Consider the following 51,927-nt stretch of genomic DNA (forward strand, 5'->3'; position numbering starts at 1 on the left):
AAGTTCCATCCAAGCGAATGGGCGGATGAGACGACGCTTGCCTATTCCAGGATCAAACTCCCGACGCCCGCGGCAGCGCCGGCCGTTGTCGCACCCACCGCGCCAGCCCAGCCGCGCCCGGGTCCGGTGCGCCCGAGCGGCCCGCGTCCGGCGATGGACCCGACCACCTTCGCCAGCCCGATGGACGCGCTGGAGTACGGCATCCAGCAGGCCACCAACGGCTGAGCAGAGCCAAGTTCTGTCCTGACAAGACCCCGCTCCGGCGGGGTTTCTTGTGTCCGTTGACGCATCCCGCGACAAGGGCAATCTGGCCCTGCGGCTGACAACCGCGCCACGCAGCAGTACGCCGGAGTCGCGCCCGGTAGGGCAGTGAGAGGCCTCGCCCCCCTCGAACGTGGATGGAAGCAAGACACCCATTCCCCTTCGAGGACACCCTCATGCCGTTCACCACCGCGCAGATTGCGCAGGGCGCGAACTATTCGCTCGAGTCCTACGCGACCAACGATCCGATCGACCAGATCAACATCGCCCACACCACCCTGGACCTGCTGGTCAGCAATAAGGAGGTGTCGTACTTCGGTAACGGCATCTACAACGAGAAGCTGTTCATCTCGAACGACAGCAACTACCAGAACTACAGCGGCGCCGACCAGGTCACCTACAACGAACGTGACCCGAACCGCTTCGCCAAGTTCCAGTACTACAGCAACCACGAGGGCTTCTGGTTCGATGAAGACCGCCTGATCGCGGCCGGCATCACCATCGATGACTCCGGCGCCGGCGTTCCCTCCTCGTCGGAGAAGGAGCAGCTGGTCAACCTGCTGCAGTCGAGCTGGACCGCCATGAAGAATGGCCTGCAGGAAGGCCTGGCGCTGGAAACCCTGCAGAACGGTTCGCAGTCGGCCAAGGCCGTTCCGGGCCTGGACCACATCGTCTCGACCACCCCGGGCACCGGCGATATCGTCGGCGGCATCAATGCCAGCACCAGCACCTACTGGCGCAACAACGCCAGCATGGCTATCGCCTCGGGCGGCATCGTCGCAGCGCTGGACGCCATGTGGGACGCGTGCATCCGCTACGGCGGCGCCATGCCGACCGACATCCGTTGCGGCCAGGCGTTCCTCAACGCCTACAAGGCTGAGACCACCACCAAGGTCGACCGGCAGATCATCGTCAACCAGCAAGGCGGTACCGGCATGGATCCGTCGATCACCCGCGTGTTCTACAAGGGCATCGAGCTGATCTGGGATCCGACCTTCGAGCTGCTGGACGCTCGCCTGGGCGCGATCACCTACCCGTGGACCAAGCGCTGCTACCTGCTCAACCGCAACTTCATCAAGTTCCGCCCGCTGAAGGGCCACTGGATGAAGAAGCGCAAGCCGGAAAAGCTGCCGGACCGCTACGTGACCTACTACGCGCAGACCAACAAGTACGGCATGACGGCCAAGAAGCGCAACGTCCACGCCGTGCTGTCCATCGCCTGATCGGGCATGGCCTGATCCGAGCGTCCCGGCTCCGGCCGGGCGCTCATGGGAACCCCATCCGGCTACAGGAGCCATCCCCATGAAGTCCACCCCGATCACCAATACCGCGTTCAAGACCGGCAACAGCCCGTTCCTGCGCGGCGGCAGCGCCACCTTCTCCAACTTCGCCGACACCGCCGCAACGCTGCAGGGCTCGGATACCGAGACCGGCACGTACACCACGCTGGCAACCCTGGCTGCAAACGGGCAGACCGAGGTCCAGAACCTGCCGCAGTGGATCAAGTTGTCCGCTGCCGGCACCGTCTACATGGCGGCTGGCTGACCTTCCGCGGCCTCTACACGGGGCCGCTCACCCATTCCCGAGGAGGGAACATGAGCAAGGAAACCATCATCGTCCCGGTAGTGCAGGCGACGATCCAGCGCAGCGAGTACGTCACGATCTCCGACTCGTTCCCAAAGCATGAGCTGCCGATCCTGGAGCTGATCCACGGCGAGGACAACGTGGTCGTGACCGACCCGGACTACTTCGCGTTCGAGCTGCCGAACAACGCCACGCAGGAATTGCAGCGTCTCTACACCAAGTACACCGACAAGTACCGGCCGGTGGTGGACCAGGTGTTCCCGCGCGGCGCCCGCGACGTCGCTTCTGAGCTGGGCATGGATGTCGGCAAGGACACCTTCAGCAAGCAGTCCGAGGCTGTGATCGAAAGCCGACTGCCGCCGCGCCCGACCGCAGCCGCCAGCCTGAGCCGTCCCGCGCCGGAAGACGATGGCGACGACCAGCCCGAGCTGACCCATGCCGAGTTGCGCGAAGAGCTGACCCGCCTGGGCATCGAACACAAGGGCAACGCGCCGAAGGCCGAACTGCAGGCGCTGTACGACGCCGCGCAGGCCGGCGCCGGCACCCTGGGCGGCTGATCGCCAGCACCACGCGGTAACCCGACGGGCTGGGGAAACCCGGCCCGTCTCCACAAGAGGGCTCTCATGAGCATCACCGACGGCATCCAGTGCGCTTGCTCCAGCACCGACGGGAACGCCACGCTGGCAGAGCTGCGCAAGCGGCTGATGATCCGGCTGGGCTTCGCCGCGCAGGCGAACAACCCGCCGCCGGGCATGAAGGAGCTGCTCAACGACTTCCTGCATAGCGCGCAGGTGGCGCTGTTCCGACGTCCCACTGGTGAGTTCCGCAACGAGCGCTGGTTCTCCTGGCCGTTGGTGGCCGGTCAGCGCCTCTACGACTATCCGGACAACGACGAGAAGAACGGCCCGCAGAACTGCCCAGCCACTCTGGACCCGCGCAAGGTGACTTGGGTGGGCCGCGAGCGTGATGGCGTCTGGGCAGAGATGCACCAGGGCATCAACCCGCGCAGCTACACGACCAGCGAGCTGACCGGCCTCCCGCAGCGGTTCGAGTTCCGCAACTGCATCGAGATCTGGCCGGCTCCGGACGAGACGCTGGGCAATCTGGTCATCAAGGGCAAGTTCGACCTCAACCGATTCACCGATGACACGGACAAGACCACGATCGACAGCGAGATCGTGTTCCTGCTGGCGCTGGCCAACGGCAAGGCCCACTACCGGCAGGCTGACGCGCAGACCTACATCCAGCAGCTGGAGGTGATGATCGCCAACCTCGTTGCCGGGACTCATTCCACTGCGCGGTACATTCCCGGGCCGCCGGCGGGGGAGGGCGTCTACGTTCCGCCGCGGCCAGAGGTGCCGTTCCCATGACTGGACGTATCGTCACGCTCAACGCGGCGAAGGGCGGCATCAACCGTCTGCGTGTGAAGGGTGGGGCGGACCCCGCCACGCTGTACGACCTCGTCAACGGCTACGTGGATCAGGCGGGCGTACTGCGGTCTCGTCCGGGCACCCAGAACATGGTGACCCTGCCGGCCGGCGCGACGAAGGGCATGTGCGCCTATGACGGCAAGCTGATCGTCTTCAGCCACACCCCGCAGACCATACCTGCCAGCACACCTGGTGTGGAGTGCGAGGTGCTGAGGCATCCGTCGCTGCCGGAGATGCCGATCAAGGACATCCACTTCGCTGGCCCGTTCCTGGGCTACCTGTATGTAGTTCCCGAGTTCGACAACGGGGACGTGTTCCACTACTGGCTGCAGCGCGGCACGACGTGGGCGCCGAACACGGTCTACCTGCCGGGCGCGATCGTGACGCCGACCAACCCCAACGGCATCGCCTACCAGCTCGACAGCGGTACAGCCACGTACCCCGTATGGCTGCGCAACCTCGCGCGCGCGCTGGGTGACAAGGTCGTGCCTACGGTCGACAACGGCTACTACTACACGGTGACGGACGTGTTCGGCCCCGCGCCGCGCTCCGGCGCCACTGAACCTTCGTGGCCGGTTGCGCCTGGCGCAACGGTGTTTGAGGACAGCGACGTGGCAAATCCGACGCCGATCGCGGGCGAGGAGTCCGGGAATCAGCTCCCGCCAGACATCACCGACCGCTATGGCAGCAGGGGCAGCCGGAGCTCGACCACGCAGGAGGCGCAGTAATGGCGGCTCCATTCTGGCAAGCGGGCACCCTGTACCTTCCTGGTGATCTGGTTCAGCCAGTCACGCAGCCGCCGCCGAACAACCCGCAGGTGGCAAACGGCAACTTCGCCGGCGGTGCGACGGGGTGGACGTTCTCCGGTGACGCTTCCTACACGCCGACGAATGGCTACGGCGGTGGCGGATGTGTGCAGCTTCCCGGAAACAAGCCGGATGGCGTCGCACTGAACAACACGATGCTCGACGTTCCTGTCGGCGGCCAGCTCACCGCAACTTCTCTGATCCAGCAGGGTGCGTCAGTGGCGGGCGCGACTGCGGGCTGGACCGAGATCCGCTGGTACGACGGGCTGAACACCTTGCTCCAGACGGACAAGGGCAACGTTGTCGATAGCGGGTCAGGCGGGGCCTGGCACCCGTCCACCGTCGTCGGCACGAGGCCGGCAGCAGCTGCCTACGCGCGCGCGGGCATCCATCTGACATCCGTCGCAGACCACAACCACGAGATTTTCGGCGACAACCTGAGCGTCAGCGGCGCCAGCGCGGGGCTGCCTGACGGGCTGGTATACAAGGCCGTGCAGGTCGAATCTGGTTTCTCGGGCAGCAGCGAACCGGCCTGGCCGGGCATCCTGGGCCAGCAGGTCATCGACAACGAAGTCATCTGGGAGGCGGTCACCACCAGCCGCGTGACTTGGACGGCAGCGCCGCGGTACGTGAGCGGCGCCACCGAACCGACTTGGCCAACCGACATCGGCGCTATGGTGCAGGACGGTACGCTGAACTGGCGCGCGATCTCGCGGCGGGTCGAGGACGAGAAATGCCCGCAGTCCAAGGTGGTGGCCATCGTCGCCTCGAAGGTGTTCGCCGCCGACAAGGACATCGTGCGTTTCAGCGCCACGGCCAACCCGCTGGACTGGTCCACGGCAGACGATGCCGGGTATCTGCCGACGGGCCTGCAGCAGGCGAACGCCAACGACATTGCGGTGCTGGCGCCCTACCGGGCGAACCTGGCCCCGATGAACGCAAGCAGCTTCCAGAACTGGCAGGTCGACCCTGATCCAGCGTCGATGGCGCTGCTGGATCAGATGGATGGTATCGGTTCGATCTGGCCGAAAGCTGCCGTCCCGGTGTCGAACGACCTGTTCTACCTGTCGCAGCTCGGCGTGCGCACGGTGGGCATCGCCAACGCCGCGGAGAACCTCGCAGCAGGCGACGTGGGTGCGCCGATCGATGACCTCGTGCGGGCCGCGCTCCGCGTATCCAGCGGCAACGGGTCGAAGGTCATCGGCACGTACTACCCGGGCGCGGGCCAGTACTGGCTGGCCTTCAGTGAGTACCCTCAGGCGCCGCTGTCTCTGTCCGGCGGCATCGACGGCGATGCGTATCTGAACGAGATTGTCGATGCGCGATACATCGCGCTGGGTGGCGTTACCCCATACCGCTTCGAGGTGGTAGCGGGAAGCCTGCCCACCGGCATCACGATGAACCAGAATTCGGGGGTGTTGAGCGGTTCCTTCGCCCAGAAAGGCAACTTCGCCTGGACGGTCAGGGTTACGGACGCCCTTGGCGAAGCGGTGCAGCTGGACGATCAGACCTTCATCTGCAACCTGCTGTGGAACTTCACTACGTGGTTCGCTGGTGGGGCATATGCATCGAACTACGGAGCGGGCAGGGTTATCTGGTCCGACCATTGGCAGCGCTTCATCAGCTGCACAGGCCCTGGTCGCAAGATCAGCACCGACGGGATCACCTGGGTTCCGAACGGGACCGGTGACTACTTGGGCGTAGCGGAGAACCCTGCTACCAACCGCCTCGTGTGCGCGCAGAACAACAACCAGATCTACACCTCCGACGACGGTGGAACCACGGTTACCTTGCGGGCCACGAAGTCTGATTTCAGCGCATCGACGGTGCGGTTCGTGAACGGACAGTTCACTGCATCGCTGAACGTGCAGATGACCGTTGGTGGCGCTGACGGCGTTGTCTGGAGTGATGGCCCGTCATTCTCCAGCACGCTCGGCGTGCGCCCTGCATGGGAATACATCGAGCATCTCGGCTTGTTCCTGTTCGTACAGGGGTCAAATGGCACCACAGGGACATCCACCAGCGCACTGGGTCCTTACACGCTGACCGGGACGATCCCCGGATGGTCCGGCAGCACGTCGGTGAAGATCCTGTACATCAAGCGCACGAGGCGGACTTTCATCCTCACGGCTGGGCTGATCCGCGAGCGCCTTGATAACGGGACCTATGTGAACCGGCTGAGTGCGCCGGGCCTCAGCATCACTGACGCCGTCGACATCCCGGAGATGGGCGCCATCGTCGCGGTCGGCTCTGGAGGCCAACCCAGTACCGCGGTGAGCGTCGATGGCGGCACCACCTGGACGCGCTACAACGGCCTGAACTCCTTCCGGCTGCTGGCCTGGTCCGAGCCATTGAAGAAGATCGTGGCGATCGGCCAGAACGTGGCCAGCTATGCCACGCCGGCATGCGAGGTATGAGATGACCAACACGACCTGTTACGTCTACACCATGCGAGGCACCGGCAAGCAGGGCGCCTGGAGCCGCTATCTCTTCCCGTTCTCCGTGGATGCCTTCGCCCAGCTGGGGAATGATCTCTACATCCGGCACGGCGACGAGATCAGCAAGGTCTCCGAGTACGCCGTCGGTGATGACGTTGGGGGTTCCACGATCCTGTTCGGCGGCACTGTTCAGTGGCCCTGGCTAGACTTCGGAACCCCTGGGGTGACCAAGATGATGGAGGGTTTCGACATCGTGAGCCAGGGCACGCCCAGCATCAGCATCGGCTACGACCAGCGGAACCTTGCCGCGTTCACCGAGCCGTACACGGTCGATCCCGATACGCTGCCGGGCGGGGTGATCCCGTTCCCGATGTCGGCGCCGACCTTCAGCCTGCGTGTAGACTTCGCGCCGGGCAAGAAGTGGGCGCTGACGCAGGCGTCGCTGAGCTTCTTCGACCTGGGCAACGGGCCATGACCGTCATCGCCTCCACTGACGTCCTAATCGAGGATCTCGCGTACTTGGCGAGGAACATGCGCCCGGACGAGATCGCGCAGGACTTGGCCATGACCGGCGCAGCCGAATACGACCCTCAGCAGGCGATCCTGAAGATGGCGGCAGTACTTGGGCCGAAGTTCGTCCTGCTGGCCGACAACGTGCCAGTGGTGGCCGGCGGCTTCTGGCAGGTCCGTCCGGGCGTATGGGAGGGCTGGCAGCTCGGCACGATGGCCGGCTGGGAGAAACACTGGCGCGCCATCACCAAGATCACGCGCAGGCTCAACGACAAGATGCTGGCGCAGGCCGGCGTGCACCGCCTGCAGCTGTACGGCGTGGCCGGCCGCGACAAGACGTTCGAATGGTACGAGCGTTCGCTGGGCTACCGCCGAGAAGCCACCCTCAGCCGCTACTGCGCCAATGGCGCTGACGCGGTTCTGTTTGCACGCACCAAGGAGACAGGCTGATGGCCGGCGGCGGCAATATCGGCAAGGGCAACTGGGCAGACCCGACCGGGCTCATTCAGAAGTCCGGCGCCAGCAAGTTCCTCGACCCGCTGGGCCTGACCAAGACGGCCAAGCAGGGCGAGTCGGCTGCGGACGTGGCCGCGCGCATGGAGATGGAACGCCAGGAGCGGATCCGGGAGGCCCAGGGCCGCATCAACCAGGTGTTCGACAACCCGCGCCGCGCAAGGGACATCGCGGATTTCGTAACCGCGACGCGCACGAAGCTGATGGACGATCTGAATCGCCAGAACGTGGACGCGCAACGGGAACTGAAGTTCTCTTTGGCCCGTGGTGGCTTGAACGGCGGTAGCGTCGCTGTGGACCAGAACCGTCGCCTGAGCGACGACTACAACCGTGGCGCGCTGACGGTGGAGAGCCGCGCGCAGGGTGCCGGTGCCCAGCTGGAAGCAGCCGACCAGGACCAGCGTGCGCGCCTGATTCAGCTGGCTACCTCGGGCCTCGACGCAAACACCGGGGCTCAGCAGGCCGCGGCTGGCCTGCGCTCCAACTTGGAGGCCGCCCGTTCGACGGCATTCGGCGAAGACTTGGCAGACCAGTTCGGCGGCATCGGAGCATTCGTCAAGCAGCGCAGGGACGAGGCCAATAGGCGTGAGGCGACCCGCATCTCGCAGGTCAACTTGTACGGCGGCGGCTACGGCGGCTACGGAGGATAAGCATGGGTCAGTTCATTCCAATCGCCTTGGCAGTCGCCGGCACCGCAATGCAGCAGGCTGAGACCGCGCGCGTCGCACGCAAGCAGGACCAGGCCACTGCCCAGAGCTTGCTCAACCAGTCGCGTCGTCAGCAGGAGGCTGACACCAAGGTCAACGAGCAGATCGCCAAGACCGAGGCCAGCACGTCCGCAGACGAGCGGGCGCAGGCGCTGTCGCAGTTCACCCAACAGCTGCAGCGTAGTCGCAAGCAGGCCGTGGCAGGGCTGGAGTCTCCGATCGGCGGCCAGGCATTTCAGGCTGATACCGGCGCGGCGCGCACCGGGGCCGATTCCGCAGCCGCTCGAACGGCGGACCTGATGGCGCGCATCGAAGCGCCTCGGCTGCAGCGGCAGGATGAGGCATTCGACTATGGCCGGTTGGCAACGGACATCGACGGGCTTTCGCGAGAAGCTGCTGGACAGAGCTTCATCGACCAGTTGCGCCTGAGGAACATCCGGCGCAGGCCAGGCATGGATCTGCTGTCCGGTGGGCTGATGGCAGCCGGTGGGGCTATGGCAGCCGGTGGGGCTATGGCAGGCGGCGGGGCGGCAGCAGCTCCAAGCGCGATGGCGAGTTTCGGCAACAACACGGATGCCCTCTACGAGTTGCCCGGCGCACGTCCGCGCTACGGCATCCCCCGCGGCAGCGTACTGGGATACTGACATGGCGAACGGATACATGCGCGCAGGCGCGGCACTCGGGGATGCGCTGTTCGGCAACGGCCGGGCCGCCTACAACGATCAGATGAACACCGAGTACAAGCTCGCCTACGCGCTGGAGCAGGCTCGCCAAGCCCGCAATGCACGCGTACTGGGCGACCAGAACGTCGCCTCGCGGCAGGGCCTGACGGCCGACCTCATCGGACGGGCACGGGCTGGTGACGTGGACGCCCTAAACCAGTTGACTGCGTACGGACTGACCGCGAACGAAAAGGTCGACCTTGGCACACTCGGCCAATCGCAGGACTTTGCAATGCGCCAAGCGGTCTACGACCGGGCCACCCTTGGGGACCTGGCGGGGGCCGGCGCCGCGTCGTTGGGACTCACCACCAAGCCGCTGGAGATGACCAAGATCGCGGGCGACGTCGCCTACAACCCGTACGCGCAGCCGGACCAGTCCGTCAACGTGACCCCGCTCGGCGAGGCTGCCATAGGGCAGCGCAATGCCTCGGCAGCGTCGAGCTACGCGACCGCAGCGCGCACGCGGCAGGCGATGGGGTTGGACGCGGCCAAATACGCAGATCAGCGCAGCGCCGGCACTCTCGGCGATCCGCCGCGTGGGTCAGCCAAGCCACCGAGCGCTGCTGAGATGAAGGCGCAGCAAGCCAACGCGACCAAGACTGCGCAGCTCGGCAACGTCAACCGAGGCCTGGCGCGCATCGAGGCGGCACTGGGGAACCTCGGAGGTCCGTTCGTAGACACTGGCCCGATCGATCAGTATCTGGTCCGCAACACCGAGGCTGGGCAAGAGCTGGACGCCGCCGTCGGCGCGATCCAGAACTCGATGCTGGCATTGACCCGTGTCCCGGGTGTTGGCTCGCAGTCGGATCTGGAGGCAAGGATCGCAGCGCTTCAGTACCCCTCGCTGTCCAACGCTCCTGGTGTGAATGCCAGGACCCTGAAGCAGCTGAAGGACTTCGTGCAGGAGCTTCAGGGCATCGGCGTGGAGGCATCGGGCACCTTGGGCGATGCGCCTCCCTCGGCCGTTCCTCGTGGCCCTGGTCTTCCCGCAGCTGGTGGTCCGGCGCCGGGCACTGTGCGCAATGGTTACCGATTCCGTGGCGGCAATCCCGCCGACCGTAACGCGTGGGAGAAGATCTGATGGCCGGTCCGCTGCCGTGGGAAGAGTATCAGCAGCTGCAGGCCAAGCCGGCGCCGCGCGCGCCACAGCCAGCGGAGGAGGTTGGGCCTTGGACGGAGTATCAGGACATCCCGACGCTCGGCACGGTCCAGGCCCTGCCGCCTGACTTCTCCGAGGTCACCGGCAGCGTTTCCAGCACCGCCGATGGACGGCAGGCGGACGGCTGGAAGGCAGGTATCCCGCGCGACCTGGCGTTCGGCGCTCGTTCGGTGCTACAGGGCATCGGAAGCCTGCTGGGTGCGGTTGGTGGCGACGCCCTCGGCGCACTGGAGACCAAGATCACCGGCCGCCCCGTGGCCAGCTTCCGCGACAACGCCGCGACGCTGGGCGACGCCCTCGGACTGCCCAAGGCGCAGACCTCCGGCGATCGTGTCCTCGGTGACATTGGCGAGGCGCTGACCGGTACCGGCCTGACGCTTGGCGGTGGTGCGGCGTTGGGAGCTGGTCGATCCGTCGTCCCGACGCTGGCCCGCGCTGCGCCTGCGCCACAGCTTGCGCCGACTCTGGGCGAGCGGGCGGCTGAGGTGCTGACGGCCCAGCCCATCCTTCAGACGGCCAGTGCTGCTACCGGCGCTGGTGCCAGCTCTGCAGCAAGGGAGAACGGGGCGGGAGTGCTCGGCCAGACTGCAGCGGGCGTGTTGGGTAGCTTGGCACCCGCATCAATCACTGCTGGTGCACCGGCGGCCTTGCGTGGCGCCTTCCGAGGAGGCGAGGCGAACCGACAGGCGCTCGGTGATGCCATTAGGGATTTTGACGTTCTCGGAGCAACGCCATCTGTTGGGCAAGGAACTGGCAGCTGGGCGCGTCAGGGCATCGAGAGCGTACTGAGTGGGACGCCCACCAGTGGCGGCGTGATGCGCCGCTTTGCTGAGGCGCAGAACGAGCAGATCGGTAGCGGCTTGGCAGACGTCAGCAATCAGCTGGCCAGGAACATCAGCGGCGAGCGTGCTGGCCGTGCGATCGAGCGCGGTGTCCAGACGTTCTCCAAGAACACGAACGCCATGCGCAAGGCGCTCTACTGGCAGGCTGACCAGCACATCCCCAGCGATACGCCGATCGGTGTGTCGAACACCCAGCGGGCGCTTGCCGACCTCACCACGCCTATTGCAGGCGCTGAGGCAACCACCGGCGCCCAGATCAGCCCCAAGATCCAGCAGATGGCCGAGAACCTGGCCCAGGACGTAGCAGCAGCGCAGCAGGCCGGTCTCGCTGGCATCCCCTATGAGGCCGTGAAGCGGATTCGCAGCCAGATCGGTGAGGAGCTGTCTGATTTCTCGCTGTCCACTGATCGGCCGACGGCACAGCTGAAGCGCCTTTACGGCTCCTTGTCTCAGGACCTGGAGGCTGCCGCTCAGGCACAGGGTCCGAGCGCGGTGGCCGCAGTCCGCCGCGCCAACGACTACTTCAAGGCGTCGGCCGATCGACTGGAAACGCTGGAGCGCGTGGTCGACAAGAACGGTGGCCCCGAAAAGGTGTTCCAGGCGGCAATGTCTGGAACGAAGGACGGCGCGACGACGCTGCGCGCGGTGATGCGCTCGCTGCCCGAAGACGGCCAGAAGGCGGTCAGCGCTGCGGTTATCAAGCGCATGGGCCTGGCCAATCCGGGGGCTCAGAACGCGGCCGGCGATGCCTTCAGCCCGAACACCTTCTTGACGAACTGGAGCGGCCTAAGCCCCGAAGCGCGCCGGACCCTGTTCGGGCGATACGGCGCCGGCTTCAGCGAGGACATGGACAAGATCGCCCGTGTGGCGGATCGAATCAAAACAGGATCGGAGGTGTATCGAAACCCAAGCGGAACGGTGAACCGCGGGGCAGCCTTTGCATATCCCGCGACCATTGGCGGCCTCGTGATCACCGGGCAAATCGGACCGGCGGCCATGACCGTGGGTGGGGGAGCCTTGGCGAATGGATTGGCGCGTGCCATGACGAACCCAAAGTTCGTGAAGTGGCTGGCCCGCTCGACTGAACTTCCGATCGGTGCGCTTCCTGCGCAGCTCAACGTCTTGAAGCGAATGTCTGCAGAGAACGATGACGAATCTATTGCAGATGTCGCCGAAGCGCTCGCCGCATCAAGCGAAGGGGGCGCTGAGGAGCCACAGCAGTAGATAGCCACCGCAGGCGACAATGCCGACCAGGAGCAGGGCCAGCGACGTGGGGATCCAGAAACGATCCCACCACGTGAGTGGATACTTCTCGTCGAAGGCCCGGTCCTTGTCTTTGCGAACAATCTTCGCCCACGCCTTTTCAGGCTGGAACTGGCCTGCGTCTTTGAATCGATCGTCGGTCATCGCGGGATCCTCATCAGTGCCTTCATTGCTGCGTTTCGGATAAGAAGGGCCCCAACGAATCCGGCATGGTCGCCGTCCTTCTTGATGCCCATCAAGATGCTTGTAGCTGCGACCCGCGTGTTCGGGTCGATGTTCGAGTCATCAGCGACCGCAGCAAGATAGTCGACCGGATCGCTGTTGTAGCGCGGATCTGGGCCAGGGATTCCGGTCCCGCTGAGCATCCTCACGTAGTCGCGCTCAAGCGCTCCTTGCGACAGGCCAAGGATCGCCAGCGTCTTGAGCCACTTCCTAATGTGCATCAGGAAGGAGATCACCCAGATCGCGAACAAGGTGGCGATGAATCCCCACCCGCGCTCGCCTGGTCGCAGGAACAGGCTGAGCAAAGCCGCCAACCCCACATCGAAGAGAAGTCCAAGAGCAAAGGACTTCAGCATCTGGATCTTGGCGAAGGTTCCCATCAGCGGTCCTCCCATCCTTGGTCGTTGCTCATTACTTCGCCTTCTTGTCTCTGGACGCTTTCGTGCGCGCACCCAGTTCGTCAGCCGCTGAGGTGATTCCTCTGCTTAGGAACAGCTTCGCCGTTACGTTTTGCAGGTCTCTTTCTGCATCTTCCCGAAGCGATAGATAGAACGCTACCGCCTCTCCCAGCGATGCCCACTCAGGGAGACCAGGCGGGGGCGTCCATTTTCCGATCACGCTGCCTTTAGGAAGCCCAGCCTTCTCCGAGGACCACTGAAGTTGCTGCATTGGGACCAGCTCCGCGTCGATGAACGCAAGTTGCTCCCGCCCCCGCCTCCAATCCGCGATCAACTGGCTGAATTCAACGTCCTCCGGATCCTCTTGGGCGGTTGCCAAGCTTTCCTCGAGCCTGGCGACGATCTCGGCGTTGAGGGATCGGCCCATCTCCTTAGCTTTCTCTTCTAGCTTGGCCCGGAGGTCTTCCCCCATTCGCAGCGGGTAAGGCTTGGTCTGGTGACGATCGTTCATTGAGCCATTGTGGATGCCCAATTGATCCATCGCAAAAGAATCCACTTGACATCCACAAATTGTGGATATCAAATAGATTCTACAGCGTCACGGCAACACATCAGAACGTCCGTTGACGCTTCCTCAGGTTGCCGCACTCTGGCTGCAACCCAGCCGATAGGAGGTAGCAAATGCGCAAGAGCGATGAACAGGTAGTGGTCGGATACCGGATTCCGCGATCGGTCGCGGACTGGCTCCGCGAGAAGGCAAAGCGTGAAGATCGCAGCCAGAACTGGGTGTTGAACCGAATGCTGCGCCAGGCGATGGAAGCCGAGGTTCAGGAGAAGGCTGCATGAACGGGCTCGATCACGCTTCCGAAGTAGTGGTGCTCGCCGGTGAGCACGTGATGACCGACAGCAGGACCGTCGCCAAGAGCTTCGGGAAGCCCCATCGCAGCGTGCTGCGCGCCTATCGCAACTTGGAGTGTTCCGAAGGCTTCAGACTGCACAATTTTGTGCAGTGCTTGGAAATCAATGACTTGGCTAATGGAAAGCCAGAGCCGGTGATCCAGATGACCAAGGACGGCTTCATGTTCCTGGTCATGGGCTTCACCGGAAAGGAGGCGGCGAAAGCCAAGGAAGCCTTCATCGCCGCCTTCAACGAGATGGCTGAGTTCATCCAGTCTCAGGCGAATGCAGCCTTGAAGCACTGGGAGGTTGCCTATCTGGAGTACCGGCACGATCAGGATCATGCATCGCGGTGCGGCCGCGACCTGTCGGTGTGGCGTAGCAGGAAACTGGTGCATCTTGCGCGGCTCGAAAGCCTCGACCCACAGATCAAGCTTCCTTTGATCGGCAGGGAGGCAGCATGAGCAACGTCATCGAAATCCGCAGTTCGAGATCGCCGTCCTCATATGACGCCTACGAGGCAACTGGACATGGGCACGCTGCCCAGATCTTCTTTGACATCAAGCAGGTCGGATCTGACGGGGCAATTCGCATTGCCGCCGAGGCGCTCGCCCATGACATGAGCGATCCACAGAGCATGGAGGAACGCGAGGCAGAGCTTCGAGCGTTCATCACTACGCTGTTCGATGTTCTTGTGCAGGGCGATTCGCAAGCTTAGATGCGGCCTAGCTGGTCTAAGAATCTGCCCAATTTAGGTGAGGGTAGGTGGTCGTGTATGTTGGTTCCGTGGGGCGAGCTTCATGTCCCCCAATCGAAAAGGAGAAGCCCCAGGGCGGCAACCCCGGGGCTTCAGTTGGAAACATCTGGAGGAGGCTTCCATGCAGCAGGCTACAGGACAGGCACTGTCTGTCAACTTTCCGGCACATCACGGGGTTTGCGACTGCTGCCAGAGGGCAGCGTCGTGGCACCGGCGCGAGGCCATTCGGGGGCAGAGGTCCACCCCCGCCGGCTCGTTCCACTATCAGATCTGCTTCGAGTGCCTCGGAGAGATCGAGGCGCTTCCGGAGGAACAGCGGGAGGCCTGCTACTTGTTCGCGCTGGTCCGCCATGCCAGGACTTATTCTGAGGAATTCGGTGGTTTTCTCGCTCAGTGGTTCAGCGTCGAATTCCCGGAGGCCAAGCGGGCCGCGTGATGCATGGCTGGCGAGCTGAGCGCCTGAGGCTTAGCCCATAGGCCTGCGGGCGGGTGAAGTCATGGTTGTCCCCCCGCCGTAGACGTAATCGTGTGCCGCTGCACGCGCGACTTTCGCTGCTTCACTCGTATTCACCGTCTGGCCAGGCGTGGCGAGCGCTCGGCTAATGGTGTGAACGAAGATCTGTTCAGCCATGCGATCTGCAACTTGCTGTTTTGCGTGATCCATTTCCATCTCCTTGGTAGCCCCGGCCAATCCAGGGCCTAGCCAGATGGTAGCACCGGCCGCAAGGCTGGCCGGTGCTGATAGGGCGGGCAGGGTTGACCGTTAGTCTTCCGCGAGCGCCGCGCTCAGTCCGTCTTCAAGCAAAGCGTTTACGTGAGCTTCGGCGTCCACGACCGTACCGTCTTCGAGCAACTTCTTGAAGTAGTCGTTGGGGATACGCTTGACTTCACAAGTCGGTGGGTTGCGGAAGATTAGAACCTCCACGCCTTGGCTGAGCTCGACGGCGAAGTGAACGCCGTCAGGAATGCCGTAATGCTCGAAATCGGAAAAAATGAACGACTTTGCGTACTTTTTCATTGCAATTCCTGTTGCTAGTTTGTGGTCGCCGAGGAAATAGAGCATGAAGCGGTGCGGTGTCTCGTCTCTATTTTAACCGTGCTACCTGATTAGTCCGTTGATGGCGCCCGGCGCGGGAGTAGGGTGACCTCTCCTACCGAGAGGAGAGGTCACGTGTACAACAACAATCCGTACATCCCGTCATGGCGGCTGTGGGTCATTCACCTTGCGGCGAAATTCGCTGGCGTGCTGGTGCACGTGCAAGGAATGCCCTATGGAAGCCGAAGCAAGAGATTCATTGAAGCGAATGATCCGCAAGGCTGAGCGGCTGATCACTCCTCAATGGTTCTTTTAAGCCACGCACCATTTTGATCGCTGAATCCAGCCCAAGACGCTACGTCCAGCTTTGCCACGAAGACGTTATCGTTGCCATCAAGGCACTTCACCAGATCGTCTCTGATCTGAGGGGCCGTCTGGACACTTGAGATTATCCAGACGGACCCTTGCATGTTCCAACTCTTGGGGTATGCCTGGAGCTTCGTGCGGATGCACTCGTAGTTCTGCCCCATCTTGTGTAGGTCGTAACTGACCAAATAAGCACTCATTCCACTCTCCATGTTGGTGCCCCCTGTGGGCAGCCGGAATATAGCCTCGGCCCGTCTCCCAATTGTTGAGACTGCCGGCGTCCGTTGATGCTCCCGCCGCCCCGGGCAGCATGACCCCATCACACACGGGGGAGCGGGCATGAGCGCCCTGGCATATGCGGTACAGCTGGTGAAGAAGTGGGAGGGGTGCCGCTTGGAGGCCTACCCCGACCCCGCCACCGGCGGAGCGCCATGGACCATCGGCTACGGCGCGACCGGTCCTGGCATCGAAAAGGGCGTCCGTTGGAGCCAGAAGCAGGCCGACGACCGGCTGGCCCTCGATCTGGACCGGTTCGCCAAGGGCGTGCGGTCGGCGCTGCGACGGCCGGCAACCGACCGGCAACTGGGGGCGATGGTCAGCCTGGCCTACAACATCGGCGTCTCTGCATTCCGCAGCTCGACCCTGCTGAAGCTGTTCAACGCCGGCGATGTAGCGGGAGCTGCGGCTCAATTTCCGCGGTGGAACAGGGCAAACGGCAGGGTCATGCAGGGCCTGTCCAACCGCCGAGCCGATGAGCGCCGCGTGTTCGAAGGTCAGGGCGGGAGCGCATGAGCATGGAAGCCCAGCCGAGCCAGGACGGCCGCACCCGTATTTCACTCGGCCCGGTCGAGAAATGGATCGCTGGCGCTTTCGCCAGCTTCATGATCGCCGGCGGCTACTGGCTGATCAGCTCCATGCAGGCCGTGCTGACGCAGCAGCAGGTCACGAACCAGCAGATGGCGACGGTGCAGCAGCAGCTGCAGACCTTCAACACGCAGCTGGCCGACGTTCCGGCGCTGAAGCTGGAGCTGGCCAAGCAGGCCGTGCAGGTCGAGCAGAACAAGCAGGACATCAAGGAGCTGAAGCAGCTCAGGGGGCTGAAATGAAGGTCGAGCTGATCGACGGGTGGCGCCGCGCATGGAAGCTGGCCTCGGTATGGGTGTTCGGCCTGGTGTGCCTGTTCCCGGACATGTACGACGCGATCGCCGCCATGGGCTGGATGGACGAGCTGCCCGAGCCGGCGAAGTGGTCGATCCGTGTGCTTGGCGCGGTCGGCGTGGTGGCCCGTGTGCTGAAGGCCCGGAGGCGTTCCGATGCAAATCCCTGACCCGATCCGGCCGTATGCGGACCTGATGCGCTGGGGCCTTGCGGCGCTGCTTGCCGGCGGCCTGTTCGTGGCCGGCTGCCAGCGTGGTGAGGATCGTCAGGCTGCGGCCGACCAGGAGCAGATCGGCGCGGTGCAGCGCCAGCTCGACGGCGCACGCGCCGAGGCGGCCGAGAACCTGCGTGCGGCCAACGCCGCCGGCGAACTGCTGCAGGAGGTCAACCGGCAGACCCAGGCATCGATCGATGCTGCCGAGGCAGCGCGCAAGGCCTCCGACGCTGCGGCCCGCCGTGCTGAAGCGGCGGCGGCCGAGGGCCAGCGCCGGGCCACCGCGGCGGAGAAGGCGTTGCAGGCGGCCAAGATGAAACCGGTATGCCGGTCCCAATTGGAGATGCAGCTGTGCGATTCCATCCCCTTGCTCTGATCCTGCTGTTGCCGCTGTGCGGCTTCGGCACCTGTTCGAAGAAGCCCGAGCAGCCGAAACTGCCCGAGGTGGTTCGTCTCACCGTGGAAAAATCGGTGCCGGTCGATGCACGGCTGACCAAGCCCTGCCCGACCAAGCGCGCGGAGTCGCGCACGGTAGAGGCGGTGGTGGAGGCCTACAACGCCAACCTGGAGACGCTGCAGGACTGCAACAACCGCATGGGCGAGATCCGCGCACTGGGACGGTAATGGCGAAGCAGCGCGTCCCACTCCATCAGAACCCACGCTCGTTCACCACGGTGGAGGAGGGCGCGACGAAGGGTGCTCAGGTAGGCGTCGACCTGAGGGGCCCAGACGGGACGGTGCTGCGCCCGGACCAGATCATCAACCCGGCAACGTCCACCGACCCGAACGCCACCCGTTGGACGGTGTGGAAGCTGATCCGCGAGGTGCCTGCGAATCTGGTCAAGATCGCCGCCCTGGTCGGCAAGGGTTTTGCGGTCCGAAGGGGCGACGGCGAATGGGCGCTGCGCACCCTGCAGGAGGGGGCAGGCATCGACATCACCAACCCCGATGGCGAGGGCGGCAACCCCGCGATCGGACTGGAAGACGTCCCCAACTCTGGCGCCGGAACCCTGCTGGCAATCACGGTTGATTCCAAGGGGCGCGTCGTAGGACGGAGGGACGCGACGATCACCGGCACCGCTCAGCAAATCGATGTGGCGAACGGGGATGCGTCGGCTGGGTTGCCGACCCTGTCGCTTGCCGCTGAGGTGTTGGCCTCTCTGGATCTGGCCGACAGCGCCGTGCAAGAGGTTGTAGCGGGCGCCGGGATCGATGTGGACAACACGGACCCGCGTAGGCCCGTCGTCAGCGCCACTGGCGGCGGTGGGTTTGTCCCGTACTTCATCCCTGACGGGCAGACGTTCGTTGTTCCGGCCTACCAGCAGGCGCTTTTCACCCTTCCTATCGAATTCGGGACCGGCTCCAGTATCGAACTGGACGGCGTCCTTGTGGAGGTTTCCTGATGTTCGTTCTTACCAATACCGCTGGCGCTTCGGCCACGACCCCGCCTGCAAGCAAGACGACGCTGTTTGTTGATGCCAGCGGCGTTCCGTCCACGAAAAACAACGGCGGAACGGTTACCCCGCTGCTGACTGGCCCTGCTGCGGCGCTCGCTTACCAGCCACTAGACTCTGACCTGACCGGCATCGCGGGGCTCACCTACGCCGCCGACAAGTCGATCTACTACACCGGCTCGGCGTGGGCTACCTACGACCTCACCGCAGCAGGCCGCGCCCTCTCCGGTGTAGCTGGCACTGCCAACACCTTCCCATACTTCTCAGCGGCGAACGTGGTCACGCTGGGTTCGGTTGGAACTACAGGTCTGGCGTCTCTTGCAGCTGCCAATGCTGCTGCTGGGCGTACGGCTATCGGTGCGGCGGCTGACTCGGCTGTTGTCCACAACACTGGCGATGAGTCTGGATTGGCAGGAATGAAGTCATGGACCGGTCGTCACCTGTGGACAATCGGAACTGTCGGGTCAATCGGATACGAAACGCCTGCTGCCGTTATTGGAATCGTCCTCCGGTCCGGAGATACGGCTGGTTCTGCGTTCACGCGAATGGATATTCGCGCGACATCCACCACGCTTCAGCTCGGTGCGGGTGCGTCAGCAACAACGAATGCACCTACGAACTTCCTGAATGTGACACCTAATTTCATTGGCCCGTCATCCGACAATACGATGTCAGGAGCATCTGCATCTCAGAGGTATACGCAGCTCTTCGCGGTTAACACGACCGTGAGCAGTTCCGACGCCCGCCTGAAAACCGAGCCTCGTCAGCTGCGGGATGCTGAGTTCAGGGCGGCGTCGGCAATTGCCCGACTCCCGGCCGTGTGGCGTTGGCTGAACCGTGTGCACGGCGACGAGAACTGCGAGCCTGAAGGTCGCGAGGCCCGCAAGCACTTCGGGCCGACCGTTCAGGCGGCCATCGCTGTGATGGAGGCCAATGGACTGGACCCGTTCGCCTACTCGTTCATCTGCTACGACGAGTGGGAAGCCGAGCCGGAGCAGTGGCATGAGTGGGAGGCGGAGGTAGACCCCGAGACTGGCGAGGTCACCCGTGAGGCAGGGCGTGAACTGATCCAGCCTGCCCGCGAGGCTGGTGACCGCTACAGCTTCCGGAAGGAGGAGCTGCTGTGCTTCATGGTCTCGGCGCTCGCGGCGGAGAACGACGTACAGGCGGCAAAGATCGAGGCGATGGACGCCCGGCTGGCAGCTCTTGAGGCGAGAACCTGACAGGTGGCGATCACGCTGCCGGCTGCAGTAGCTCTTCGCGGTTGTTCCGCGGCGTGTTCACCGCGCGGCTGACGCGGTAGGCCTCCATCGCCGGCGGCTCGCTGGCCAGCAGCATCGCCATCGCATCGTCCGGACTAGCGGCCATCCACTCATCGATCTGGCCGGCATGCAGCCACACCGGCATGCGGTCGTGAATGTCGGCCGAGACGCCGCTGCTGTCGCCGGTGATGATGGTGAAGGTGCCCAGGTTCCCCTCGGGCAGCAGGGGGCTGGTGTCCTCCCACAGGCCAGCGGCCAGTAGCGGCCCGGTGGCGTGGATGAACCAGGGATCTTTCTTCTCGTCGATCGGGCTGACCGACCACTCGTAGTAGCCGGCCATGGGGATAACGCAGCGGCGCTTCTTGAACGCTGACCGGAACGCCGGCTTGGTGGCCACCGTCTCGATCCGGGCGTTGATGGTCGATCCCTGCAGGCCCTTGGCCTTGGCCCAGAACGGCAGCAGGCCCCAGGCCAACCGGGTCACCTGCCGGCCTTCGCCCCGGTCCAGGATCACCGATGCGCGCTGTGTCGGCGCGAGGTTGTAGCTGGGCTGGATCTCGGCCAGGCCGGGGGCAAGGTCAGCCAGCCCCGGCTGGCCGAAGTCGATCACGGGGAGCTGGACGAATCGGCCGCACATGGGCGGATCGTAGGCTGAGAGAGTGTATCCGGCGCGTGTATTACGGATAGCTAAGTTGTTGATAACCTTCGAAAGTTACTTGACTGCGCAGTTTGGATGGGCATCCCATAAGTTATTGATCCGCGCGCCGATGCTGGAACCCTTGCAGCACAAAGGATTGCCGAATTTCACTACATTTGGCGTTGACGAGGCTGAACCGCCTCACTATCTTGTGGCCGTCGGGATTTCCCGGCCACCGTCGGGGCAATAAAAAGCCCCACCTAGTTGGCGCTAGGCAGGGCGGTGTTACGCAAGCAGTGCCGAGCAGTGGCAACAACTTACCTAGAAGTAACGGAGCGAATCATACGCCGTATGTCATATGTGTCAATCAGTCGTTACTAACGATTTGTGACGTGCGTCGTAGTTCCGCTAGTTGAGGCCATGGCTTTGCCTGCAACACAAGAGGCTAAGTCCACATGACCAGGAACACCCAGCAGCTGTCGCTGCATCTCATCCATCGCCAGATGGAGAACACCCTCATTGAGCAGCGCAAGCTCGATGGGTACATCAATGCCACTGCCATGTGTCAGGCAGTGGGCAAGCTCTTCGCGGACTACCGGCGCCTGGGTTCAACCCAGGCCTTCCTGACCGAGCTTTCCGACGATATGGGAATTCCCATATCGGTTCTTGTTCAGTCAGTTAGGGGCGGGCAGGGTGCCCAGGGAACCTGGGTTCATCCCGATGCCGCAGTGCATTTGGCCCAGTGGTTGTCCCCGAAATTTGCGGTAGCGGTAGCTAAGTGGGTGCGCGAGTGGCTGTCCGGTCGGCAGCCCAATGGTGCACCGGCGCCGGGCCTGCCTCCTCACATTCAGCGCTATCTGGCGAACAAGGACAAGGTCCCTTATACCCACTTCTCGATCCTGAGTGAGCTGGCAATTACCTTGATAGCCCCGCTGGAATCGCGCGGGTACACGCTGCCTGAACACATGGTTCCGGACATCTCAGAAGGGAAGATGTTCGCGAGGTGGCTGCGTGAGCAGGGAGTTGATACCTCCAAGATGCCGACTTACAAACATCGCTATGCAGACGGCCGTGTCTGCGACGCAAAGATGTATCCGGTCGGCTATTTGCACGCATTCCGCCTTCACTTCAATGAGGTCTGGCTGCCCAACAAGGCCCACCAGTATTTCCGCGAGCGCGATCCTACGGCTTTGCCTTTCCTCGACAAGATCCTGCTCGAGGCACCTGGCGTTCCGAAGCTTCCCGCTGCTTGAGCAATGCGCCCCGGCCAGCCCGGTCGGGGCGACCTTTCAGTAAGGCACACACTGAGGCTGACAATGTCATTGAGCAATGAGTGGGAAGACGAGCACCTGACACCGTCCGGTTGGGTGAGTGGTAGTTACAAGCATGATTTCGGACGCGAAGAGCGTCCTGTTCCGCTGGACGCCGTTCTAACGGTGCGCAAGCATGTCGTTGTGGGGGCCATTGGCGCATTGCCGCATGTTGATGTGAGTGAAACGAATCTCACGGATGACATTGGCCTGATCGCTTCTCTCCGCAAGACGTTCGGCGAGCCGAAGTTCGGTTGTTGAGCAAGCCCGAGCCGGGTCGTTCTCGATGCGACCCGGCTTGGAGTAGGGCGCTTTCCTCGATCAACTTCGAATGATTCAGGAACGTGGGCGGGGCATTCGCAGGATCTGCGACGGCCGGTCGTATCCTTCCGGCCATGCGATCCTCCCACGGCTTCCGCACCGCCCCGATCCCCGCTGGCTGGGTCCAGACCGGTGAGCGCTGGGCGCTCTGGTACAACGGCCGGGAGACGGCCAGCGTCACGCCCGATGGCGGTCCTGGGGTCAGGCTATGGATGGAAGGCCAGAAGATGTGGCAGGTGAAGGAAGTGCGCGCCGCCAACGTCCGGCAGGCGAAGCGCTACGCCGAGCGCTGGTGTGCGGCCAGGCTGTATCCCGAGCTGCCGCTGCGTGAGGCCGTCGCCCGGTTGACCGACAGCACCCCGATCCAACCGGAGCCGCCATTGCCCGGCCTGCCTCCGACCCGCGAGCAGCAGCAACAGGCCCGGCGTCTGGCCGAGGCCGGGGCAAGAGAAATCGAGCGGATCAAGGCGGCGCTTGAGCCGCGCAAGCCGCCGGCAGAGACGAAACCCCGAGCGAGGGACGTCCGCACCAAGGCGTGGCTGAGGGCAGGGCTGGAGCAGATGCGGCGGGGCGTGTAGGCATCATCCGGCCCGCAGCTTCACCACGTTGCCATCGCGCAGGCCATCGAGGTAATCCGCCCAGACCTGCATCATCCGCACGCGCTCCTGCAGGTGCGATGTGCGGTTGTAGGCCCGGCCGTTGGGATCCTTCACCGCGTGAGCAAGCTGGTGCTCGATGATGTCCGGGCGGAAGTGCAGGACCTCGTCCAGAATGGTGCGAGCCGTCGCGCGGAAGCCATGGCCGGTCATCATTGTGCGGTCGTAACCCATGTTGCGCAGCGCCGCGGTAACGGCGTTCTCCGACATCGGGCGTTTGGAATCGCGGGCGCCAGAGAACACCCACTTGTGCCGGCCGGTGATCGGCTTGATGTCCTCCAGGATCTCCAGCGCCTGCCTGGACAGCGGCACCAAATGTGCAGCACGCATCTTCATCTTGCTGGCAGGGATGGTCCACACGGCCGCGTCGAGGTCGAATTCCTCCCATTCCGCATGTCGCAGTTCGCCAGGACGCAGAAACACCAGCGGCGCCAGGCGCAGCGCCGCGCGGGTGATGGCAGATCCGCTGTATGCCTCGATCGAGCGCAGCAGGCCACCCAGCTGCACTGGGTCGGTAATCGCTGCGTGGTGGGCTTCCTTCGGCGGCGCGAGCGCTCCTTTCAGGTCGGCAACCGGGTTTCGCTCGGCGCGGCCGGTGGCTACGGCGTAGCGCATGATCTGGCCGCAGTTCTGCATGATCCGGTGCGCGGATTCGATTGCGCCGCGTTCCTCGATGCGTCGGGCCACCCGAAGGAAGTCCGGCGCGGTGAGGTCCGCAACGGAGCGTGACCCGATCCAGGGGAATACGTCGTTCTTCATCCAGGCTTCGACCTTCTCCGCATAGCTGGGCACCCAGGGGCGTGTGGCCAGCCACTCATTGGCAATGGTCTCGAAGCTGTCCGAGCCGAGGGCGGAGTGGGCGAGGGCGGCAGCCTTCTTCTGCGCGCCCGGGTCGACGCCTCGGGCCAGCAGCCGGCGGGCTTCGTCCCGGGCCTCGCGCGCGCGCGCCAAGGAGACATCCGGGTAAAGCCCGATCGACAGCAGCTTCTCCTTTCCGCCGATGCGGTACTTCCAGCGCCAGCTGCGCGCGCCGGTCGGGGTGAGGTAGAGATACAGGCCGCCGCCGTCGGTGATCTTCTGCGGCTTGTCGCTGGGCTTGGCGCGCCTGATGGCTGCGTCGGTCAGAGGCATTGGGGGTATCACTTCAGTGGGTGCGGTCGGATACCCCTTGATATACCCCCACCGTCTCATGGATTGAAACGGATTGCCCCGGTCTGCTGCGGACAATAAAAAAGCCCGGAAACCCTTGTGATGCGGGGGTTTCCGGGCTTCTCCGGTCCTTGACGGACCGTTCGTTGGTGGAGGTGGGCGGAATTGAACCGCCGTCCGAAGGCACTCCATCCCCAGCACTACATGCTTAGCTCACCGTTGGATCTCGTCCCCGAACAGCACGGTGCGCAAAGCGCATCCGGGAACCAGCCTGTTGTGTTCTAGTGCCGGACTGACAGGCAGCCGTCCAGCGCGATTCCATGATAGTGACTCTACACCGCGAGCATGGACACAAGCGGTTTCGAGGCTTAGGCCTTAAGCGGCCAGAGCGTAGTTGTCGTCGTTGGCAACTAGAGTTTTGCAGCTGGATTTACGAGGAAAGCTACCCCCTCGGCATGCGCCAGGCGACTTCACAACCCCCGTCGAAACCAATGCACCCCCGGTTTCTTCAAGTATTGCAAGGCTTTCAGGCCCTTGGTTGACCAAATGTTGACCAAGAGCCCGCCTAACGAAGTGGATGGTACGGCAATCTTCCTGAACAGTCACGCGGCAAGTCATTTCTGTTCATCTTCACTTGCTGAACAATCGCAGCGTATGCGACGCTCTGGCCGGACGCTTAAGGGGCAAGGAGCTCCGGCATGTCGGTCACGCAATTGCTGGGACCAAGCAGCTACCTGTCTTACCTCGGTAAGGCGGGTGACGGCTGTGACGCCAACACGCACAAGGCAAGGGTGGAGTTTGAGCCTGGAACGCCAGTCGATGCCTATGTGAAGGTTTATGACGAAGGTGACGCGCCCAAGGGTCTCGTCAATGAACTGATCGGCTACGTCTTGGCGAAGCATGCCGACATCGATGTGCCGGTGCGATCCGCGATCATGTTGTTGTCGAGTGCCCAGACGGGCTACCTGCCTGATGGGTTCAGGCCGATGAAGGACGCGAGCGGCAGCGTCGTGGCGTGGTGCGTCGAGGACGTTGGCGGCAACACTCCAAAGCAGGCCTTTAGATGGACAGAAGAGCAGGGACTAGAAGCACTTCGTGATGACCTAAAGAAGTGGCAGAAGCTGGTTGATGTGGTTGCATTGGATGCTTGGGTACTCAATGAGGATCGGAATCTCGGAAACCTCGTCCGGATGGCGCCTGGGAAGTATGCTGTCATTGATCACGGCCGGGTCTGTACGGGGAACGCGTGGGCTGTTCCGTTGGATAGAGCTCGTGTGAGTCACACGAATAAGCTGGCTCTCGCCGCTTGGGACTCTCATGACGTCGAGCAGGCTCCTGCGAAAGTCAGATCCGAAGTTCTCAGCGCATTTGAGGCTCATGCAACCGTTCTTGCCAAGGCGGATCTCGACCTGTTGGAGTGGCTGCCCCGTCTTGTGGAGGGGCTAGAGGAACAAGACGTGAAGGATTTCCTGCAGCAGCGCGCAACTTCCGTCCCGAAACACTACAAGACAGCATTCCAGGTGCTGCTATGAATCTGACAAGTCTACTCAGGACGTCCAATTCGAGTGCTGGCCAGGCCGTTGAAGGTGTGTGGCAGAACATTCGCTGGCTGCCTGATGCGGCCACAGGTGAAGTATTGAACCTTGGCGTCCGGTTCAGGGCAGGCAATGGACAGAGCATAGTGCGCCTGATCGACTCATTCGATAGGGTCAAATGTCTTTATGACGCAAGCGTGGCAAGCGATGCGCAGTTTCTCGTGAGGGTCGTCGGTGACGCATTGGCGGCTGGATTCGATATACCAGCAACTGGCATCTTCCTCAGCGAGGAAAAATACGCCTCCGGAACCGACGCCCGTGCAGTTGTCGAAGACCTATTTTTCCGAACCGTTCCGCTGGCCCGCGCGCGCGCGGAGGCAGAGCGCGGTGGAAAGGGGCTGAAAACGGAGCCGAATGACGCCATCAGAAGTATCGTATTTGACGAGCTACGGCGAATCTCCGGACTTCGCGCTGAGACCATCATTCGCGGGGAGAACCAATTCGAGGTTAGAGAGCCCGGGAAGACTCACTACCTAGATATTCCACTCCAGTCCAATCGGGCGCTCGGTACGATCGTCTCGGCAAGGTTCGCCAAAAGGAAGGATGCCGAGCTAAGGCTCTTGCGCGCAGACAACGATCTGCAGATTGCAAAGCGTGTCTACCAAGGAGATCGGATGCTGATGTACGTGGTTCGACATGATTCAGGAGCTGCGGCAGCCGAGCGGTTTGATGAGCTGCTGGATGATTTCTCATGGAAATTCAGCAGGGTCGGAGTAGAGATGAAGAGCTACTCTGATCCTCTGCTCGTTGCCGAAGACGTGGTCACTGACATGTTGGCCGCCTAATAGGAGCTCGATTTGGACGGACAGCTAGACAGCGAACCTGATGCGCCCATTGAGGACTTGGGTGAGTTTGGGAGCTCGGGCTGGTATCGACGGATCAGAGCAGATCTCTATGCTGCCGCGAAGCGCCTATTCGCCTTTCAGCGGGAAAGGGAATGCGAGCGCCACTTTCTCTTAGCGGCAATCCGTAGGACGCTTTCTCTGGAGATGGCGTTCCGCCAAGCTGTTGACTCAAAGAACGGTCAAATGGCTATGACCATTGTCAGGTTGAATCTTGATACCTTGGCCAGGACATACGCAATTTACTGGGCCGAACAGACTCCCGGTCTGACGGCGGAGGAGTTTGCTAGGAGTGTCGCATCGGGTGTGAGTATCAAGGATATGAAGCTTCGTGGGGCAAAGGAAAAGGCTAGCGATCGATGGCTGATAGATCAGATTAAGCCCTTGGCAGATTGGATCCCCGATGTCTATCGACGAACATCGGGTGCTATCCATTTCTCTGAATTTCACATCGCGCAGATGCTGCAGCAGTCCGAAAACAAGGGTGTGGAAGGGGACGGTTCCGTGCTCATAAGGCTGGCTCTTGGGCCGACGGATGAAGTGCGAAGCCCGACCCATTACCGCGAGGTTTCCCAAGCCTTTCTCCACATTACGATGATGTTGATCGCATTGCTAAAGCATAGGTGTGAGCTAGCCCATCTTGCCAGGCAATAAGGTCCAGACGGCCGCGGCCTTCGCACCAGCATCGGGGACCATCGACGGGATCCACCGGCCGTACTTCTTCGCCGTGATTGTCCAGTCCCGGTGGCCCATCTGACGGGCCACCCACATCACGTTCTCGCCAGCACTCAGCGCTTGTGAGGCGAAGGTGTGGCGCATCTGATACGGGTACCGGTACCGGATGCCAGCCTTGCGCAGCGCGCGCTGCCATTCGCCTGCGCGGATGCTCTGATCGGATCCGCTTCGATTCCAAGCGCGAGGCGCGCTACTACGAGCAGCTGAAACTGCGGCAGCAGGCGGGCGAGGTGCACTTCTGGCTTCGTCAGGTACCGATGCACCTGCCAGGCGGCACCAGGTACGTCTTGGACTTCCTGGTGTTCCTGCGCGACGGGAGTGTCGACTTCGTGGACGTGAAGGGGCGGGAGACGAAGGAATTCCGCATCAAGAAGCGCGAAGTGGAACACCACTACCCGATCAAGGTGCTGCTGGCATGAGCGGTTGGAGATCGAGCGTCAGCGCAGGCCGTACCCGGGTCGACCTCACCGAGGTCCCCACCACCGAGCTGCTACGGGAGATCGAGCGGCGCTGCTCAGCTGGTAGACCCTCGAAGGCCCAACCGCCTGCACAGGATCGGCCGTTCCCGACAAAGGCGCTCTGGGCCGAAGACAAGGTGAAGCAGGCACGTACGCGGCTTGCAGAGCTCCGCGCGCTGCCGGCGCCGGCAAGCGAGGCTGAGCGCGCCGCCCGTTCCGCCCAGGACGCTCAACTGGTCGCCGACGTCGTCAAGTACGACGGCATGGCCAAGGCATTCGCGAGGAAGGGTCAATGAAACCTGCAGAGCTCAAGGCGCGGTTCCCGACGGAGGCTGCGCTGTGCACCTGCCTGATCGACTGCCTGACCGCGGCCGGCGGCTGGGAGATATACCCCGAGACGGCCGGCTTCGACATCCTCGCTGTCTGGAAGGCCACCGGGCACCAGCTCGGCATTGAGGCGAAGCTGCAGCTCAACGCCAAGGTGGCCGATCAGATCCTGCCGGCGCACTGGAGCAACAACGACCAGCGGGGCCCGGACTTCAGGGCGGTGCTGGTGCCCTGCACGACGGAAGCGAACTACGGCATTGCACGGATGCTCGATGCGCTGGGTGTGCAGATCCTGGTGCCGGACAGCTGTACCAGCCGATGGAACCCTCAGCCGGGCGAGGGAATCCAGCGCGAAGTGCACCGGCACGGACTGCATCAGTCTGCACCATGGGACACGGCCGGCGGTGCCCTGAAAGAGTGGTGGGTCGCCACGGCATGGTTCGATTGGAACCCTACCCAGCGCTGCGAACTGCCCGAGTTCGTGCCGAAGGTCGCCGCCGGCGTGCCTGCACCGCTTCAGCTGACGCCGTGGAAGGTTGGCGCGCTGAAGGTGCTGGCCGACCTCGAGCTCGACGGATTCACCACTGCGAAGGGCGTCCGGGCCCATGGCGTGGATCCGCGCCGCTTCTGTGCGACCGACGGATGGCTGAAGCAGCTGGGCGGCGGGAAATGGGCCCGCGGGACTCTGCCGGCTTTCGAGGACCAGCACCCGGAGGCCTATGCCCAGGTGCTGGCCCAGGCGCGCGCCGCGCGCGCTGCAGCGGATCCCAAGATGACCCTGGAACAGAAGACATGAACGAAACCACTGTCGGTACAAGCGCGCTCGCAGCCGCGCGCGAGCTGGAGGTGGCGTTCCTCAAGGGCAAGAAGATCCCCTCCTGTGCCAACTGCAACGGCAAGGCGCGGGTGTGCTGGCCTGGCCGCGAGTCCCAGCTCGTACAGTTCCAGTGCCGGCGCTGCGGGCCGCGGGGAGCCATCTTCGACAGCAGCGCGCCAGTTCAGTGTGGCCGTTGTGGTACCGCCCCGGCTGGCCTGTTCCCGCGTGGCGCACAGATCCAGTGCTGCAGCTGCGGGGCATCCTCAGCCGTGTTCGTTGGCCAGGATCCCGCTGGTGTTCTGGCGGCTGCGCTGGATGCCTGGTGCCGCCGCGCGCCAATGCTTCCGCCGGCGGAGGACCACAGTGCAGGGCAGCGGCGCCGCGGCGCAGCCCCGGAAGGCTTCGACGACGAGGGCAAGGGCGACGTCCTGGAGCTGCTATCACGCCTGCTGGTCGGCGGGAGCTACCGCATGCCGGTTGAAGGGCGCAGCACCTTGGCACCGCTAGGCAGCAGCGACATTGCCGGCGCGGTCGGCTACATGCGTAATCCGCTGGAAAAGCACACCGCGCTCGCCGTAGCGACCAGGATGGGCCCCGCCGCGATCGCACGGCTCTCCCTCGCTGCCTACCGTCAGGTGGCCAAGGACGTGCGTGCAATGCGGCCGCGGCCTCTGGATCGCGGCAAGGCCGCGGATCGCTGGCGCCTTCGCCTGGTGATCTATGACGCGGCGCACGAGCTGGTGTGGCCGGAGCGGTGCCAGCCGTTCGCCGGCCTGGCCAAGTCCGCGAAGATGCGCAAGGGCAACTACATCAAGGCCCACAAGTGCGCCAGCGCCGTCCTTCAGGAGGCGCTGCATGGCGGGCGATTGGGCTTTCGAAGGGCGATGTGGTCGCGTTAGTCGCGTAGCGTCAGCGAATTCGCGAAGATCTCTGGCAGCATCGCCCACGCATCCCCAACCTTTTCAAGAGCTTCGATCAGACGCTGCCGAGCCTCCAGTGATGCCTCCGGATCCGTAGTGCGGCGGACGGCCTGATCTGCATCCAGATACTGACGGAACACGGGAACCACGTCGCGACTGAGTCGACGCACGATTGCAGGTCCGAACACCCAGCGCATCTTCGCGGTGAGCTGGTGCACCTGGAGGAATGTGAGGTTGGGGTTCTTGCCCCGTTCCAGCTCACCGAGGAGTTCTTCAAGATGTTCGTAGAGCCCGATGCGGCGATCGAATAGATCGAGCACTAGCTTCTTGCGCGCGGTTTCTGCCTGCTGCTGAGCAGTACGCCACTGGCGCCACGCGATCGAACCGACTGCAGCAGCGACGAGTATCTGCCCGATCGCAGTGAAGAGCTTGATCTGAAGTTCGGTCATGCCCAGTACGGTCTCAACCATTGCGACACCCTCCCTGTATTGGCCAGGATTATCACATTTGTTAAGGTTTGTTAGGGGCGCGTCGCGCGCTTCTCACCAAGAATCGGAGCAATTTGATGGCAGGGAACTTCAAGCTGGACGTGTTGTACGCCGTGGATACGGTTGCCTACCGCTACTACCAAGCTCGATATCAATTCGATGCCTACTTGCAGGGAGCGACTGCCGGCGCGGCAAGCACGAGCCACTATGGCGGTCTGGAGCAGGCACTAAAGGAGACGCTTAAGGAAATTGACCAGGCTGGCCGAGAATTCGTCTGGCTGAGACAGAGCCTGCCGGAGATCGAGAAAGCCTTCGGCAGCAACGCCAAGGTTGCTGCCATTCATTTGCTGGACGTGTTCAATCAACTGCACGAGCCTGTGGCCGGACTCAATGTTGACTGCATCACGTTTGAGCGCGTCACCGCCGATCTTGCAGCTGGCGCGGGCGCAGATGAGCCCGCGCTCAAGTCGTATCTAGATAGGTTGGAACAACGGAGGAAGAAGGATCTCGCAACCATTGACGGCATTGATGGTCCTCAAGGTTCGGTAGGCCAGGTTATGGATGAAGCTGTTCGAAGAGTGAAATCATTGATCTGATGGCTAGATTAGATGGGCGGCTCAGAGCATTCATCTAGCTGACCTCAGTTGTTCCTCATGAGGAAGAAAATTTCCTCATGAGGAACCGCAGTTGCCTCGGGAACCGAAAGTAGGTTTGAATTCCTACAGTGGGCGTTCTTATGGGCGTCTCAATTCAAAGGCCGTTGATTGACCAGGACGTGGGAGTCCGCTGGTCGATCAGCGGCCTTCTTGTTTGTGGGGTAGAGCAGTCCGGCAGCTCGCGTGGCTCATAACCACGAGGTCGGTGGTTCGAATCCACCTCCCGCTACCAAACGGCCGGTAGTCATGGCCACCACTCAAGCCAGCACGTAGGCCGTCGTGAGACGCGCCGCTGGTGTCCGCGCGACCTTGCAACCGCGGTAGTGGTGGGCCGTGCCGGCCTCCTTTCATTGGGGGAACCGCGGTGAGCATCAAAGAGCAGATCACAACGGACCTGGCGGTCGCAGGTTCGAAGATCGGAGCGGTTGTGAGCGTCACCGCTGCGACCTACTCGCCGGGTTACACCCTCAGCGACTGGGCCCTGATCGGAACGATCATCTTCACCACCGTCCAGACCTTCACCGTCATGGTGAAGAACTGGGGTGACTGGTCGGCCTGGTGGACTGCCCGCATGGGTACCGCAAGGCGATTCTGGGCGTGGATCCGCCGTCGTGGCTGACACCAAGCTCAGCACCAAGCAGGGCGTCGGCTTCGCTGCCGCACCGCTGGCGCTGGTCGGTGCGCTGGTCGCCGCCCTGGGCACGAACGATTCAGCCCACGAAGGGCGCCGCTACGTGCCGTACTACGACTCTGCCGGCATCCTGACTGTCTGCGCCGGCATCACAGGCCCATGGCCATGCGCAACGGCAACGCCAGCGATCGGGCTTCGGTCCTCAGCAAGATCGGCGCCTTCAACAAGGCCAACCCCGAGTTGGCCATCACCTCCAGCGGTCTGCAGCAGTCGATCAAGAACCGTGCCCGCTACAGCGCAAGGGCGGAGGCCGGAATCGTGCTCAACCCGAAGCTGGAGGCGCGGCTGAACAAAGCCGTGACGGAGTGATTGTTGGAACGTAGTGGCCCAATCGGATCAGTCGGGATGAAAGCAATGTGAAGGTGCCGGCGCTGGTGCCGGCGTTACCGATACAGGGGTCAGTAACCGATGGACAAGAAGGACTCGCAGGTAGTGGCCATTGGAGAAGGAAAGCAGGAGAAGGGCCAGCCCACGGACAGTGGTGCTGTTTTTCTTTCCCCTGCAACAGGCCTGGAGGTGGTGCCCAAGGCATCCAGGGGGCGGCATTCCCGCCGCCAGACGCTGGAGAAGGGCATGGAAGATGAGCGCCACAAGGCTCAGGTGGTCTCGATGGAGGCCTTTAAGGCAGGCCGGGTGGGGCAAATCCCCCCGGAAGTGCTGGACATGTATGACCAGCTGACCCGTGACCAGCACGCGCTGGTTCGGACCTCGATCGTCCTCCTGGCAGCCCTGCGGAGACGATTGGGCCTCTCGGATCTGTGACATCGGAAAAACGGGCCGCTACGGCGGCCCGTCTGCAAGCGCGCTATTGCAGTTCTGCTCGGACGACTTCAATTCTGCGTGCCGGGATGTAACTGAACATTTCATTCAGCTTTGTGCTATACGAGGGCTGCTCATGAGAGCGTCTTTCAAGGATGTGAAGGGCAATGAGTCAGGCAAAACTGATCTACAGCTTCTTCGTTCTCGCTGCAGGCGGACTAGCGTACATACCCTCGGCAAAAGCACTGACATGTGGGATCGGCTATGTAAACGGAGTTGCGCAAGACGTATGTTGGATCGATGAGGGATCCGGCGGCGGTGGAGGCGGCGGCGGCGGAGGTGGCCAGGGAGAAGTGGGGGGAGGTGACGGTGGCGGAGCTGATGGCGGCGGGGTGTGGGTCACGGTGCCGGGCTACCCCGATGTGCGGCTAAACCTCATCAAGAAAGAGGTGCGGGAATACACCCTTGGCTGTAGTGACGAGCCGATTCTTCGCCAACGGGCGATGCAGGTGGTCGTGATCAAGAAGCCATTGGCGGCCATTAAGGATGCCAAGGATACGTATACCTTGAAGCTGATGGCGACTGGCGAAAGCCAGAAGTTCTGGCGCACCAACGCAACTAGCTCCTTGCAGATGTCAGAAATCTCGGAGTGCGGAAAATGAACACAAAGATCATTGGCGCGGTCGCTCTGGTCGTAGTCGCTTCGATTATTGGTGGAGTTGTATACCGGTCAGGTCAGACCGATACGCGCTTGGTGGGCGCTGATGCGCCAGCGCGCGAGGTTACCCATTCAGATACGCAACCGGACGTGATGGTGCTGGAAAGCACACGGTCCCTTCCAGGCAAGGTCAGGGAGCGTGGTCCGCTTGATGGAGTTGAGCGGTTTGGTCAGTTACTTGATAGGCTCAAGTCGAGCAGCGTCGCTCCGGCTCAGCGCGCGCAGTATCTTTTGACAGCAGCTCAGGTCTGTGAGGGCGCGAGGGAGGGACGGCTGGGCAAGCGCACGGACGAGGCCAGTAGAACGTATGCCCAGTACACCAAGACGTTTTGTTCGGACTTCTCCGGCAGCTCGAATGAGTTTGCATTGGAGCTATTGAAGTATCCGGATAGCGACGTCGTAATAGCTCGCGAGTTGGCAAGCAGCGTGCCTCTTGAACGGGATACGGCCATTGCTGCCCAAGACATCGTTCTCAAGTCGCAGAATCCAGACGCTGTCTATAACGCTGCGGCCGCTTTGGCATCAGGAACTTGGGCGTTCGGGGTTGAGGTTGCTCAAAACCCGCAGGAGCGCTCAATGCTGCGTGAGGCGCAGTGGTTAGCCTCCCAGAGGCTGGCTTGTGATCTGTCAGGCGGTTGCGGCGCTGGAGGCATGACCTCGATGATTGAGTGCGCCTCGTACGGAATCTGCACGCCTGGAATGACGGTCTCTGAAGTGTTTGCACGCACCCAACCCGAGGCTAGGCTTGATCTCGCTGATCGGCTGTATGCGAGATTGATTGAGGCGAGGTCGGAACTCGTCGCTAAGTCCGCAGGCTAGTAGAGGACGCGAGTTCTGGAAGGGGCGGGTCAACTGGCTCGCCCCTTTTGGCGGCGAAATCTGCTGATTTGATCAATTCGTCAAATCGTTCAGGCAGTATGAGCGGCCGTTGGCGGGGACATGGAGCAAGAATGAACGCTGTGGAGCAGCATCTGGAGCAGTGGTATGCCGAAATAGGCCGTTTTTCGGTTGCCATGGGCGAGATTGAATGGGCCGTGTGGGAGTTCCAGGAGCTGCTCAACGTCCCGGGGCGGAAAAAGAAGAAGCGCTTCGCGGATCAGATTGAACACCTCAAGGAGGCAGTCGCGCACCGAAGCGGCGAGGTCGAGCTGAAGATCGCTGCCTTGGCGGAGGAGGCGGATCGCTTAAGAGACGTACGCAACTCCGTACTTCATTCCGGGGTGAGAGTACTGACGGGATTTGAGGAGTACCCCGATGATTCAGACATCGACGTTGATCGGGATTTCAATGCAGCAACCCTGAAGCTGCGTTTCGCCTCCTTCATCGATGACATGGACAAGCCCGACGTGCGCATAGGGTTGGACGAGCTGAAAGAACATGCGGCGAGCGCGATGCGACTCCGCTGGGATATGGTTCTTGCCGTCCTCACGTTGCAGTCTGGGCTGATGGAGCAGCGATGGCGGCAAAAGCGCGAGCGAAAGAAGGATCCGCGAGGGCTTCCTACAGGCTGACAGCATTAAAAGCTGGCAGGAAAGCTGGCAACTTGCTGCCAATCCATGCCCATTTCTGACCATGCAGCAGTTATGAACGAAAAAGCCCATCAAGCTAAGGCATTGATGGGCTTCATTATTTCCGCGGTTTGGAAACCGGCGCCGATGGCGTCACGGGGACAATGCACCCCCGGCTTCTTCAAGTTCTGCAAGGTACAAGGCCTGTTTCGTGTCGCCACGGCCAGTGCCTGCCCAACGCTGCCAATGCTACGCCAAAACAGCTGAACAGTCACCGTGGCAATCCACAACATGTTGTAGAGCCAGCGGCATAGCGGATTGGTAACGTCATTGGCACGAATTTGCGACACACTGGCGGCGACCATCCCAGCCGGGACAGACACGGAGACTGTGGGTGACCGATGCAAGCCAACAACGCAGCCTGCGGCAACTGATCGGGCCGGTCGGTGCCGACTACCAGCGGCGCGCACTGCCGCCCGGCTGGGTCTGGGTGGTGCTGGCGGTGTTGCTTGCGGCCACCGGGCTGACCGAACTGCCGGCCACCGCGGCCGCGGCACTGGTCGCCAGTGCGGTGGTGGTGCACTGGTCGCAGCGCGGTCGCATCCATTGGCTGGGCTGGCGCCTGCCGGGCCTGGCGGTGTTGGCGGCCCTGCTGTGGGGGCCGGAAGTGCTGTCGCAGTGGTTCGAGCACGGGCTGGCCGTGGTCCTGATGTCGCTGGCCAGCCTCAGCATCGGCGTACATGTGTGGCAGTCGCGGCAGATGGCGCGGCAGCTCCAGGGCGCGGCCGATTCGATGGATGACGCCCAGTTGCTGGCCCTGCTGCCGGCCGACGCGGCCCAGCTGGCACAGCGGTGGCGCGCCGGCGATGACCGGCATGCGCCGGAACTGGCGGTGGTGATGCATCTGGCCGTGATGCACGCCGCGCTGGCACCGCGCATGCGCGGGCAGGGCGTGCTGGCAGGGTGACCGGCAGGCAACTCCAGCGCCGACACGACTACGGCCCCGACAACGTCTTGCGCAGGTAGATCCGCTCGTGACCGGGTGGGCAGTCGGGCAGTCGCCCATACACGGTGTAACCCTGCCGCAGGTAGAAAACTTCGGCCTGCCAGTCGAAGGTATCCAGCATCACGTTGCGGGCGCCAAGCTGGCGCGCGGCGGCTTCTGCTTCCGCCAGCAGGCGCTGGCCGATGCCTTGCCCGCGCAGTTCCGGATCCACCCACAGCACATGCACCTGCAGCCAGCCGGCACAGACGTCGGCCAGCACACCACCGCGCAGCGCGCCGTGCTCGTCATGCCAGGCCAGGCGGACTGGAGTCTCATCGAGTGAATCGCCGCCGTGGGCCTGGTTGAAGGCCAGCAGGCGCGCGCACAACGTGCGCGTTTCATCGGCGCTGGCAGTCACCAGGGCGCCGATGGGGGCGGTCATGCGTCGCGGTTGCCGCGACGCATCACGCGCTGCTTCTCGATCGCCCAGTCGCGGTCCTTGGCGGCATCGCGCTTGTCGTGGGTCTGCTTGCCCTTGGCCAGCGCGATCTCGAGCTTGATCTTGTTCTTGCTCCAGTACATCGCGGTGGGCACGATCGTGTAGCCATCGCGCTCGACCTTGCCGACCAGCTTGTCGATCTCGCTACGGTGCAGCAGCAGCTTGCGCTCGCGGCGATCTTCGGCCACCACGTGGGTCGAGGCCTGGATCAACGGGGTGATCTGTGCGCCGATCAGGTAGATCTCGCCGCGCTTCACGTAGGCGTAGGCGTCGATGATGTTGCCGCGGCCGGCGCGGATCGACTTCACCTCCCAGCCCTGCAGGGCCAGGCCGGCCTCGAACCGTTCTTCGATGTGGTATTCGTGGCGGGCACGCTTGTTCAACGCGATGGTTTTGTTGGCCGTCGCGCTCTTTGCTTTATCCTTGCCGCTGTTCTTGCTCATTTCCGTATTGTCTCCGATTCGGGCCCGCCCGGTCGATTGCCGAAACGTCCTGTATTCATGCCAACTATCCGCCGCAGCGCCCTGGTCGAACATTCGGCCGCGCGCATGTTCGACCTGGTCAACGATGTCCAGGCCTATCCGAGCCGTTTCCGCTGGTGCTCGGCTGCCCAGATCCTGGAGCAGGGCGAGGACCGCCTGGTGGCGCGCCTTGACCTGGGCCTGGGTTCGTTCAGCACCTGGTTCCAGACGGAAAACACGCTGCGGCGCCCGTACAGCATCGATATGCAGCTGCGCGATGGCCCGTTCAAGCAGCTGCACGGCCGGTGGGAGTTCCATGCGCTGGCCGAGGACGCCTGCAAGGTCACTCTCACCCTGGAGTTCGAACCGAGCTCGCGCCTGCTTGGTCCCGCATTGGCGCTGGGCTTCCAGAGCCTGGCCGACCGCATGGTCAACGACTTCATCCGCGTCGCCGACGAGGCCTGAGCGATGATCGAGGTCGAGGTGGTACTGGCCTGGCCACAGCGGGTGCTGTCGCGCCGACTGAAACTGGAGGAGGGTGCCACCGTGGCCGACGCCATTGCCGCTGCGGCGCTGGAAGGCAGTGCCGTTTGTCCGGCCGCCGCCGTGCACGGCGTCCTGGCGCGTCCGCAGCAGGTGCTGCTGGATGGCGACCGCATCGAACTGCTGCGCCCGCTGCTGGCCGATCCAAAGGACAACCGCCGGCGTCGCGCGCTCGGCGGTTGATCCCGGCAACCCGTCGTTGCGGACGGGCAGGGGGCTCAGCGGCCCTTCTTCTTCTTGTCCTTCGGCAGGTTGCGGCCGAACTGGCGCACGGTCTGCTGGGCCAGGGCCTTGTCGTTGCCCGGGAAGTAGTCGCCTTCCCAACGGGTCACGGTGTCATTCTCGAAGAAGACCACGAAGTTCTTCACTTCGGTGCGGCCCAGGCGGTTCACGCGCTGGCTGGACGTGTAGTCCCAGCGTTGGGCGTGGAACGGGTCGGGAATGGACGGGGTGCCCAGCAGCGCGCTGACCTGCTGCTTGCTCTGCCCGACCTGCAGCTTGGCCACGGCATCTTCCCGGATCAGGTTGCCCTGATAGATGGGTTGCTTGTAGATGATGCCGCACCCGGTGGTGGACAGGGCGACGGCGGCGACCAACAGGAGATTGCGCATCGGGACTGGCGGTTGGGGAAATCAAACCGATGATACACTCCCGGCGTGCCACCGCGACCCAATCCGAGGCAGCTGGCGCTAAATCGCCAATGAACGGAGACCTATGGAAACCCACGACCTGCGTAAAGTCGGCCTGAAGGTGACCCATCCGCGGATGCGGATCCTGGCGCTGCTCGAACAGCGCAATGCCCAGCACCACCAGCACCACATGACCGCCGAGGACATCTACCGCCAGCTGCTCGAGCATGGCGACGAGATCGGCCTGGCGACCGTCTACCGGGTGCTGACCCAGTTCGAGGCTGCCGGCCTCGTGCTCAAGCACAATTTCGAGGGCGGCCAGGCCGTTTACGAACTGGACCGTGGTGGCCACCACGACCACATGGTCGACGTGGACAGCGGCAAGATCATCGAGTTCGAGAGCCATGAGATCGAGGAGCTGCAGCGCAAGATCGCGGCCGACCATGGCTACGAGCTGGAAGAGCACTCGCTGGTGCTGTACGTGCGCAAGAAGCGGAAGTAGGCCGTTCAGGCCCGCTGGATGCGACGAAACCCCGGGCCTGCCCGGGGTTTTTCGTTGCTTACGGTAGATTCCCGCCACGCCTGGATGATCCCATCAGGAGGTCCAGGTCCACCGCCTCGGCCATCGCCCGGTTCCCTGCATCACCCGGATGCAGGTGATCGCCGGAGTCGTAGGCGGCGGCCATCCGTAACGGCTCGGCCGGGTCGCGCAGCGCCGCGTCCAGGTCGATCACCGCTTCGAACGGGCTGTCCGTACGCAGCCAGGCATTGAGTTGCCGCCGCAGGGCATCCTTGTCCGGGTGGTAGTAGTCGTCCAGCGGCGTGCCGGGCAGGGCACCAGCGAATGGTGGCAGGGTGGCGCCGATTATCCGCACACCACGCCTGCGGGCCTGTTCTGCCAGGGTGCGATAGCCCGCCTGCAGTTCGGCCAGCGTTGGCCTGGCCTGGCCCCGGGCGAACGCGGTGCCGGGCCAGCTGATGTCGTTGATGCCGATCAGCACGATGACGCTCGCCACGCCGGGTTGATCCAGTGCGTCGCGCTGGAAGCGGGCCAGGGCGGACTCACCCATGCCGTCGCTCAGCAGCCGATTGCCGGAAATGCCCGCATTGACCACCGCCACCCCGCGCGGGGCCAGCCGCGCGGCCAGGTGGTCGGTCCAGCGCTGGTCCTGGTCGAGGCTGGCCGTGGCGCCGTCGGTGATCGAGTCGCCGATCACCACCACGCTGCGCGCGCTGGCGTTGGCCTCGACGTCGATACCGGCCAGGAGCAGGCGCGCGGTGGTGCTGCTGGCAGCGCGCAGCGACTGGGCCCGGCTCTGGTCGCCAGCGGCGATCCAGCTGGTCTGGCGACCGTCCCAATGGAACGTCTGGACCGCCGCCGGCCCCGGCACGAAGACACTGACCTGCAGTGCCTGGCGGTCGTCGGTGGCAAGCGCCAGCGGGTCGCTCAGCCGTTCCTGGCCGGGGCCGATCAGCACGCCGGGTTGGCCATCGAAGCTGAGTGGCCGAGGGGCGCCGTCCATGCGTGCGGAGACGCTGGCGGCGCCGATCCGCAGCGGCTGCGTACCGTAGGCATTGCTCAGGCGCACCCGCAACCGTGCACCGCCCAGGCTGATGCGCGCGGTCTGGCGGAACGTCTGGTCGTGCAGCGTGGTCGGAACCAGCGTCGGGAACAAAAAATCCGCGCGCCAGACCGGTTGCGGGCTGGCCTGCCAGCTGGCGACCCAGTGCGCAGTGGGCGAGGCGCCGGCCGCGCCGGACAGGGCGAGCAGGACGGTGGCAGTGAGCTGGCGCAAACGGGTCATCGGTCGGTCCGGAGGAAAGGGACGGCCATGGTGATTCCGGGTTCACCTGTGAACTAGACTGCGCATGGACAATCATCTGTGAACTGGATTCATCGCCATGGCGCGACCCGACATCAACCGATCCGGCGAACTGGAAGTGTTCGTGCGGGTGATCGAGACCGGTGGCTTTTCTGCCGCCGCCCGCAGCCTGGACATGACGCCCTCGGCGGTAAGCAAGCTGGTGGCACGGCTGGAGCAGCGGCTCGGCACGCGCCTGCTGCAGCGCTCCACCCGCCAGCTGCAGCTGACCCCGGAAGGCTGCGCGTTCTACGAGCGTGGCCTGCGCGTGCTGGCTGACCTCGAGGAGGCCGAGCGCTGCGCTAGCGCCCATGCCGAGCCGCGCGGGCGGCTGCGGGTCAACTCCAACGTGCCGTTCGGCCAGCATTTCCTCTTGCCGCTGCTCCCGGCGTTCCTGGCGCGCAACCCGCGGGTCGGGGTGGACCTGACCCTCAATGATGAAGTGATCGACCTGCTGGAGCAGCGCACCGACGTGGCGGTAAGGGCCGGTCCGCTGAAAAGCTCCAGCCTGGTCGCGCGTCGGCTGGGCGCGACGCGGATGATGATCGTGGCCGCGCCGGCGTACCTGCAGCGGCATGGCGTGCCGCGCAACGCCGAGGAACTGCAGTCCCACAACCGGCTGGACATCGGTCATGCGCGCGCGATGCAGGGCTGGCCGCTGCTGCAGGACGGGCGCGAGCGGATGGTGCTGCCCAGTGGCAATGCCCGTGCCAGCAACGGCGACGCGCTGCGCCAGCTGGTGCTGGGCGGGCTGGGCATGGCCCGCCTGGCCGCGTTCCAGGTGCAGGACGACGTCGCCGCCGGGCGCCTGCTGCCGGTGCTGGAAGAGGCCAATCCGGGTGACCTGGAAGAAGTGCACGCCGTGTTCCTGGGGCAGGGCGGTTACCTGCCGCTGCGGGTGCGCGCGTTCCTCGATTTCCTGGTGGAACAGGTCGATCTGACGCAGCCACGGGGGTAGGGCCGGCCGCTGGCCGGCAACCTCACGATCTTCGCCCACCCGTGTTGGGTTGCCGGCCAGCGGCCGGCACTACCGCGCGGAAGCCGGGCCTATGCCCGGCTCGGGCGGCGTTACACCTGCAGCAGCTTGCGTGCGGCGGCGCGCGCTTCCTTGCTCACTTCCACGCCACCCAGCATGCGCGCCAGCTCTTCCTCGCGGGCCTTGCTGTCCAGTTTTTCCACTGCGCTCTGGGTCATGCCTTCCACCGGCGCCTTGCTGACCCGGTAGTGGGCGTGGCCCTTGGAAGCGACCTGCGGCAGGTGGGTCACGCACAGCACCTGGCGCTTCTCACCGAGCGCGCGCAGCTTCTGGCCGACGATGTCGGCCACCGCGCCGCCGATGCCGGAGTCGACCTCGTCAAACACCATGGTGGGCACCGCATCCAGGTCCAGCGCGGCCACTTCAATGGCCAGCGAGATGCGTGACAGTTCACCGCCCGAGGCCACCTTGCGCAGGGCGCGCGGCGGCTGGCCGGCGTTGGCGGCGACCAGGAACTCCACGCGTTCGGCGCCCTGTGGGTCGGGCTTGCCGGCGTCCTGGGGTTCCAGCTCGATCAGGAACTGGCCGCCGCCCATGCCCAGCTCGGCGATGATGCTGGTGGTGGTGGCCGACAGTTCGGCGGCGGCGCTGCGGCGGCTGGCGGTCAGCACTTCAGCCTGCACGCGCCAAGCGGCGGCGGCCTTGTCGATCTCGCCGGCCAGGCGCTGCAGGCGCTCGTCGGCGCCGCGCAGTTGCTCCACTTCGGCATGCATGCGCTCGCGTTGCGCGCCCAGCTCGTCCATCGGCACGCGGTGCTTGCGGGCCAGGTCGTGCAGGCGGCCGAGGCGGCGCTCGTTCTCCTCGAACTGTTCCGGGTCGGCATCCAGATCGTCGTGCACGCGGTCAAGCAGCGACAGGGCTTCGTGCAGCTGGATCGAGGCATTCTCGATCAGGCCGTCCACCTCGCCCAGCCGTGGGTCGTGTTCGATCAGGCGCGACAGCTCGTGGCGCACCTGCTGCAACAGGTCCAGCGCGGAGCTGCCGTCGTCACCGTTGAGCTGGTTGCTGGCCGCCTGGCAGGCACTCAGCAGGGCGCTGGCGTGGGCCTGGCGACGGTGGCTGGCGCCGAGTGCCGCGATCGATTCCGGCTCAAGGTCTTCCCGGTCCAGTTCGCGCAGCTGGTGCTCGAGGAAGCCGATCCGGTCACTGACGTCGCCCTGTTGCGACAGCGCCAGCGATTCATCGACCAGTGCCTGCCAGGCCGCGGCGGCGCGCCGTACCTGGCGGCGTTCGTTCTCGTTGCCGGCATAGGCATCCAGCAGCGCCAGCTGCGACGGGCGCGTCAGCAGGGCCTGCTGTTCGTGCTGGCCGTGGATCTCCACCAGCAACGAGGCCAGGTCGCCCAGCTGGGCCAGGGTCACCGGGCGGCCGTTGATCCAGGCCCGGGAACCGCCGTCGGCGCGGATCACGCGGCGCAGCTGGCATTGGTCCTCGTCGTCCAGCTCGTTGTCGGCCAGCCACTGGCGGGCGGCCTGCAGCTGCTCCAGCGCGAATTCGGCGGAAAGCTCGGCGCGGGCGGCGCCATGGCGGACCACGCCGCTGTCGGCGCGCAGGCCGGACAGGAAGCCCAGCGCGTCGACCATCAGCGACTTGCCGGCGCCGGTCTCACCTGAAACCACGGTCATGCCTGGCCCGAACTCCAGTTCGGTAGCGCGGACGACGGCGAAATCCTTGATCGAAAGATGTCTGAGCATGGGTAAGGGGGTATCAGCAGCCGCGCAACGCTAGCACGCGGGCGCGGGAGGTCCAATGACTTGCCAAGGTGATGCGCCGCCATTATCTAGTGTCCGTGTCTCACAGGTTGATTCCATGCACGGTTCTCCCGACCAGCTTGCCCCGCGTGCGCGCCATCTGCTGCGCACGCTGATCGCGCGTTACATCCAGGACGGTGAGCCGGTGGGTTCGCAGACGCTGGCACGCGTGGCCGGGCTGGAGGTCAGCCCGGCCACCATCCGCAACATCCTCGGCGACCTGGAGGACCTGGGCCTGCTGGCCTCGCCGCATACCTCGGCCGGGCGGGTGCCGACCGCGCACGGCTACCGGGTATTCGTCGACAGCCTGCTGCAGATGCAGCCGCCGGGCGAGGGCGAGCTGGCCCGGCTGCGCCAGGAACTGGCCGGTGGCGGCAGCACCCAGGCCCTGCTCGGCAGCGCTTCGGAACTGTTGTCGGCGATGAGCCACTTCGTCGGCGTGGTCAGCGCGCCGCGGCGCGAGCAGTTCGCCTTCCGCCAGATCGATTTCGTGGCGCTGGACGGGCGCCGGGTGCTGGCGATCCTGGTATTTGCCGACAACGAGGTGCAGAACCGGGTGATCGAGACCCGCCAGGAGTTTGCGCCGGGGCAGCTGGAGCAGGTCGCCAACTACCTCAATGCGCATTTCGCCGGCCTGCCGCTGGCCGAGATCCGCACCCGCCTGCTGCTGGAACTGCGCGATGCCCGGTCCGAACTGGAACAGCTGCTGGCGCACAGCATCGAACTGGCCGAACAGGCCCTGCAGCCGCCGGCCGACGACATGCTGGTGGCCGGCCAGACCCGGCTGATGGGGGTGCAGGACCTGTCTGACCTGGAGCGCCTGCGCGAACTGTTCGAGCTGTTCTCCAGCAAGCGCGAGATCCTGCAGCTGCTGGAGCGGACCATCCAGGCGCCGGGCGTGCGCATCTTCATCGGCGAGGAGACCGGGATGATGCCGCTGCAGGGCGTCTCGCTGGTCACCGCCCCGTACACCGCCAACGGCCAAGTGCTGGGCGTGCTGGGCGTGATCGGTCCCAAGCGGATGGCCTACGACCGCGTGATCCCGCTGGTCCAGGCCACGGCCGATGTGCTCGGCGCGGCCTTTTCACCGGCCTCGCGCACGCCGGGAACATCCGACGCTTGAAACGCAGCATCCCGCCCACACTAGGGTGGTTGGAGGCGGAGTTTGACCGCCAGGGACCCAGACATGAACCACGAACAGCCAGATATCGAATCCCAGCAGAGTGCCGCCGATGCGGCTGCCGCCGCCGGCGTCAACGACGAAGTCGAGCGCCTGCGCGCCGAAATCGAACAGGTCAAGGCCGATGCCCTGCGTGAGCGCGCCGACCTGGAGAACCAGCGCAAGCGCGTTGCCCGTGACATCGAACAGGCCCGCAAGTTCGCCAACGAGAAGCTGCTGGGCGATCTGCTCCCCGTGTTCGACAGCCTGGACGCCGGCCTGAAGGCCGCTGGCGATGACGCCCATCCGCTGCGCGAAGGCCTGGAGCTGACCTACAAGCAGCTGCTCAAGGTCGCTGCCGACAACGGCCTGGTCCTGCTGGACCCGATCGGCCAGCCGTTCAACCCGGAACACCACCAGGCGATCAGCCAGGCGCCGACCCCGGGCGCCGCCCCGGGCAGCGTGGTGACCGTGTTCCAGAAGGGCTACCTGCTCAACGAGCGCCTGCTGCGGCCGGCGCTGGTGGTGGTGGCCGCCGAGTGATCCCGCGGGGCCGGGCGGCGGACAGCCACCGCCACCCGACCCGACGCTGAACGCGCCGGATGACCGGAAACACAGCGTTCGGAGGATGGCTTGAATGTTCCACGAGCCTCCCCCACATCGTATTCATCCACCGGCCGAACGGCCGGACTGACCCCAACAAGCATCCTCAGGAGTCTCCCCCATGGGCAAGATCATTGGTATCGACCTCGGCACCACCAACTCGTGCGTGGCGATCATGGACGGCGGCAAGGCCCGCGTCATCGAGAATTCGGAAGGCGATCGCACCACCCCGTCGATCGTCGCCTACACCAAGGACGGCGAAGTCCTGGTCGGTGCCTCGGCCAAGCGCCAGGCCGTGACCAACCCGAAGAACACCTTCTACGCGGTGAAGCGCCTGATCGGCCGCAAGTTCACCGATGGCGAGGTGCAGAAGGACATCGCCCACGTCCCGTACAGCATCCTGGCCCATGACAATGGCGACGCCTGGGTGGCCACCAGCGACGGCAAGAAGATGGCGCCGCAGGAAATCTCGGCCAAGGTGCTGGAAAAGATGAAGAAGACCGCCGAGGACTTCCTCGGTGAGAAGGTCACCGAAGCGGTCATCACCGTGCCGGCCTACTTCAACGACAGCCAGCGCCAGGCGACCAAGGACGCCGGTCGCATCGCCGGTCTGGACGTCAAGCGCATCATCAACGAGCCGACCGCGGCTGCGCTGGCCTACGGCTTGGACAAGGGCGACAACAAGGATCGCAAGATCGTGGTGTACGACCTGGGCGGCGGCACCTTCGACGTTTCGGTGATCGAGATCGCCAACGTCGACGGCGAGAAGCAGTTCGAAGTGCTGGCCACCAACGGCGACACCTTCCTGGGCGGCGAAGACTTCGACAACCGCGTCATCGAGTACCTGGTTGAAGAGTTCAACAAGGACCAGGGCATCGACCTGCGCAAGGATCCGCTGGCCCTGCAGCGCCTGAAGGACGCTGCCGAGCGCGCTAAGATCGAGCTGTCCAGCGCCCAGCAGACCGAAGTGAACCTGCCGTACGTCACCGCTGACGCGTCGGGTCCGAAGCACCTGAACATCAAGCTGACCCGCGCCAAGCTGGAAGCGCTGGTGGACGACCTGATCAGGAAGTCGATCGAGCCGTGCCGCGTCGCCCTGAACGATGCCGGCCTGCGTTCGAGCGACATCAGCGAAGTGATCCTGGTCGGCGGCCAGACCCGCATGCCGAAGGTGCAGCAGGCGGTGACCGAGTTCTTCGGCAAGGAACCGCGCAAGGACGTCAACCCGGACGAGGCCGTGGCACTGGGTGCGGCGATCCAGGGCGGCGTGCTGGGCGGCGACGTCAAGGACGTGCTGCTGCTGGACGTGACCCCGCTGTCGCTGGGCATCGAGACCATGGGTGGCGTGTTCACCAAGATCATCGAGAAGAACACCACCATCCCGACCAAGGCCTCGCAGGTGTTCTCCACCGCCGAGGACAACCAGTCGGCCGTGACCGTGCACGTGCTGCAGGGTGAGCGCGAACAGGCCCGCTTCAACAAGTCGCTGGCCAAGTTCGACCTGTCCGGCATCGAGCCGGCCCCGCGCGGTCTGCCGCAGGTGGAAGTGTCCTTCGACATCGACGCCAACGGCATCCTGCATGTGTCGGCCAAGGACAAGAAGACCAACAAGGAACAGAAGGTCGAGATCAAGGCCGGTTCGGGCCTGTCCGAGGAGGAGATCGCGCGCATGGTCGCCGACGCGGAAGCCAACCGCGAAGAAGACAAGAAGTTCCAGGAACTGGTGCAGGCCCGCAACCAGGCCGACGCCCTGATCCACGGCACCCGCAGCGCGATCACCGAGCACGGCAGCAAGGTCGGCGGCGATGTCATCGGCAAGGTCGAGGCAGCGCTGGCTGACCTGGAAACCGCGATGAAGGGCGACGACAAGGCACAGATCGAAGCCAAGTCGAAGGCACTGGAAGAGGCTGGCCAGTCGCTGTTCGCCGCTGCTTCGGCCGACCAGGGCGGTGCCCCGGGTGCCGACGCCGGCAATGCCGGCAAGGCGCAGGACGACGTGGTCGACGCTGAGTTCACCGAAGTCAAGGACGACAAGAAGTCCTGATCCGGACCGACGCGGGACGCTGGCCACCAGCGTCCCGTTGTCGCATCAGGGTCCTGACCGCCCACCGGCGTGTCGGGGCGCCCGACGCAAGAGCGGACCTGGTTCCGCTCTTCCGCTTTGACGAATCCCGACGTTCCGGAACCCGATTCACGATATGAGCAAGCGCGATTACTACGAAGTGCTGGGCGTTGCCCGCACCGCCACCGACGAAGAGCTGAAGAAGGCCTACCGTCGCTGCGCGATGAAGTTCCACCCGGACCGCAACCCGGGCGATACGGCGGCCGAAGCCTCCTTCAAGGAGTGCAAGGAAGCCTACGAAGTACTGTCCGACGGCAACAAGCGCCGCATGTACGACAGCCACGGCCACGCCGCGTTCGAGCACGGCATGGGCGGCGGTGGTCCGGGCGGCCCGGACATGAACGATATCTTCGGCGATATCTTCGGCAACATCTTTGGTGGCGGCGGTGGTCCGCGCCAGGCCCGTCGCGGCGCCGACATCGGCTACGTGATGGAGCTGGACCTGGAAGAAGCCGTGCGCGGCGTCGAGCGCCGCATCGAGATTCCGACCCTGGCCGAGTGCAACGACTGCGATGGCAGTGGCTCCGAGGACGGCAAGGTCGAGACCTGCAACGTGTGCCACGGCCGTGGCCAGGTGCGCATCCAGCGCGGCATCTTCGCCATGCAGCAGGCCTGCCACAACTGCGGCGGCCGTGGCCAGATCATCGCCAAGCCCTGCAAGACCTGCCACGGCAATGGCCGCGTCGAGGAAGACAAGGTGCTGTCAGTGAAGGTGCCGGCGGGCGTCGATACCGGCGACCGCATCCGCCTGCAGGGCGAGGGCGAAGCTGGTCCGGCCGGTACGCCGCCGGGTGACCTGTACGTGGAAGTGCGCGTGCGCGAGCATGCGATCTTCCAGCGCGATGGCGACGACCTGCACTGCGAAGTGCCGATCCGCATCTCGCAGGCGGCACTGGGTGACACCGTGCGCGTGGCCACGCTCGGCGGCGAGGCGGAGATCCGCATCCCGGCCGAGACCCAGACCGGCAAGCTGTTCCGCCTGCGTGGCAAGGGCGTACGTTCGGTGCGCAGCCGCAGCGAGGGTGACCTGTACTGCCGTGTGGTGGTGGAGACCCCGGTCAACCTCACCAACGAGCAGCGCAAGCTGCTGGAGCAGTTCGAAGCCACCTTCGTTGGTGAGGAAGCGCGCAAGCATTCGCCGAAGTCGGCCACCTTCATCGATGGCGTGAAGGGCTTCTGGGACCGCATGACGTCCTGAGTTCTCAACGCAAGCATTGAACGGTAGCGCCGGGCCATGCCCGGCGTTTTCGTATGCGGTCAGCGGAAAAACGCCGCAGGTGTCTGCCCCAGCTGCCGCTTGAACATGCTGGTGAACGCGCTTGGGCTGTCGTAACCCATCGCCAGCGCGACATCGATGACCTTGTCGCCGACGGCCAGCCGTTCCAGTGCGGCCAGCAGCCGCGCCTGTTGTCGCCACTGCCCGAAGGTCATGCCCAGTTCGCTGGCGAAATGGCGCTGGATGGTTTTCACGTCCACCTGCAGGGCCTGCGCCCAATCCTGCAGCGTGGCGTCGTCGCCGGGATGCTTCTGGATGTGCTGGCAGATCCGCCGCAGGCGCGGGTCGGTGGGCGAGGGCAGGTGCAGCGGCAGCACGTCCATGCGGTGCAGCTCGTCCAGCAGCAGGCGCACCACGCGGCCGTCGCGGCTGTCGTCCACATGCGCGGTCTCGATCAGGCTGGCGGCCAGCAGCAGCTCGCGCAGCAGCGGCGCCACCTGTACCGCGAACGCTTCGTCCGGCAGCTGCGGCGCGAAGTCCGGCTCCACGTACAGGCTGCGCATGTGTACTTCGGCGATGCAGTCCACCGCATGGGCCGTGCCGGCCGGGACCCAGATCGCGCGGGTTGAAGGCACTACCCAGCGGCCGCCGTCTGCACGCACCACCATCAGTCCGGACATGGCGAACACCAGCTGGTGACGCCGGTGCCGGTGGGGCGCGATGTGGGTCCCGGGCTTGTAATGGCGGGCGCGGCAGGTCACTGGGCGGTGCACCGGAACCTCGTTCCACGGCGCAGTCTCGCGGACCTGGCAGGGGATGTCCTTTTTGCGATATGCCATGACCCGAACGCGGCAGAAGGGAGGGGGAGGTCACCGTAGCATGCGTGGCTCGCCCCCAACCTGACTGTATCCATGTCGACCCTGGCTTCTCCCGCAACCACCTCACGCCCGGTGGCCCCCGGCGTGCTGGCCGCCATCTCCACCTCGCATGTCGTCAACGACATGATGCAGTCGCTGATCCTGGCCATCTATCCAGTGATCAAGGGCGGCTTCAACCTCAGCTTCACCCAGATCGGCCTGATCACGCTGACCTACCAGCTCACCGCCTCGATCTTCCAGCCGCTGATCGGCATGGCTACCGACCGCCGCCCGGCGCCGTACTCGCTGCCGATCGGCATGGCCTCGACCCTGTCCGGCATGCTGCTGCTGGGCTTCGCACCGAACTACGCGGTGGTGCTGATGGCGGCGGCGATGGTCGGCATTGGTTCGGCCATCTTCCATCCGGAAGCCTCGCGCATCGCGCGGCTGGCCTCGGGCGGTCGCCATGGTTTCGCGCAGTCGGTGTTCCAGGTCGGTGGCAACTTCGGTACCGCGCTGGGCCCGCTGATTGCAGCGGCGGTGATCGTGCCGTATGGCCAGCATGCCGCGTCGTGGTTCGCGGGCGCGGCGCTGATCGGCATTGCGCTGCTGACCTATGTCGGCCGCTGGTACGCGCTGCACCTGGGCTTCCCGCGCCCGGCCAGCACCGCCTCGACGGCGCCGCGCCATCCGCCGCGCACCGTGGCCAAGGTGCTGGCGATCCTGCTGGTGCTGATCTTCAGCAAGTACTTCTACATGGCCAGCATCGGCAGCTACTTCACCTTTTACCTGATCCACCATTTCGGCATTCCGGTGGCACAGGCGCAGCTGCACCTGTTCGCATTCCTGGTGGCGTCCGCGGCCGGCGGCTTCCTCGGCGGCCCGCTGGGTGACCGCATCGGCCGCAAGCCGATCATCTGGACCTCGATCCTGGGCGTTGCGCCGTTCGCACTGATGCTGCCGCATGCCGATCTGTTTTGGACCACGGTGCTGGCGGTGCTGATCGGTTTCGTGCTGTCCTCGGCGTTCTCGGCCATCGTGGTCTATGCGCAGGAAATGATGCCGCACCGGATCGGCATGGTGTCCGGCCTGTTCTTCGGTTTCGCGTTCGGTATGGGCGGGCTGGGTGCCGCCGTGCTGGGCCTGCTGGCGGACAAGACCAGCATCGAGTACGTCTATCAGCTGACTGCGTTCCTGCCGCTGCTGGGCATCGTGGCGGCGTGGCTGCCGCCGTCGCGGCCTGCCGCTCACTGAGGGGTGCTTTTTTTTGCAGGGCTGCGCCCTGCACCTGCAGAATCAACTCAACATCAAAAGCCAAAGCGCGCTATCCGTGGATTGGCGGGGTGGGTCCGGTTGCGGGGGACGCCGTGAATACGTCCTTGTAGGCTCGGTCGCGCCATCCATGGCGCTCACGCCCCCGCAACCGGACCCACCCCGCCTTCGACCGTTTTCCGCGATCTGTCGGAACGACGTTGCCCTGGTGTGTGTCGACCTTGGTCGACACGGTAGATCCACGCCATGCGTGGATGACTCATTCGATATCTGACAGATGTGTCGACCTTGGTCGACACGGTAGATCCACGCCATGCGTGGATGACTCATTCGATATCTGACAGATGTGTCGACCAAGGTCGACACCACCAACAGCCGCGCGGAACAACAGCCGCGTGAACCTGTCGAAGGCGGGGCGGTGTCGGCGTGCGGGGTGTCAGCGGCATGGATGCCGCTGCCAAGCCTACAAGGACGTACTTGCGGCGTCCCCGCACTCCGACACCGACCCGCCACCCCGCGGAATGCCGCTTTGGCTTCGGCTTCGGCCGTTGCGGTTGCCGTTGCATTGCGCAGGTGCAGGGCTGCAAGCCCTGCCGAAAACCCCCTTGGGCGTAGAATGCGGTCATGAGCGAATCCCTTGATAACCACCTGGTCCACGGCCGCCGCCAGCGGCCCGACGGTCCGTCCCCGATCGATGTCATCTCGGTCCAGTCGCAACTCGTCTACGGTCATGCCGGCAACAGCGCGGCAATCCCGCCGATGCGCGCGCTGGGCGTGCGTGTGGCAAGCATTCCGACGGTGCTGCTCAGCAACGCGCCGTTCTACGACACCACGCGTGGCCGCGTGCTGCCGGCCGACTGGTTCGCCGACCTGCTGCTCGGCAGCCACGAGCGCGGCCTGCCGCAACGCGCGAAGATGCTGGTGTCCGGCTACTTCGGCAGCACCGCCAACGGTGCCGCCTTCGCCGACTGGCTGGACGCGATCCTGCCGGGCTGCCCGCAGCTGCGTTATTGCCTGGACCCGGTGATCGGTGACACCCACACCGGCCCGTACGTGGAACCGGGCCTGGAAGCGATCTTCGCCGAGCGCCTGCTGCCCCATGCCTGGCTGGTGACCCCGAACGCCTTTGAACTCAATCGCCTGACCGGCATGCCAGCGCTGGCCGAGGCCGATGCCATCGCCGCCGCGCGCACGCTGCTGGATCGCGGCCCGCATTGGGTGATCGCGCACAGCGTGGGCGGCACCCCGGGTGAACTGGTAACCCTGGCCGTTGGCCGCGAGGAAACCTGGCGCTGGACCTCGCCGTTGCTGCCAGTGGACGTGGCAGGCACCGGTGATGTGCTGATGTCGCTGGTGGTGTCGTTCCTGCTGCGCGGCGAATCGATGCAGCAAGCGATCTCGCGCGCGATTGCCGGCACCCATGCGGCGCTGGAGGCGACCCTCGACAACGGCTTCGAAGAGTTCGACGTGATTGCTGCAGCGCCGGCGGCGCTGGCCGAAGGAACGCGCTTCCGCGCCGAACGCGTGGCATGAGCGGCCTGGACCCACGCACGCCGCGCACGGTCGGCATCATCGGCAGTGCCGGCGCCTACGGGCGCTGGCTGACCCGCTTCTTCCAGCAGCACATGCAGCTGCAGGTGATCGGCCACGATCCGGCCGATCGGGACTCGCATACGCCGGAACAGCTGCTGGCGCAGGCTGACGTGCTGGTGTTCTCGGCACCGATCCGGCATACGCCGGCTCTGATTGCCGCGTACGTGCAGCAGTCGGCCGGCCGCGAGCAGGACCGGCTGTGGCTGGACGTGACCTCGGTAAAAGAAGCGCCGGTGCAGGCGATGTTGGCCTCTCAAGCCGAAGTGGTCGGCCTGCACCCGATGACCGCGCCGCCCAAGGCGCCGACCCTGAAGGGCCGGGTGATGGTGGTCGGCGAAGCGCGGCTGCGGCACTGGCAACCGTGGGTTGATACGCTGTGCACGGCGTTGCAGGCTGAGTGCGTGCGCGCCACGCCGCAGCATCACGACCAGATGATGGCGCTGGTGCAGGCGATGGTGCATGCCACCCACCTGGCCCAGGCCGGCGTGCTGCGCCAGTACCAGCCGCAGCTGGGCGACCTGGCCGCGATGATGCCGTACCGGTCGGCATCGTTCGAACTGGATACGGCGATCATCTCGCGCATCCTGTCGCTGAACCCCGCGATCTACGAGGACATCCAGTTCGGCAACCCGTACGTGGCGCCGATGCTGGAGCGCTTGGTCGGCCAGCTGCAGGCCCTGCAGGCCCAGGTCGGGCAGGGCGACGACACTGCACGCAGTGCATTCCGTGAGCAGCTGTTGTTGGCCAATCGCA

Annotated in this window: 68 protein-coding genes, 1 tRNA gene and 1 other RNA gene (2 of these 70 running past the window's edge); 55 read left to right on the forward strand and 15 right to left on the reverse strand. The window is 64.2% G+C overall.

What is annotated here, in order from left to right; genetic code table 11:
- The 13 genes from N5C25_RS02125 to N5C25_RS02185 form a co-directional block, all read left to right on the forward strand.
- Positions 1-225 carry the end of a hypothetical protein gene (locus N5C25_RS02125; RefSeq protein WP_279936265.1) on the forward strand. Its footprint begins 930 nt before the window's first position, so 225 of the gene's 1,155 nt are visible here — the last part of the coding sequence; its start codon lies off the left edge, out of view; its stop codon occupies positions 223-225.
- A 212-nt stretch (positions 226-437) separates the two neighbouring features.
- Entirely contained in the window at positions 438-1,484 is a 1,047-nt protein-coding gene (locus N5C25_RS02130; protein ID WP_100449759.1) for a phage major capsid protein, read from the forward strand.
- Positions 1,485-1,563: 79 nt separating this feature from the next.
- Complete coding sequence (locus N5C25_RS02135) at positions 1,564-1,806, forward strand: hypothetical protein (RefSeq protein ID WP_100449760.1); 243 nt, start codon at positions 1,564-1,566, stop codon at positions 1,804-1,806.
- A gap of 50 nt (positions 1,807-1,856) precedes the next feature.
- On the forward strand, positions 1,857-2,402 hold the full coding sequence (locus N5C25_RS02140; protein ID WP_111104790.1) for a hypothetical protein: 546 nt from the start codon (positions 1,857-1,859) through the stop codon (positions 2,400-2,402).
- Positions 2,403-2,468: 66 nt separating this feature from the next.
- Positions 2,469-3,215: a hypothetical protein gene (locus N5C25_RS02145; protein ID WP_279936266.1), complete on the forward strand. Its 747-nt coding sequence runs from the start codon at positions 2,469-2,471 to the stop codon at positions 3,213-3,215.
- The gene (locus tag N5C25_RS02150; protein WP_279936267.1) at positions 3,212-4,003 is read left to right on the forward strand and encodes a hypothetical protein; all 792 of its coding nucleotides are present in this window, start codon (positions 3,212-3,214) and stop codon (positions 4,001-4,003) included. Before N5C25_RS02145 ends, N5C25_RS02150 begins: the two co-directional genes overlap by 4 nt.
- Positions 4,003-6,498 carry a putative Ig domain-containing protein gene (locus tag N5C25_RS02155; protein ID WP_279936268.1) on the forward strand — a complete coding sequence of 832 codons (2,496 nt, stop codon included), beginning with the start codon at positions 4,003-4,005 and terminating at the stop codon, positions 6,496-6,498. Before N5C25_RS02150 ends, N5C25_RS02155 begins: the two co-directional genes overlap by 1 nt.
- 1 nt (position 6,499) lies before the next feature.
- Positions 6,500-6,994 (forward strand): hypothetical protein, encoded by a 495-nt coding sequence (locus tag N5C25_RS02160; RefSeq protein ID WP_279936269.1) that lies wholly within the window; start codon positions 6,500-6,502, stop codon positions 6,992-6,994.
- Positions 6,991-7,479, forward strand: a complete 489-nt coding sequence (locus N5C25_RS02165; RefSeq protein WP_279936270.1) for a hypothetical protein — start codon at positions 6,991-6,993, stop codon at positions 7,477-7,479. The genes N5C25_RS02160 and N5C25_RS02165 overlap by 4 nt, the downstream gene beginning before the upstream one ends.
- A complete protein-coding gene (locus N5C25_RS02170) occupies positions 7,479-8,192 on the forward strand; it encodes a hypothetical protein (RefSeq protein WP_279936271.1) in 714 nt (237 codons plus the stop codon). Before N5C25_RS02165 ends, N5C25_RS02170 begins: the two co-directional genes overlap by 1 nt.
- Positions 8,193-8,194: 2 nt before the next feature.
- Complete coding sequence (locus N5C25_RS02175; protein ID WP_279936272.1) at positions 8,195-8,893, forward strand: hypothetical protein; 699 nt, start codon at positions 8,195-8,197, stop codon at positions 8,891-8,893.
- A 1-nt stretch (position 8,894) separates the two neighbouring features.
- Entirely contained in the window at positions 8,895-10,052 is a 1,158-nt protein-coding gene (locus tag N5C25_RS02180; protein ID WP_279936273.1) for a hypothetical protein, read from the forward strand.
- Positions 10,052-12,196 (forward strand): hypothetical protein, encoded by a 2,145-nt coding sequence (locus N5C25_RS02185; RefSeq protein ID WP_279936274.1) that lies wholly within the window; start codon positions 10,052-10,054, stop codon positions 12,194-12,196. The genes N5C25_RS02180 and N5C25_RS02185 overlap by 1 nt, the downstream gene beginning before the upstream one ends.
- Here the strand turns inward: N5C25_RS02185 and N5C25_RS02190 are convergent.
- Genes N5C25_RS02190 through N5C25_RS02200 form a run of 3 tightly spaced genes read right to left on the reverse strand, consistent with a single transcriptional unit; the run spans position 12,161 to position 13,366 of the window.
- Complete coding sequence (locus N5C25_RS02190; RefSeq protein WP_111104823.1) at positions 12,161-12,379, reverse strand: hypothetical protein; 219 nt, start codon at positions 12,377-12,379, stop codon at positions 12,161-12,163. The two genes, N5C25_RS02185 and N5C25_RS02190, sit on opposite strands and share 36 nt — an antisense overlap.
- Positions 12,376-12,837 carry a hypothetical protein gene (locus tag N5C25_RS02195; protein WP_279936275.1) on the reverse strand — a complete coding sequence of 154 codons (462 nt, stop codon included), beginning with the start codon at positions 12,835-12,837 and terminating at the stop codon, positions 12,376-12,378. The genes N5C25_RS02190 and N5C25_RS02195 overlap by 4 nt, the downstream gene beginning before the upstream one ends.
- A 31-nt stretch (positions 12,838-12,868) precedes the next feature.
- Positions 12,869-13,366 carry an Arc family DNA-binding protein gene (locus N5C25_RS02200; RefSeq protein ID WP_279936276.1) on the reverse strand — a complete coding sequence of 166 codons (498 nt, stop codon included), beginning with the start codon at positions 13,364-13,366 and terminating at the stop codon, positions 12,869-12,871.
- 170 nt (positions 13,367-13,536) lie between these two features.
- Between N5C25_RS02200 and N5C25_RS02205 the strand changes: the two genes are divergently transcribed.
- From N5C25_RS02205 to N5C25_RS02215, 3 genes are read left to right on the forward strand one after another with little or no spacing between them, the layout of a single operon-like run.
- Positions 13,537-13,701 (forward strand): hypothetical protein, encoded by a 165-nt coding sequence (locus tag N5C25_RS02205; RefSeq protein WP_279936277.1) that lies wholly within the window; start codon positions 13,537-13,539, stop codon positions 13,699-13,701.
- Entirely contained in the window at positions 13,698-14,216 is a 519-nt protein-coding gene (locus tag N5C25_RS02210; RefSeq protein WP_279936278.1) for a Rha family transcriptional regulator, read from the forward strand. Before N5C25_RS02205 ends, N5C25_RS02210 begins: the two co-directional genes overlap by 4 nt.
- Entirely contained in the window at positions 14,213-14,470 is a 258-nt protein-coding gene (locus N5C25_RS02215; protein ID WP_279936279.1) for a hypothetical protein, read from the forward strand. The genes N5C25_RS02210 and N5C25_RS02215 overlap by 4 nt, the downstream gene beginning before the upstream one ends.
- An 802-nt stretch (positions 14,471-15,272) precedes the next feature.
- On the opposite strand, the gene N5C25_RS02220 is transcribed toward N5C25_RS02215, so the two are convergent.
- On the reverse strand, positions 15,273-15,572 hold the full coding sequence (locus tag N5C25_RS02220) for a hypothetical protein (RefSeq protein WP_279936280.1): 300 nt from the start codon (positions 15,570-15,572) through the stop codon (positions 15,273-15,275).
- A 108-nt stretch (positions 15,573-15,680) separates the two neighbouring features.
- On the opposite strand from N5C25_RS02220, the gene N5C25_RS02225 reads away from it, so the two are divergent.
- Positions 15,681-15,830, forward strand: coding sequence for a hypothetical protein (locus N5C25_RS02225; protein WP_279936281.1), 150 nt, complete (start codon positions 15,681-15,683; stop codon positions 15,828-15,830).
- Positions 15,831-15,838: 8 nt separating this feature from the next.
- Here N5C25_RS02225 and N5C25_RS02230 read toward each other — a convergent pair whose 3' ends face one another.
- Positions 15,839-16,111, reverse strand: coding sequence for a hypothetical protein (locus N5C25_RS02230; RefSeq protein ID WP_253133000.1), 273 nt, complete (start codon positions 16,109-16,111; stop codon positions 15,839-15,841).
- Positions 16,112-16,250: 139 nt separating this feature from the next.
- Here N5C25_RS02230 and N5C25_RS02235 point away from each other — a divergent pair, with 139 nt between their 5' ends.
- From N5C25_RS02235 to N5C25_RS02265, 7 genes are read left to right on the forward strand one after another with little or no spacing between them, the layout of a single operon-like run.
- Complete coding sequence (locus N5C25_RS02235) at positions 16,251-16,703, forward strand: lysozyme (protein WP_049404266.1); 453 nt, start codon at positions 16,251-16,253, stop codon at positions 16,701-16,703.
- 2 nt (positions 16,704-16,705) lie between these two features.
- The gene (locus tag N5C25_RS02240) at positions 16,706-17,017 is read left to right on the forward strand and encodes a hypothetical protein (protein WP_279936282.1); all 312 of its coding nucleotides are present in this window, start codon (positions 16,706-16,708) and stop codon (positions 17,015-17,017) included.
- The gene (locus N5C25_RS02245) at positions 17,014-17,238 is read left to right on the forward strand and encodes a hypothetical protein (RefSeq protein WP_134730544.1); all 225 of its coding nucleotides are present in this window, start codon (positions 17,014-17,016) and stop codon (positions 17,236-17,238) included. The genes N5C25_RS02240 and N5C25_RS02245 overlap by 4 nt, the downstream gene beginning before the upstream one ends.
- Positions 17,225-17,659 (forward strand): hypothetical protein, encoded by a 435-nt coding sequence (locus tag N5C25_RS02250; RefSeq protein ID WP_279936283.1) that lies wholly within the window; start codon positions 17,225-17,227, stop codon positions 17,657-17,659. Before N5C25_RS02245 ends, N5C25_RS02250 begins: the two co-directional genes overlap by 14 nt.
- Positions 17,635-17,907: a hypothetical protein gene (locus tag N5C25_RS02255; RefSeq protein WP_279936284.1), complete on the forward strand. Its 273-nt coding sequence runs from the start codon at positions 17,635-17,637 to the stop codon at positions 17,905-17,907. The genes N5C25_RS02250 and N5C25_RS02255 overlap by 25 nt, the downstream gene beginning before the upstream one ends.
- Complete coding sequence (locus N5C25_RS02260) at positions 17,907-18,686, forward strand: hypothetical protein (RefSeq protein ID WP_279936285.1); 780 nt, start codon at positions 17,907-17,909, stop codon at positions 18,684-18,686. Before N5C25_RS02255 ends, N5C25_RS02260 begins: the two co-directional genes overlap by 1 nt.
- Entirely contained in the window at positions 18,686-19,960 is a 1,275-nt protein-coding gene (locus tag N5C25_RS02265; RefSeq protein WP_279936286.1) for a tail fiber domain-containing protein, read from the forward strand. The genes N5C25_RS02260 and N5C25_RS02265 overlap by 1 nt, the downstream gene beginning before the upstream one ends.
- A 10-nt stretch (positions 19,961-19,970) precedes the next feature.
- Here N5C25_RS02265 and N5C25_RS02270 read toward each other — a convergent pair whose 3' ends face one another.
- The gene (locus tag N5C25_RS02270) at positions 19,971-20,636 is read right to left on the reverse strand and encodes an SOS response-associated peptidase (protein ID WP_279936287.1); all 666 of its coding nucleotides are present in this window, start codon (positions 20,634-20,636) and stop codon (positions 19,971-19,973) included.
- A 455-nt stretch (positions 20,637-21,091) separates the two neighbouring features.
- On the opposite strand from N5C25_RS02270, the gene N5C25_RS02275 reads away from it, so the two are divergent.
- The 3 genes from N5C25_RS02275 (at position 21,092) to N5C25_RS02285 (ending at position 22,845) form a co-directional block, all read left to right on the forward strand.
- A complete protein-coding gene (locus N5C25_RS02275; protein WP_279936288.1) occupies positions 21,092-21,889 on the forward strand; it encodes a KilA-N domain-containing protein in 798 nt (265 codons plus the stop codon).
- 63 nt (positions 21,890-21,952) lie between these two features.
- Positions 21,953-22,207 carry a hypothetical protein gene (locus N5C25_RS02280; RefSeq protein ID WP_197600361.1) on the forward strand — a complete coding sequence of 85 codons (255 nt, stop codon included), beginning with the start codon at positions 21,953-21,955 and terminating at the stop codon, positions 22,205-22,207.
- A gap of 134 nt (positions 22,208-22,341) precedes the next feature.
- On the forward strand, positions 22,342-22,845 hold the full coding sequence (locus N5C25_RS02285; RefSeq protein ID WP_279936289.1) for a hypothetical protein: 504 nt from the start codon (positions 22,342-22,344) through the stop codon (positions 22,843-22,845).
- Positions 22,846-22,848: 3 nt separating this feature from the next.
- Here N5C25_RS02285 and N5C25_RS02290 read toward each other — a convergent pair whose 3' ends face one another.
- Positions 22,849-24,054: an integrase arm-type DNA-binding domain-containing protein gene (locus N5C25_RS02290; protein ID WP_279936290.1), complete on the reverse strand. Its 1,206-nt coding sequence runs from the start codon at positions 24,052-24,054 to the stop codon at positions 22,849-22,851.
- A gap of 165 nt (positions 24,055-24,219) precedes the next feature.
- Positions 24,220-24,573: a transfer-messenger RNA gene (gene ssrA / locus N5C25_RS02295) on the reverse strand.
- A gap of 197 nt (positions 24,574-24,770) precedes the next feature.
- Here ssrA and N5C25_RS02300 point away from each other — a divergent pair.
- The 7 genes from N5C25_RS02300 (at position 24,771) to N5C25_RS02335 (ending at position 29,745) form a co-directional block, all read left to right on the forward strand.
- Positions 24,771-25,604, forward strand: coding sequence for a hypothetical protein (locus tag N5C25_RS02300; protein ID WP_279936291.1), 834 nt, complete (start codon positions 24,771-24,773; stop codon positions 25,602-25,604).
- 149 nt (positions 25,605-25,753) lie between these two features.
- Positions 25,754-26,452 carry a hypothetical protein gene (locus N5C25_RS02305; protein WP_279936292.1) on the forward strand — a complete coding sequence of 233 codons (699 nt, stop codon included), beginning with the start codon at positions 25,754-25,756 and terminating at the stop codon, positions 26,450-26,452.
- A gap of 243 nt (positions 26,453-26,695) precedes the next feature.
- The gene (locus tag N5C25_RS02310; protein WP_279936293.1) at positions 26,696-27,163 is read left to right on the forward strand and encodes a hypothetical protein; all 468 of its coding nucleotides are present in this window, start codon (positions 26,696-26,698) and stop codon (positions 27,161-27,163) included.
- 143 nt (positions 27,164-27,306) lie between these two features.
- Complete coding sequence (locus tag N5C25_RS02320; protein ID WP_279936294.1) at positions 27,307-27,663, forward strand: DUF1064 domain-containing protein; 357 nt, start codon at positions 27,307-27,309, stop codon at positions 27,661-27,663.
- Positions 27,660-27,998: a hypothetical protein gene (locus N5C25_RS02325; protein WP_279936295.1), complete on the forward strand. Its 339-nt coding sequence runs from the start codon at positions 27,660-27,662 to the stop codon at positions 27,996-27,998. The genes N5C25_RS02320 and N5C25_RS02325 overlap by 4 nt, the downstream gene beginning before the upstream one ends.
- Positions 27,995-28,825: a hypothetical protein gene (locus N5C25_RS02330; protein ID WP_279936296.1), complete on the forward strand. Its 831-nt coding sequence runs from the start codon at positions 27,995-27,997 to the stop codon at positions 28,823-28,825. Before N5C25_RS02325 ends, N5C25_RS02330 begins: the two co-directional genes overlap by 4 nt.
- Entirely contained in the window at positions 28,822-29,745 is a 924-nt protein-coding gene (locus tag N5C25_RS02335; RefSeq protein ID WP_279936297.1) for a hypothetical protein, read from the forward strand. The genes N5C25_RS02330 and N5C25_RS02335 overlap by 4 nt, the downstream gene beginning before the upstream one ends.
- On the opposite strand, the gene N5C25_RS02340 is transcribed toward N5C25_RS02335, so the two are convergent.
- Positions 29,742-30,236 carry a hypothetical protein gene (locus N5C25_RS02340; protein WP_279936298.1) on the reverse strand — a complete coding sequence of 165 codons (495 nt, stop codon included), beginning with the start codon at positions 30,234-30,236 and terminating at the stop codon, positions 29,742-29,744. The genes N5C25_RS02335 and N5C25_RS02340 overlap by 4 nt on opposite strands.
- Positions 30,237-30,331: 95 nt before the next feature.
- Here N5C25_RS02340 and N5C25_RS02345 point away from each other — a divergent pair, with 95 nt between their 5' ends.
- The 10 genes from N5C25_RS02345 (at position 30,332) to N5C25_RS02390 (ending at position 35,553) form a co-directional block, all read left to right on the forward strand.
- Positions 30,332-30,850, forward strand: a complete 519-nt coding sequence (locus N5C25_RS02345; protein ID WP_279936299.1) for a hypothetical protein — start codon at positions 30,332-30,334, stop codon at positions 30,848-30,850.
- Positions 30,851-31,065: 215 nt separating this feature from the next.
- A tRNA-Met gene (locus tag N5C25_RS02350) sits at positions 31,066-31,142 on the forward strand.
- 195 nt (positions 31,143-31,337) lie between these two features.
- On the forward strand, positions 31,338-31,529 hold the full coding sequence (locus tag N5C25_RS02355; protein ID WP_235319597.1) for a hypothetical protein: 192 nt from the start codon (positions 31,338-31,340) through the stop codon (positions 31,527-31,529).
- Between the two features lie 171 nt (positions 31,530-31,700).
- Complete coding sequence (locus tag N5C25_RS02360; RefSeq protein ID WP_279936300.1) at positions 31,701-31,910, forward strand: hypothetical protein; 210 nt, start codon at positions 31,701-31,703, stop codon at positions 31,908-31,910.
- A gap of 99 nt (positions 31,911-32,009) precedes the next feature.
- Entirely contained in the window at positions 32,010-32,363 is a 354-nt protein-coding gene (locus N5C25_RS02365; RefSeq protein ID WP_279936301.1) for a hypothetical protein, read from the forward strand.
- Positions 32,364-32,527: 164 nt separating this feature from the next.
- Positions 32,528-33,022, forward strand: coding sequence for a hypothetical protein (locus N5C25_RS02370; protein ID WP_279936302.1), 495 nt, complete (start codon positions 32,528-32,530; stop codon positions 33,020-33,022).
- Positions 33,019-33,897 (forward strand): hypothetical protein, encoded by an 879-nt coding sequence (locus N5C25_RS02375; RefSeq protein ID WP_279936303.1) that lies wholly within the window; start codon positions 33,019-33,021, stop codon positions 33,895-33,897. Before N5C25_RS02370 ends, N5C25_RS02375 begins: the two co-directional genes overlap by 4 nt.
- A gap of 131 nt (positions 33,898-34,028) precedes the next feature.
- Positions 34,029-34,589 carry a hypothetical protein gene (locus N5C25_RS02380; protein ID WP_279936304.1) on the forward strand — a complete coding sequence of 187 codons (561 nt, stop codon included), beginning with the start codon at positions 34,029-34,031 and terminating at the stop codon, positions 34,587-34,589.
- Between the two features lie 72 nt (positions 34,590-34,661).
- Positions 34,662-34,853: a hypothetical protein gene (locus N5C25_RS02385; RefSeq protein WP_279936305.1), complete on the forward strand. Its 192-nt coding sequence runs from the start codon at positions 34,662-34,664 to the stop codon at positions 34,851-34,853.
- Between the two features lie 127 nt (positions 34,854-34,980).
- Positions 34,981-35,553: a hypothetical protein gene (locus N5C25_RS02390; RefSeq protein WP_279936306.1), complete on the forward strand. Its 573-nt coding sequence runs from the start codon at positions 34,981-34,983 to the stop codon at positions 35,551-35,553.
- 28 nt (positions 35,554-35,581) lie between these two features.
- Here the strand turns inward: N5C25_RS02390 and N5C25_RS02395 are convergent, their stop codons facing one another.
- Both N5C25_RS02395 and smpB read right to left on the reverse strand, forming a co-directional pair.
- Positions 35,582-36,013, reverse strand: a complete 432-nt coding sequence (locus tag N5C25_RS02395) for a GNAT family N-acetyltransferase (RefSeq protein ID WP_279936307.1) — start codon at positions 36,011-36,013, stop codon at positions 35,582-35,584.
- Complete coding sequence (gene smpB / locus N5C25_RS02400) at positions 36,010-36,513, reverse strand: SsrA-binding protein SmpB (protein WP_049470305.1); 504 nt, start codon at positions 36,511-36,513, stop codon at positions 36,010-36,012. The genes N5C25_RS02395 and smpB overlap by 4 nt, the downstream gene beginning before the upstream one ends.
- 57 nt (positions 36,514-36,570) lie before the next feature.
- Between smpB and N5C25_RS02405 the strand changes: the two genes are divergently transcribed.
- The gene (locus N5C25_RS02405; RefSeq protein ID WP_053463290.1) at positions 36,571-36,996 is read left to right on the forward strand and encodes a type II toxin-antitoxin system RatA family toxin; all 426 of its coding nucleotides are present in this window, start codon (positions 36,571-36,573) and stop codon (positions 36,994-36,996) included.
- Between the two features lie 3 nt (positions 36,997-36,999).
- Positions 37,000-37,257: an RnfH family protein gene (locus N5C25_RS02410; protein WP_049470301.1), complete on the forward strand. Its 258-nt coding sequence runs from the start codon at positions 37,000-37,002 to the stop codon at positions 37,255-37,257.
- A 35-nt stretch (positions 37,258-37,292) separates the two neighbouring features.
- Here the strand turns inward: N5C25_RS02410 and bamE are convergent, their stop codons facing one another.
- The gene (gene bamE, locus N5C25_RS02415) at positions 37,293-37,685 is read right to left on the reverse strand and encodes an outer membrane protein assembly factor BamE (protein ID WP_049470299.1); all 393 of its coding nucleotides are present in this window, start codon (positions 37,683-37,685) and stop codon (positions 37,293-37,295) included.
- A gap of 103 nt (positions 37,686-37,788) precedes the next feature.
- Between bamE and fur the strand changes: the two genes are divergently transcribed.
- Positions 37,789-38,205, forward strand: a complete 417-nt coding sequence (fur, locus tag N5C25_RS02420) for a ferric iron uptake transcriptional regulator (protein ID WP_014646807.1) — start codon at positions 37,789-37,791, stop codon at positions 38,203-38,205.
- 58 nt (positions 38,206-38,263) lie between these two features.
- Here the strand turns inward: fur and N5C25_RS02425 are convergent, their stop codons facing one another.
- A complete protein-coding gene (locus N5C25_RS02425) occupies positions 38,264-39,508 on the reverse strand; it encodes an SGNH/GDSL hydrolase family protein (RefSeq protein WP_279936308.1) in 1,245 nt (414 codons plus the stop codon).
- A 97-nt stretch (positions 39,509-39,605) separates the two neighbouring features.
- Between N5C25_RS02425 and N5C25_RS02430 the strand changes: the two genes are divergently transcribed.
- A complete protein-coding gene (locus tag N5C25_RS02430; RefSeq protein WP_279936309.1) occupies positions 39,606-40,523 on the forward strand; it encodes a LysR family transcriptional regulator in 918 nt (305 codons plus the stop codon).
- Positions 40,524-40,633: 110 nt separating this feature from the next.
- Here the strand turns inward: N5C25_RS02430 and recN are convergent, their stop codons facing one another.
- On the reverse strand, positions 40,634-42,295 hold the full coding sequence (gene recN / locus N5C25_RS02435; protein WP_111104893.1) for a DNA repair protein RecN: 1,662 nt from the start codon (positions 42,293-42,295) through the stop codon (positions 40,634-40,636).
- A gap of 115 nt (positions 42,296-42,410) precedes the next feature.
- Here recN and hrcA point away from each other — a divergent pair, with 115 nt between their 5' ends.
- From hrcA to dnaJ, 4 genes are all read left to right on the forward strand, one after another.
- On the forward strand, positions 42,411-43,475 hold the full coding sequence (hrcA, locus tag N5C25_RS02440; protein WP_019661243.1) for a heat-inducible transcriptional repressor HrcA: 1,065 nt from the start codon (positions 42,411-42,413) through the stop codon (positions 43,473-43,475).
- A 63-nt stretch (positions 43,476-43,538) separates the two neighbouring features.
- Positions 43,539-44,054 carry a nucleotide exchange factor GrpE gene (grpE, locus tag N5C25_RS02445; protein ID WP_279936310.1) on the forward strand — a complete coding sequence of 172 codons (516 nt, stop codon included), beginning with the start codon at positions 43,539-43,541 and terminating at the stop codon, positions 44,052-44,054.
- A gap of 181 nt (positions 44,055-44,235) precedes the next feature.
- Positions 44,236-46,158, forward strand: coding sequence for a molecular chaperone DnaK (dnaK, locus tag N5C25_RS02450; protein ID WP_021202053.1), 1,923 nt, complete (start codon positions 44,236-44,238; stop codon positions 46,156-46,158).
- Between the two features lie 154 nt (positions 46,159-46,312).
- A complete protein-coding gene (gene dnaJ / locus N5C25_RS02455) occupies positions 46,313-47,434 on the forward strand; it encodes a molecular chaperone DnaJ (RefSeq protein ID WP_279936311.1) in 1,122 nt (373 codons plus the stop codon).
- Positions 47,435-47,493: 59 nt separating this feature from the next.
- On the opposite strand, the gene N5C25_RS02460 is transcribed toward dnaJ, so the two are convergent.
- Entirely contained in the window at positions 47,494-48,291 is a 798-nt protein-coding gene (locus N5C25_RS02460) for a helix-turn-helix transcriptional regulator (RefSeq protein WP_279936312.1), read from the reverse strand.
- A 72-nt stretch (positions 48,292-48,363) separates the two neighbouring features.
- Between N5C25_RS02460 and N5C25_RS02465 the strand changes: the two genes are divergently transcribed.
- The 3 genes from N5C25_RS02465 to N5C25_RS02475 all read left to right on the forward strand — a co-directional run.
- Entirely contained in the window at positions 48,364-49,563 is a 1,200-nt protein-coding gene (locus N5C25_RS02465) for an MFS transporter (protein ID WP_279936313.1), read from the forward strand.
- 642 nt (positions 49,564-50,205) lie between these two features.
- Positions 50,206-51,114: a pyridoxal kinase gene (gene pdxY, locus N5C25_RS02470; protein WP_019661249.1), complete on the forward strand. Its 909-nt coding sequence runs from the start codon at positions 50,206-50,208 to the stop codon at positions 51,112-51,114.
- Positions 51,111-51,927: the 5' portion of a prephenate dehydrogenase gene (locus tag N5C25_RS02475; RefSeq protein ID WP_279936314.1), read on the forward strand. 308 nt of this gene lie beyond the right edge of the window; only the first 817 of its 1,125 coding nucleotides appear in the window; the start codon lies at positions 51,111-51,113; the stop codon falls past the right edge of the window. Before pdxY ends, N5C25_RS02475 begins: the two co-directional genes overlap by 4 nt.

It is taken from the genome of Stenotrophomonas sp. GD03958 (assembly GCF_029839005.1).
Lineage (GTDB): Bacteria > Pseudomonadota > Gammaproteobacteria > Xanthomonadales > Xanthomonadaceae > Stenotrophomonas > Stenotrophomonas hibiscicola.

What these genes read in the sequence shown, in the direction of transcription:
- N5C25_RS02130 (WP_100449759.1), top strand. Translation starts at nt 438, where the DNA reads ATGCCGTTCACCACCGCGCAGATTGCGCAGGGCGCGAACTATTCGCTC.
- N5C25_RS02135 (WP_100449760.1), top strand. Translation starts at nt 1,564, where the DNA reads ATGAAGTCCACCCCGATCACCAATACCGCGTTCAAGACCGGCAACAGC.
- N5C25_RS02140 (WP_111104790.1), top strand. Translation starts at nt 1,857, where the DNA reads ATGAGCAAGGAAACCATCATCGTCCCGGTAGTGCAGGCGACGATCCAG.
- N5C25_RS02145 (WP_279936266.1), top strand. Translation starts at nt 2,469, where the DNA reads ATGAGCATCACCGACGGCATCCAGTGCGCTTGCTCCAGCACCGACGGG.
- N5C25_RS02150 (WP_279936267.1), top strand. Translation starts at nt 3,212, where the DNA reads ATGACTGGACGTATCGTCACGCTCAACGCGGCGAAGGGCGGCATCAAC.
- N5C25_RS02155 (WP_279936268.1), top strand. Translation starts at nt 4,003, where the DNA reads ATGGCGGCTCCATTCTGGCAAGCGGGCACCCTGTACCTTCCTGGTGAT.
- N5C25_RS02160 (WP_279936269.1), top strand. Translation starts at nt 6,500, where the DNA reads ATGACCAACACGACCTGTTACGTCTACACCATGCGAGGCACCGGCAAG.
- N5C25_RS02165 (WP_279936270.1), top strand. Translation starts at nt 6,991, where the DNA reads ATGACCGTCATCGCCTCCACTGACGTCCTAATCGAGGATCTCGCGTAC.
- N5C25_RS02170 (WP_279936271.1), top strand. Translation starts at nt 7,479, where the DNA reads ATGGCCGGCGGCGGCAATATCGGCAAGGGCAACTGGGCAGACCCGACC.
- N5C25_RS02175 (WP_279936272.1), top strand. Translation starts at nt 8,195, where the DNA reads ATGGGTCAGTTCATTCCAATCGCCTTGGCAGTCGCCGGCACCGCAATG.
- N5C25_RS02180 (WP_279936273.1), top strand. Translation starts at nt 8,895, where the DNA reads ATGGCGAACGGATACATGCGCGCAGGCGCGGCACTCGGGGATGCGCTG.
- N5C25_RS02185 (WP_279936274.1), top strand. Translation starts at nt 10,052, where the DNA reads ATGGCCGGTCCGCTGCCGTGGGAAGAGTATCAGCAGCTGCAGGCCAAG.
- N5C25_RS02190 (WP_111104823.1), bottom strand. Translation starts at nt 12,379, where the DNA reads ATGACCGACGATCGATTCAAAGACGCAGGCCAGTTCCAGCCTGAAAAG.
- N5C25_RS02195 (WP_279936275.1), bottom strand. Translation starts at nt 12,837, where the DNA reads ATGGGAACCTTCGCCAAGATCCAGATGCTGAAGTCCTTTGCTCTTGGA.
- N5C25_RS02200 (WP_279936276.1), bottom strand. Translation starts at nt 13,366, where the DNA reads ATGAACGATCGTCACCAGACCAAGCCTTACCCGCTGCGAATGGGGGAA.
- N5C25_RS02205 (WP_279936277.1), top strand. Translation starts at nt 13,537, where the DNA reads ATGCGCAAGAGCGATGAACAGGTAGTGGTCGGATACCGGATTCCGCGA.
- N5C25_RS02210 (WP_279936278.1), top strand. Translation starts at nt 13,698, where the DNA reads ATGAACGGGCTCGATCACGCTTCCGAAGTAGTGGTGCTCGCCGGTGAG.
- N5C25_RS02215 (WP_279936279.1), top strand. Translation starts at nt 14,213, where the DNA reads ATGAGCAACGTCATCGAAATCCGCAGTTCGAGATCGCCGTCCTCATAT.
- N5C25_RS02220 (WP_279936280.1), bottom strand. Translation starts at nt 15,572, where the DNA reads ATGCTCTATTTCCTCGGCGACCACAAACTAGCAACAGGAATTGCAATG.
- N5C25_RS02230 (WP_253133000.1), bottom strand. Translation starts at nt 16,111, where the DNA reads ATGAGTGCTTATTTGGTCAGTTACGACCTACACAAGATGGGGCAGAAC.
- N5C25_RS02235 (WP_049404266.1), top strand. Translation starts at nt 16,251, where the DNA reads ATGAGCGCCCTGGCATATGCGGTACAGCTGGTGAAGAAGTGGGAGGGG.
- N5C25_RS02240 (WP_279936282.1), top strand. Translation starts at nt 16,706, where the DNA reads ATGGAAGCCCAGCCGAGCCAGGACGGCCGCACCCGTATTTCACTCGGC.
- N5C25_RS02245 (WP_134730544.1), top strand. Translation starts at nt 17,014, where the DNA reads ATGAAGGTCGAGCTGATCGACGGGTGGCGCCGCGCATGGAAGCTGGCC.
- N5C25_RS02250 (WP_279936283.1), top strand. Translation starts at nt 17,225, where the DNA reads ATGCAAATCCCTGACCCGATCCGGCCGTATGCGGACCTGATGCGCTGG.
- N5C25_RS02260 (WP_279936285.1), top strand. Translation starts at nt 17,907, where the DNA reads ATGGCGAAGCAGCGCGTCCCACTCCATCAGAACCCACGCTCGTTCACC.
- N5C25_RS02265 (WP_279936286.1), top strand. Translation starts at nt 18,686, where the DNA reads ATGTTCGTTCTTACCAATACCGCTGGCGCTTCGGCCACGACCCCGCCT.
- N5C25_RS02270 (WP_279936287.1), bottom strand. Translation starts at nt 20,636, where the DNA reads ATGTGCGGCCGATTCGTCCAGCTCCCCGTGATCGACTTCGGCCAGCCG.
- N5C25_RS02275 (WP_279936288.1), top strand. Translation starts at nt 21,092, where the DNA reads ATGACCAGGAACACCCAGCAGCTGTCGCTGCATCTCATCCATCGCCAG.
- N5C25_RS02280 (WP_197600361.1), top strand. Translation starts at nt 21,953, where the DNA reads ATGTCATTGAGCAATGAGTGGGAAGACGAGCACCTGACACCGTCCGGT.
- N5C25_RS02285 (WP_279936289.1), top strand. Translation starts at nt 22,342, where the DNA reads ATGCGATCCTCCCACGGCTTCCGCACCGCCCCGATCCCCGCTGGCTGG.
- N5C25_RS02290 (WP_279936290.1), bottom strand. Translation starts at nt 24,054, where the DNA reads ATGCCTCTGACCGACGCAGCCATCAGGCGCGCCAAGCCCAGCGACAAG.
- N5C25_RS02300 (WP_279936291.1), top strand. Translation starts at nt 24,771, where the DNA reads ATGTCGGTCACGCAATTGCTGGGACCAAGCAGCTACCTGTCTTACCTC.
- N5C25_RS02310 (WP_279936293.1), top strand. Translation starts at nt 26,696, where the DNA reads ATGGCTATGACCATTGTCAGGTTGAATCTTGATACCTTGGCCAGGACA.
- N5C25_RS02325 (WP_279936295.1), top strand. Translation starts at nt 27,660, where the DNA reads ATGAGCGGTTGGAGATCGAGCGTCAGCGCAGGCCGTACCCGGGTCGAC.
- N5C25_RS02330 (WP_279936296.1), top strand. Translation starts at nt 27,995, where the DNA reads ATGAAACCTGCAGAGCTCAAGGCGCGGTTCCCGACGGAGGCTGCGCTG.
- N5C25_RS02335 (WP_279936297.1), top strand. Translation starts at nt 28,822, where the DNA reads ATGAACGAAACCACTGTCGGTACAAGCGCGCTCGCAGCCGCGCGCGAG.
- N5C25_RS02340 (WP_279936298.1), bottom strand. Translation starts at nt 30,236, where the DNA reads ATGGTTGAGACCGTACTGGGCATGACCGAACTTCAGATCAAGCTCTTC.
- N5C25_RS02345 (WP_279936299.1), top strand. Translation starts at nt 30,332, where the DNA reads ATGGCAGGGAACTTCAAGCTGGACGTGTTGTACGCCGTGGATACGGTT.
- N5C25_RS02360 (WP_279936300.1), top strand. Translation starts at nt 31,701, where the DNA reads ATGGCCATGCGCAACGGCAACGCCAGCGATCGGGCTTCGGTCCTCAGC.
- N5C25_RS02365 (WP_279936301.1), top strand. Translation starts at nt 32,010, where the DNA reads ATGGACAAGAAGGACTCGCAGGTAGTGGCCATTGGAGAAGGAAAGCAG.
- N5C25_RS02370 (WP_279936302.1), top strand. Translation starts at nt 32,528, where the DNA reads ATGAGTCAGGCAAAACTGATCTACAGCTTCTTCGTTCTCGCTGCAGGC.
- N5C25_RS02375 (WP_279936303.1), top strand. Translation starts at nt 33,019, where the DNA reads ATGAACACAAAGATCATTGGCGCGGTCGCTCTGGTCGTAGTCGCTTCG.
- N5C25_RS02380 (WP_279936304.1), top strand. Translation starts at nt 34,029, where the DNA reads ATGAACGCTGTGGAGCAGCATCTGGAGCAGTGGTATGCCGAAATAGGC.
- N5C25_RS02385 (WP_279936305.1), top strand. Translation starts at nt 34,662, where the DNA reads ATGAACGAAAAAGCCCATCAAGCTAAGGCATTGATGGGCTTCATTATT.
- N5C25_RS02395 (WP_279936307.1), bottom strand. Translation starts at nt 36,013, where the DNA reads ATGACCGCCCCCATCGGCGCCCTGGTGACTGCCAGCGCCGATGAAACG.
- smpB (WP_049470305.1), bottom strand. Translation starts at nt 36,513, where the DNA reads ATGAGCAAGAACAGCGGCAAGGATAAAGCAAAGAGCGCGACGGCCAAC.
- N5C25_RS02405 (WP_053463290.1), top strand. Translation starts at nt 36,571, where the DNA reads ATGCCAACTATCCGCCGCAGCGCCCTGGTCGAACATTCGGCCGCGCGC.
- N5C25_RS02410 (WP_049470301.1), top strand. Translation starts at nt 37,000, where the DNA reads ATGATCGAGGTCGAGGTGGTACTGGCCTGGCCACAGCGGGTGCTGTCG.
- bamE (WP_049470299.1), bottom strand. Translation starts at nt 37,685, where the DNA reads ATGCGCAATCTCCTGTTGGTCGCCGCCGTCGCCCTGTCCACCACCGGG.
- fur (WP_014646807.1), top strand. Translation starts at nt 37,789, where the DNA reads ATGGAAACCCACGACCTGCGTAAAGTCGGCCTGAAGGTGACCCATCCG.
- N5C25_RS02425 (WP_279936308.1), bottom strand. Translation starts at nt 39,508, where the DNA reads ATGACCCGTTTGCGCCAGCTCACTGCCACCGTCCTGCTCGCCCTGTCC.
- N5C25_RS02430 (WP_279936309.1), top strand. Translation starts at nt 39,606, where the DNA reads ATGGCGCGACCCGACATCAACCGATCCGGCGAACTGGAAGTGTTCGTG.
- recN (WP_111104893.1), bottom strand. Translation starts at nt 42,295, where the DNA reads ATGCTCAGACATCTTTCGATCAAGGATTTCGCCGTCGTCCGCGCTACC.
- hrcA (WP_019661243.1), top strand. Translation starts at nt 42,411, where the DNA reads ATGCACGGTTCTCCCGACCAGCTTGCCCCGCGTGCGCGCCATCTGCTG.
- grpE (WP_279936310.1), top strand. Translation starts at nt 43,539, where the DNA reads ATGAACCACGAACAGCCAGATATCGAATCCCAGCAGAGTGCCGCCGAT.
- dnaK (WP_021202053.1), top strand. Translation starts at nt 44,236, where the DNA reads ATGGGCAAGATCATTGGTATCGACCTCGGCACCACCAACTCGTGCGTG.
- dnaJ (WP_279936311.1), top strand. Translation starts at nt 46,313, where the DNA reads ATGAGCAAGCGCGATTACTACGAAGTGCTGGGCGTTGCCCGCACCGCC.
- N5C25_RS02460 (WP_279936312.1), bottom strand. Translation starts at nt 48,291, where the DNA reads ATGGCATATCGCAAAAAGGACATCCCCTGCCAGGTCCGCGAGACTGCG.
- N5C25_RS02465 (WP_279936313.1), top strand. Translation starts at nt 48,364, where the DNA reads ATGTCGACCCTGGCTTCTCCCGCAACCACCTCACGCCCGGTGGCCCCC.
- pdxY (WP_019661249.1), top strand. Translation starts at nt 50,206, where the DNA reads ATGAGCGAATCCCTTGATAACCACCTGGTCCACGGCCGCCGCCAGCGG.